We start from the raw sequence: 56015 nt of genomic DNA, 5'->3' as shown, positions 1-56015 counted from the left end.
CCGACGCCCGACATGCTGCTGGCGCTGCCGCGCCGGCGGCTCGACGAGGCCGCCACCGCCATCGGCCGATGCCTGACGCTCGCCGTCTTCGAGAAGCGCCGCGCCTACGGGGAAGTCGGCCTGCGGCTGGCGCCGTCGAGCCTCGACACGCTGCTGCGCGAGAAGCGCGGCGATCTGCGCCATGCCGACAGCCATGCCGTGCATGCTTTCGAGGGGCTCGTCGCCCGGCGCCGCCAGCGGTTCGACCGGCTGACCTCGGATCTGCGCCCGCACATCATCGCCGCCCGCAGCCTGCAGGCCCGCCACCGGCTCGATGGCCTGGCGGCGCGCTTCACCCAGGCCTTCGCGCAGAGGCTGGACCAGCGCCGGCGGGCGCTCGATGCGGCGAGCCGGGTCGCGGCGAGCCTCGACCCCCGCCGCGTGCTGCAGCGCGGCTACGCCATCATCCGCGGGCCGGACGACATGCCCATCACGCGTGCGGAAAACCTTGTTCCCGGCATGGCCTTCCAGGTCGAGTTCACCGGCCGCGAGCGGCGCGACGCGGTGGCCGTCGAGCCGCTCGATCTCGGCAAGGCGCCGGCCAGGGCGCCGAAGGCCAAGCGGACAAAACCGATGAAGGACGGGCCCGAAATGCAGGGCACGCTGTTCTAGAGCGCGATGCGTCCGAAGCGGCGTCTATAGGACGTCCTTTCTTGTTGGATCTAAAGCAGCTTTCCTTGATCGGGTGAGTCCACGCCGCAGGATGCTCTACGGTAGCGTTCGCGAAGAGCTGCTCGCCTTGGCTACGGCCTTCCCAGGGCAAGAGCCGGCTCTCCGGCCACCGAAGGCTCGCCATCCAGGTCGGATCCGGAACGCGGGTTCCGGTCGTGCACGTGGCATTCTCTCGAACCACGGGCATTGCGGGGCGCCGAGGCATTCTTCCCGCCAGATCATGCCTGCTGCAAGGAACAGGGCGCGGCGCCGGTAGCCTGCGGTTATGCCGACGCCTATTTATAAGGATACAGTAAAATCAGAATAGCAGAGGATCAATAGTAATACACTTAACTTACTTTTAACATTCTTTAATAGCCACGACTGTAATATGCACGGTGAGAGATGTTGCTGCATTCTCTAACCGTCAATTACCAAGGGCTCGAGACCGATGAAGAATGTTTCTATTATTGGCAAATTCTTTGTGCTGCTGGCATCTTTCGGCGTCTTCGGCATCGCCGTCGCTTATTATGCTGGAACGCAGCTTCAGTCGGTCGACGATACCTACAGCGAACTGATTCAAGCGAACGCCAAGTCGGCATTGCTGATGGCGAGGGCCAACCGCGCTTTGCAGACGGTTCGTGCCGCGACGGGGGATATCATGATGTCCCGTTCGGATACGTTGAACAAGTCGGCGCTTGCGGAGGTCATGGAAGCCCGCAAGGATTTCGTGGACTATATGGATCAGGCGATCGAGACGATACCCGCCGATCCTGATCTGAAGGCGCTCCGCGCGGCGGCTCTCGAGACGGTCGACAAGGACTGCCAGACCGTGGTCGACTTTGCGGCGAAGGCGGTTTCGGAGGCTGACGTCAAAGCGTCGCAGGAAGATTTCCTTCAGCAATGCCAGCCGAAGTTTCCGGTCCTATCCGATTCCTTCACCAAGAAAAGCAAGGTGCTTTCGAAGGCGGTCGACGATCGCTCGGTCGAGGTCAGCGCCGTGACGACCTCGATCGTGGTGAACACCTGGAGCATGATCTTGGCAGGCCTTGCTCTCGTCGGTGTCGGTGGATTTTTCGGCGTCCGGTCCTGGCTGGTCAAGCCGATCAAGGAACTCGAGGGCATGATGGTCAAGCTGTCGGCGGGAGACCTCGACGCCGCGGTGATCGGCATCGAGCGCCGGGACGAGATCGGCGCCATGGCGCGGTCCGTTCAGATCTTCAAGGAAGCCGGTCTTGAGAATCGCCGCCTGACCGCTTCGGCCATCGAGGCCGAGAATGCGCAGATGGCGCAGCGGGATCGCCAGTCGGCGCTGGACAACTCCAAGGCGGAGGATCTGAAGGCCTTCGTCATGGCGGTCGAGACGGGCTTTAACGCCCTTTCCACCGGTGATCTGACGGTGCGGATGAACCAGTCGGTAGCGCCGGAGTTCGAGCCGATCCGCGCCAAGTTCAACGACAGCGTGACCTCGCTCGAGGCCACGATCGGCTCCGTTGTCACCGCCATCGGCGCCATCCGCGTCGGCCTCAGCGAAATCTCCGTCGCCTCCGGGGATCTTGCCCAGCGCACCGAGCAGCAGGCGGCCTCGCTCGAGGAGACGGTCGCCGCGCTCAGCGAGGTGACCGGCAAGGTGAACGAGACCGCCACCGGCGCCAACCGGGCGCAGGCGTCCGCCGCCACGGCGCAGAAGAATGCCGAGAAGGGCGGCGAGATCGTCAGCCGCGCCATCGCGGCGATGGCGGAGATCGAGAAATCTTCCGACGAGATCGGCAAGATCATCGGCGTCATCGACGAAATCGCCTTCCAGACCAACTTGCTGGCGCTCAACGCCGGTGTCGAGGCCGCAAGGGCCGGCGAGGCGGGCCGCGGCTTTGCCGTCGTCGCGCAGGAAGTGCGGGGGCTTGCCCAGCGTTCGGCGGAAGCCGCCAAGGAGATCAAGAGCCTGATCTCCACCTCGACCACCCAGGTCACCCAGGGCGTCGAGCTCGTCACCGCCTCCGGCCGCTCGCTCGGGGAAATCGTGATGCAGGTCGGCGATATGTCGAACGTCGTCGCCGAGATCGCCCGCAGTGCCCGCGAGCAGGCGATCTCGCTGAAGGAAGTCTCGGTCGCCGCCGACCAGATGGACAAGGTCACCCAGCAGAACGCCGCGATGGTCGAGGAGACGACGGCCGCCGCGCAGAACCTCTCGACCGAGACCGAGGAACTCGCCGCCATGGTCGAGCGCTTCAAGACCTCCTCCGCTCAGCCCGCGCGCCCGGCGCCGATGGCCAAACGCCCGAACCCGGCATCCAGCGCCAGACCCGTCTTCCAGATGCGCACCACCGGCAGCGGGGGCGCCGCCGCGAAGCCGAGCGCAAGTACCGACAGCTGGGAAGAGTTCTGAGCCGGAACCGAGGCGGGCGGACGGCCCGACTGTCAGCCCATCCGCACGGCCGTCGGGGATCCTCTTCCCGGCGGCCGCATGCCGTTTCAGATCAGCAGGGAATGCTGCCGGCAGTCGCCCGCCTGTACCAGCGTGGAATTTCCCGCGCGACGTGACCGCCGATCGACCGGTTAGAGAGGTCGCCAAGCGGCCATGGTTGCTGCGGCAAGACAGCGCAAAGCGCCGTGCGCTCAGGCGGAGCGCCGGTTCTCTATCTTGCTGACATTACCGGAAAAAAGAATGGTACGGTTGGGTGGGTTCGAACCACCGACCTCTGGAGCCACAATCCAGAGAAGGCCATTGTTTTTATAAGCCTTTCTGCGCCCATGTTGCATCCATGTTGCATCAAGCCAAGAGGGAAGCCTCGGCCGCAGCCAGTTCGGCCGCGTCGTCGCCGCGCGGAAACAGGTGGCCGTAGGTGTCCATCGTCATCGTGATGGTCGAGTGGCCCATGCGCTCTTGTACGACCTTCGGGGGAAGGCCGAGTCCGCCGTCTTCCTTCCGATTGATGCACCATGACGCATAGAAGTGCCGCAGGGCATGCAAGCCCGGGTACTTGGCCGCCGGAATTGTCCGGCCTTCCTCGTCGACATCGTCAGTCTCGATCGTTACGCCTGCGGCAATGAGCGTCGGCTGGAGGCCGCGCCGAACGATGTTGTTCAGTCGCTCGACGCGTCCGAGGCCGTTCGGGAAGCACAGGTCGAGCACCATCACCTTATTGCCAGCGGCGTCCAGCTTGCCGGTCTCCCGCTTCGGACATGCGAGCTTCCATTCGCGCAGCGCATTGATGACGATCGGTGGCGCCGGCACCGTCCGTTGGCTCGACATCGACTTCGGCGAGCCGAGCGCGTTGAACTGGTCGGCGCGCTGATGGACATGAATTGCGCGTTTCTCGATATCGACATCCTTCCACCGGAGCCCGCGCAGCTCGCTCGCGCGCAGTCCGGTGAAGATTGCCGTGAGTAGCATCGGACGCCAGCGGCCCTCCAGCGCCCCCACAATCGCCTTCACCTCTTCGCGGGTCGGGAGATCAACACCGACCTTCACCTTGCCCTTGTGGCGCTGTTCCTGGCGCCGTTCGCCACGTCCGCGCCGGCCTCGGATATCGCGGACGACGTTCCGGCCGGTAAGCCCCCGCTCTTGCGCGTCGGCGAGCAGCGAGCCGAGACTGACAAGAACCTTCCGGACCATTGCCGGCGATCGTCCTGCCTCGCGTAGCTCGTCCTCGAATGCCCGCACGATCGGGATGCTAAGCGCCGAGACTTTGGTCGCGCCAAGGAACGGCACGATGTGCAGGCGGAGGTTTGATTTGTAAGCGGTAACGGTTGCGCGCTCTAGCCCGACCGCTTCGGCGCTGGCTATCCAGAAGTCGCCCGCCTTATTGACGGTGATGCTGGCACTATCGGCAACATGGACGCCCTGGCGAACTTCGACATTTGCCGTCGCGGCGAAGGCATCGGCCTCTTTCTTCTTCGCGAAAGTCTTCAGTCGACGCTTTCCGGTGCCGTCGACATAGTCGACAACCCACGCGGTTTTCGCTTCACCTTTTGGTGTTATCCAATTGCGCTTGCGAACACTCATTCCGGATCATCTTGGCCCCGGTTTACGTCGACGTCTGGTGCTTTAGTAATCTTCTCTAACTCTGCTAGGTCTGAACGGATGAATGAAATTAATTCCTTTACTTGATCTTCTTTGCTTTGCACCTCGGAATAAGCTTCAAAGCCTGGGGGAACACCCAGCCCGTCGCCAAAAGACCTTGTAATCTTGAGTTTGAGGCGGACGGAAGACTCGAGTCGGGCAACTATCTCAGCATTTATCGAACGGCCATTTTCATTAGCAAGCGTCTTAAGTTCCTCCTTCAAATCAGCAGGTAGGCGAAGTTGAAATTGCGCTGAGCTACGTCCCGTCTTGGCCATCAACATCCCCAAAATTCGTTCACCGTCATACGACTGTGATACATCCCGCTTGACGTCAATCAAACCACCGTCGTATGCATATTACCGTGGTGGTTAATGGAGCGTATCAGATGGAATCAAATCAGACACCAAAAACTCTTGAGCTGATCTGGGGGGTGAGTGCGATTGCTCGCATCATCGACCGAACTGAACGGCAGACGTTCCACATGTGCGCGAACGGTGAGTTGCCGGTCAGAAAGGTCGGCAATCGCTACGTCGTTGAGCGGACAAAGCTGGTGGAGCACTTCACCGGCGGGACAGCGTAATGGCCGTGACAGCAAAAGGCTCGGCAGAGGCGGCAACCTCTCCGAGCCGTGGTCCAGCAATTCCCCAGAAGGAAAAGGCAATGAACACCGGAATTCGTAGCACAGAGGCGCATCCGCCATCAATGACGAAGAGCCTAAATGTGGGCCTTGAAGAGGATGCCGCGAAGATTGTTTCGATGTCGACAGCCGAACTTCTGGCTCTCGTAAGCATCCTTTCGAATGCCGTCGAGGCACTCGTTGGCGGCCAGAACCAGCCTCGAATGGAAGACGGTGAATGCTGGAACTTGGTGGCGCGGGAAGTGGAGAGGCATTCACGCTTCCGAGCCATTGCGATTGAAGAACTGGAGCGACGGCCGAGCGATGGCAGCAAGTATGCCGAGGAGCGTATCCGGATCATCGCCTCTTACGACATGGGCCTCTGCGGCGCCGGTGTCGTCGAGACAATGGAGAAAATGGCCCGGCTGTATGCCCAGCATCAGTCTGCCCGGTTCGACCTCGACATGGGAGGCGCACGATGAAGGCGCATGATCCGCTGCTGGACCTGATCACCCGCTATCGCGAGCAATGCGACATCTACAGCGTGGCCGTTTGCACCGACGACGATCTGGACCTCCTGTATGAGGCTACGATCACGCCCTTATGGAAACAGTTCAGAGATCAAAGTCCCCCGGCAACCACACTTGCCGGCGCTGTCGAGGCCCTGCGGTTGTGCGTTGCGGACATGGAGATTGGCGACAGCGATATTCATCGCCCATTGGTAAAAGCTGCACTCGATTACTTTGATGGAGTGTCGAGATGAAGGCCCTTCATCCGGATCTCGACTTCGACATTTTCGAGAAACCCACCCCGCGGATGGTCGCCAACATCGAGGCGGCGATCGAGTATCTGATCGCTTACCGTGATGCGCTAGACGGCAACTCAGACTTGGAGTGCGGCGGCGACGATGAGCCATGGCTTGGTTGGTGCACGTTCGCCCAGGGTGACGATGGAAGCTCGACCGACGACAGAGAGATCGACGGGCTGCCGACGATCAACTCGCAGGCCAGGTGATAGCGCGTGGCCTCTCCGAAAAACGGCAATAATCCTAGCAATGGTTCACGCTCGAGATCTGGGCTGGCGATGGTTCAGGCTATGCTGGCGAGGGCAAATTCACAGAGGCGACCGCGTGATTTGGGCGTGCAGATCCTCATCGAGGCCGGCGACGAAGCTGAGGTATGGCTGGGCAAGCTCGAGCACATGTCGGCAGAACAAGAGGCGGCACTCGAGGAGGCGATTGCGAAGCGCGACCGATGGCTAAAGATCGAGAGTGCTTGTGATCTGCTGGTATCTCTCCCAGAAAGCGAGCTTTCGCACATTCTCAACGGACAGGGGGCAATTGCTGACGGCGACGTCGGTGCGCGGCCTTTCGCACCCGTCGGCGCGGATGGGCTAACTAGCGAAACAAAGCTGGCGGGGCTCGAAATCGTCTCGGCCTCCAGCTTTGTCGGCCGTGACAAGCCAACGAGGGAATTCATCGACTCGCTCGGCCTGATCCCTATGCACAACGTTACGCTTCTCGCTGGCGATGGCGGGACGGGCAAGAGCCTGCTTGCTATGCAGCTCGCCCTCGGCGTCTCGACCGCGACGCGATGGCTGAACCTGAACGTTCGTCCAGGGCCTTGCCTCTACTTCTCGGCCGAGGATGACGAGGCCGAGACGCATATCCGGCTGACAGAGATCGCCGAAGCTGGCGACGTCGATCTGTCGACAGCAGAGGATCTTCGCATCATCCTTCTGGCTGGCAAGGATGCCGTGCTTGCCAATGATGACCCGAAGACGGGACTTCTCAAGTGGACTGGCCTCTTCGCCCAGCTGCACGCCACCATGGCGGCAGAGAAGCCCCTGCTGGTTATCATCGACAACCTAGCCGACGCCTTCGCCGGCAATGAGAACGTCCGTCCGTCGGCACGGCAGTTCATCAGCAAGCTGCGGGGCCTCGCCATTGAGTTCGGGTGCGCGATCGTCGTGCTCTCGCATCCATCGCTATCGGGCATGGCAAGCGGTAGCGGAACCAGCGGTAATACCGCCTGGTCGAACAGTGCTCGATCAAGGCTCTACCTTCGCCGTGAAATCGGTGACGACAAGACTGAAGCGAACCCCAACCGGCGGACGCTCCAGACGATGAAGGCGAACTACGGGCCGACTGGTGGCTCGCTGACGCTGGAGTGGACCGAGGGTCGCTTTATCTCCATCGACGGCCCTGCTGGCGGCCTTGGGCCACTGGATGCGGCAGCGCGACGGAGCCGAGCCGAGCGGGTCTTTCTTGAGATGGTGGTTCGGTTCAACTCTCAGAACCGGCCGATTTCGCCGGCTAAAAGCTCAACCTATGCGCCCGCACTTTTCGCCGACCATCCAATGTCAGAAGGACTGAAGGCGAGAGAGTTCCAGGCGGCCATGAACAGCCTTCTGGAAAGCGGGCGGATCGAGATCGTTGAGCTTGGTTCTCCATCCAAACGGCGGCTTCACATTGCCATAAAGTCGGAGGCTGACGAATGAATTTGCGGCACCTTCCAACCGCCTTCCAACCGGAATTTCCAACCGGCCTTCCAACCGCCTTCCAACCGCCTTCCAACGGGTGCCAACCCAACGTTTGCAGGCTTCCAACCGGCACCTTCCAACCGCCTGCTCCAACCGGACTTCCAACCGCCTTCCAACGGGTGCCAACTCAATGTTTGCAGGCTTCCAACCGGGTGTCCTCCAACCCTATTACTAACGTAATAGGTGCGCGCCCCGTTGAGGCGCCGCGCCCCTTGATCGAGCGAGTCCCGGCGAGGGGCGACCGGCTTCGATCCTGCACTGCGAATGGCAGCGTCGGGCCAAGCCCATGCGCGGCGCCCCCCCATTCAGGGACCGTATCGGCCTCGTCTTGCCCCCTGCGGGGCGGAAACGCCCCAAACCTCTCCAGTCAGATACGCTCTGCGGAGTGTCAAAAGCCCGTCAAAGGCAATTTCTCGCCAGCCCTACGAAGTGGATTTGTGAACAATGACTGACGGCACCATGGGCAAGTCCGAGTTCGCCCGGCACATCGGCGTCGACCCCGCCGTCATCACCCGATACCTCCGCTCCGGCATCGTCGGACCGGATGCGCTCTTCGGATCTGGCCGAGATGCTCGCATCGTGGTCGCCCGAGCGATCAAGCAAATTCGCGAGCGTCGAAACCCGAGCCAGGCGCTCGGCAACGGGATGAACACCAGGCTGGAGTTCACCTCGCAGGAATCTGAGAACGCGCCGCCGGCGCCCCGGCCCGACAGCCTCGATGAACAGTTCAAGCGGGAAAAGCTTAAGGGCAGTCAGATGGCGAACCGGAAGGCCGCCGAAGAAGAGGCAGCCCGATCCGGTCGATTTACCGAAACCGCGGCGGTTCGGGCCGAGATGATGAGGCAAGCCGCCACCGCCTTGGTGGCCTTCGAGGGGTCGTTCTCGGCCATGGCAAGCGCGGTGGCGAGCAAATTTGGTATCCCGCAGCGCGACGTGCTGCATTTGCTGCGTAACGAGTTCCGAGCACAGCGCGTGGTTCTCGCCGAGAAGCATCAAGCATCCGCCGACGCGCTGCCTCGCCTGGTCGATAGCGTCCTCGATACGGGTTTTGAGGACGATCAATGACCGATGAAACCGTCAAAGTGACAAATTGGGACTGGCTGGTCGAAAGCGTCATTGCAGACGCGCTCGAACCTCCTGGCGTCGAAACTGACGACAAATTTTCCCCATCTGCCGCAGACCACCGAGTGCGTATTCGAGAGGCCAGTGAGGCCGATGAACACCTTCTGACCGCCCAGTTAAACCGCTCGGCGTCGAGTGAGGGTTCCCCAGCCGCGAACGTGTTCCAGGACATTGATGCAGCGGTATTGGCATTGGAATTTGCTAACGCCGAGGGCGCTCGCCGGATTGGTTGCGCCCTTCGACGCTGGCTCGATGAAGGCGCCGTCGTTTCCATCGACCGGGCGCTTGGGCTCCTTACGTGGGGCGGTGTCTCCCCTGCACACGGCGCGAAGTTGGCGAGGCGCGATCAAATGATTCGTGCCCTTTGGAAGGCGTCTCCGGAATGGAAACTTCTTCCGCCATCGGTTGCAGCTGGACTGATGACTCTCAATGCGGCCCGATATGAGCAGAACCGATGGCCGAGAGAGCGAAGCAGTTTCTCGGCACCGCCGGCTGAACCGGCAGCGACCTGGTGGCGCATCCTTATTTCCGGCGCTCGCATCCCTAAGGCGAAGCGGATTCAAGAGATCCTTAATATGGAAATTCAAGAGGGTGTTTGAAATTCCGCGGCTGGCGTCGATCCTAAAATCTCAAAAGGAGACGCCCCGTGGAAGCACCGCACCGAATAGACATCAGCCGCCTCGCCCTGATCGAGCAGACGCGAGATAGTGAGTTTGCCGCCACCCAGAAGGCCAGCGCCATCGTTGCCGAGCTGCGACGGGATATGAGGGACATCAATCTTCAGATCAACGACCTGAAGGCACGCGAACCTGGCACCCGCGAGGCAGCTGCCGATAAGAACCGCCTTCTGACGGATATGGAAGCCAAGCGCACCCCGCTCATGGCCCAGATCCGCGATGCGGAGTCTGTGTATGAGGCGCTGGGCGAACGGTCTCAGGCCGCCGGCGCATTGTTCGATGAATGCGCCAAATTCGTAAGGCCAGCTCGATGATGGACGCCCGGAAGACTGTCGGCGATCTGCTGAAGCGCACCCGTTCCGCCGGCTCGGAGTTGCGCGGCGGCGTTGAATCCATCCGCAAGCGAGTGCAGGAACTCAAGACTGCTCGTGAGGGAATTCGGAGCTTTCCGCCAACCATCGATGTAGCCAACGCTCGCGTTGACGATTGGGTGGAAAGTTTCTCCACCAATGCCCGGCAGCGAGTTCCGGGGCCCAGCAGCTTCTGCCAGTCCCCTCGACACTACGAACGTCCATACAACGCTCACCTCGACCGCGAGGATGTCCTGTTCGCTTACATGGCGCCGAGCTTGGCGAAGGCGATCAAGGATGAGGTAGCTGCTGTCTATTCCAATGCGCCCGGCCTCAGGGAAAACGATCGCGATGACCAGTTGGCGAAGATCGACCGAGAATTGCTCGATGCCGAACTGACCGAAGAGTCGATCATCCGTGCCGCCGAGACCGCCGGTTTCCCCATTCTGCGCCGACGCGATGCTGATCCGCGGGCGGTCCTTGCACATGCCGACGCGCTGCCGTGACCGCTTCAGACGAACACCAAGCCCCCAGCGGCATTGCCCTTTCTGCTGACATCGTACCGATGCCGCGCCGGCGCAGCTACCTCAATGCCGCCCGGGAGCAAGGTGTGCATCAGGAGATCGAAGAGCTGAAACACGATAACGCTCGGATGAAGGTCGACGCCGATCGTCGTGCTGTTCGTGACGGCAATCCTGTCTCGCATCGTGCCGAAGTCGCCGACCTTTCCGAGGGCAGCGGCATCACCCGCCGCTTCTTCGAGAAGGCGCTGGTCGACCAACGTTCAGAGATCGAGGGTCGAACCGCCGAGGTCTGCGCCATTATCGAGGCCTGGCCGGAATGCGGCGACTGGTTTCCGCTTTTCGCCCATCTGCTCACGACCAAGACCATGCGTCCGGACCAAATCGGATTGATGCTGATCGCCTGCGGTGAAGACCAGAAGCGCAACAGGGCACCTGACGGTGATCGGACCATCCTGTCTGACGAAAAATTCAAGCACTTGGCGATGAGTAAAGCCGCCGCCAACGATTCCAACCCTCCAGAGGAAAACCAATGAGCAAGCCACCTAACTCGACGTCCGGCGGCGTCGCATTCGCCGTCGCCAATATGCGTAAGCTGCTTGCCTCGGAGGGAAAGGTCAGCACCCCTGCAACGGCGTCTGCACCGGATAAGAGCGGTTCCCTTGTTGCCTCGATGAGGAAGCTCCTGGCGTCCAAGGAAAACGGTAGCTGACGCGGCTAAGAACCGCGCATTAAGTCAGTTTCCCGAGCGTGTTTCCTTATCCGTCCGCGCTCGGGATGTGGGATCGGCCGAACTTTTGACGGGGTTCACGGCCGCGACGGCGCTTCCCACCGGAGTCTCCCACTCCGCCAAGGCGCCACCCATCTCCGAAAGGATCAAGACATTGGCCAATCTGGACAGCACGATCAGGAAGCACATCGCGACAGGCGCAGCAGACGGCCAAGGCGCATGCCTTATCGCCGCCGCGATCCTTGAGCTCGCCAGGGTTTACGAGAGCCGTATGGCCGACGCACCTTTTGCGCCCGACTTGGCCGACCTCGCCGGGCAGATTTCCAAGGCGATTGAACGTGTCGAGGACCGGATCTCCGAGTTGTCCGACACCATCCTTTCGAAGTGATTTGCCTCAATTTCGAAGCGACCTTGAAAGTCTCTCGAAAATCGATGTAGGGTCTATGTCGACTAGCGAGGTAGGCAATGATGGAAAATGTGAGAATGTCGGGGCCCACATTGAAGGTCCTACGTTTTCTTCTCGGAAACGCGGCAGAAGGCTCGTCCGGCGCAGCTATCTCCAAAACCCTGGGTATTGGATCTGGAACGCTTTACCCTCTCTTGGCCAGGCTGGAGGCCGCGGGTTGGTGCGATAGCATTTGGGAAAACATTGACCCTACCCAAGAGGGGCGTCCGCGCCGCCGCTACTACACCCTGACGGGAGCAGGACGAGTCAGGGCGCGAGCAGAGTTGGCGGAGTATCACATGCCACCTGAGACCGGAGCGGTATCATGGAGCTGACCGTGCTGGGTGCCGCACTCTTTGTCGCTACGATCTTAGGTAGCATACTGCTGAACATTATGGCCGCCGACATCTATGATCGCGGTCCCAGAATTGCGCGTTGGCTTCTGAGGAAGGCGGTCGATCGCCTCCCAGAAGGGAAACGCGAGCGTTACCAGGAGGAGTGGGAAGCTCACCTTGCCGAATGCGACACGAAGCTCGAGCAAGTTTGGCACGCCCTGGGAGCTTTCCTGGGAGCCAACCGTATTGCAGACGGCAATGCAGCCAAATCTGTTCGCGACTGGCGTAAGCGAGCCTTGGATGTCGCGATCGCCGCGTGTTTCCTGATCTCAACCGGCCCACTATTTCTCTTCATCATGATCATGGTGCGGATCTCATCGCCAGGCCCTATACTATATGGCCATAAGCGCGTCGGCCTCGGCGGTCACCATTTCAAATGTCTAAAATTTCGCACAATGGTTGAGAACGACGAACAGATCCTCGCTGAGTATTTTGCCACCAATCCGGCTGACCTCGTCGAATGGAACACGACGCGAAAGCTGAAGAACGATCCTCGGGTAACGAAGATCGGTTCATTCTTGCGTAAAATAAGCTTAGACGAGCTGCCGCAGCTAATTAATATCCTCCGCGGTGATATGAGCATTATTGGTCCGCGGCCTATCGTCGAGGATGAGTTGCAATATTACGGGCCGCATGTCGCCGAATATAATGCAGTGCGTCCGGGAGTAACCGGCCTCTGGCAACTTTCAAACTCGCATCAGGGGTCCTACGAGGATCGCGTCAGGCTCGATATTGCCTACGTACAGAATTGGTCTCTGCGTAACGATCTAAAGCTCATTGCCAAAGCATTTTTTTTGACCCTGCGAGGGCGAGAATTTGACCGGGAAGCCGATTACCCAGTTAGAGCACCGATAGCGCGTCTAGTAAAAAATGCTTTTTTGAAACTCCGTCGCTGGTTGAAGAAAGTGCTTTGAAAAAATGGGGCACAACAGGGCAACGAAGTTTGTTTGGTTGCCCACGCGGCTCTTGAGCTAGCCTGCGCTTCGACGTCGCCGGCCCACGCGTGGTCGTTACCGGCCGCGAGCCCGAGCACCTGCCCAAGATCTTCGCTGAGCGGATGGCCAAGCAAAGCGTGACACCTGACGATTTGCGCGAAAACCGCGAGGACATCACCGGCGACATCTTCAATGAGCACCGCTTCTCGACGATCGCCGGCGCATCAATCATCAGGTCAATCGACTGGTCATAGACCCGGACGTTGTCGACATCGGTGAACCCGGCCAGAGGCACCAGCGCCAAGCACACAGCAAATGCACGTTTCAAACCGGCCTCCCGCGCCCAGCGATGCGCGGGCTGATGAGACACTGTCAAAGCGCCGAAACCACGCAACCTCTGTGGCTGTCACCATGGCCTTACTGAAAGGAAGCAAGCCCCTAAGGCCCAAATTCTAGAAAATATTTTGAAGGATTCATGAATTTAATCTGCCCTTTGTCGCGTGGTGGACTGCTAGAGACAGAATTGTCACGAATCGCTATCGCTCGTATTGCGAGCGTAAACTGAACGGCATCGATGTCATACCAAGCCACCCTCAGAAGATATGCCGAGAAGGGCGAGGAAGCCCGACGGCTTGCCTCAAAGAGCGCCAGCGCCTTCCTCGGGGTGAAGGTGAACTTGGCCGAGATTTCGAACCGCGCGATCGAGGGAATTGGTCGATGGCCTCAGGAACTCCGTAATTCTGAAGTTAACTTCAATTGGACAGAAATTCGCCGACGTCACCATCAGCCGAACCGTCTTGAAATTGCGGTATGGTCTGGAGATCGTCTGTGCGCTGTAGCTCTTTGCCTTCTTACGACATTGGCTGTAGAGGTTCGATTCATCGAGGCCGATCCTCGGCCGGACTGCCCCCTAAAGGGCAAACGAGCTTTGGTCGTTCTTGAATGCGCAGCGAACTTTGCGCAGGGCTGTGGTCGCAAGGAATTGCATGTCCAGCCGATCAATGAGCGTCTGGTGGAACTCTACGTCCAGGTGTACGGTTTCACTGAAGTTCGTCCCCCGAGAGGGACACCATATTTTAGGAAGGAGGTGTGACGATGCGAAATCCGCTCAATCTGGCGACTGATTTAATGACCCGCTATCTCACCACTACCACTCCCCAGCCTGCGACCCCTGAGCCGATCTGCGGTCCCGAGCGTCCCATGCGCGGCTTTTTCGTGACTCTAACTCCAGAGCAGAAAAAGCGTGCGCTCAGTTACACGGGACCGGAGAACCACGGCGACTCTGAGTTCGCCCGCTAAGGCCCATTTGAATGTTAGCTTCGAAGGCCCCGCTCTTGCGGGGCTTTTTGCGTTCTGCCGGCGCCATAGCAGATCAGGCGCCGGCAGGTTTGCGAACTCCTACAGCTCGACAAGCTCCGTTGTGATGCACGTTTTCTGCTTCACCTGATCGGTCTCCCAGAACAAATGCTCGACCTTTATCACCCGCAGCCTGTGGGTCATGTTCAGTCCCATCCATCCGAGCAAATCCCCGACCGCGATGCCTGTGAATGGCGTTTCGCTCTTGAAGGCTGAATGCGACCATGTTGGCATCGCCCGGCTCGTAGACCTCAATCTCGTATTTCGTGGCCATAGTTGCTCCATTCAAATTCGACCCAGTCGAACAGGTGCAAGGAGATGGCAGCAAGCGGAGTAATACAATGAGGCCTGTCGAATTTGCCTCCGGCCTCGCGTCAGATAGACGCAAGCAATCAGCCCGAAGGGTTTAGCCCCTATAAAAGATGGGTGGGGGAGGCGGCATGAGAGAGCGGCGCTGCTCGAAAAACCGCAGCACCGCTCAGGATGCCTGCTTCGACGCTCGCAACGGACTAGTGCTTGGGCGCCGGTGACGAAGCTTTGCGCACTGAGTATGCCTGAGGCTTGCGCCAAGGGTACGGGCTCATACGCATTCAAGTGCAAGATGCTACGACAAAGTTCGGATGGCCTAGGTTCGATCGCGCAGTTTTGTCAGATTGAAACGTCTCGCCTCATCTGCAAGGGCGACGTAGTGCGCCAAAGCCCTCGCCATATCAAATGGTGGGGGATTGTCCCGGCGCCAAAGAGGATGAGGATTGTCGTTAGCGCTGATCATTCATTGATCACATATCAGCCGCGACAAATCGTCAACCCGCAACCGTTGTACTGCTTAAAATGACTGCCACACCTAGAAACCGAATTGAGACCCGACTCATTCCGTCGTGCTCCGCAGGCTTTTCAGCATAACAGTAAGCCGCTCGATTTCACCACGATGCAGTTTCGCACTAGCGTCGTGCTCTGACGACGCCAGCAAGATTCGTCTGCGTGCGAGCTCACCCTCGATATAATCAATTAGCGCAGCCACAACTCGCCCTTCGCAAGAGAACCATGTCGCAGATCATGTCGCACGGATTTGCCGGGGTCCAGCGGAACCCCCCGGAAATCAAGGAAACTCAGCTGCAACACGACTGCAACAAGAGCCACAATGTTGCCGGTGGCCCTAGGGCCTTATGTCACTAATTTCACTAAGGAAAAAAATGGTACGGTTGGGTGGGTTCGAACCACCGACCTCTGGAGCCACAATCCAACGCTCTAACCAACTGAGCTACAACCGCATGACGACGTCCGTCCGGGCGAGCCAATAAAATCTTTCGGCCCTTTGTGCAAGGGGCCAGCGTGATTCAGGCGCACTGCGGATCGCCTGAGCGGGACTTTCCCGCCGGCAGACGCCCGTTGCCGTCAGGTCGGCCGCGCGAAGGCGGCCCGCGCCGCCTCGCAGGCGGGGCGGCAGTGGCAGCCCTCGATATGGTCGTTGACGAGGCCCATGGACTGCATGAAGGCATAGACCGTCGTCGGCCCGACGAAGCTGAAACCCCTTGCCTTCAAGGCCTTGGACAGGCGGGTCGAGGCCGGCGTCACCGGGTTGGCTCGGACCGTCGCGGCATCGACGAAGGCGGGGCGCTCGGCTGGGCCGGGTTCGAACGACCAGACGAAGGCCGAAAGCTCCACGCCCTCCGCCCGCATCGCCTGCACGCGGCGAGCGTTGTTGATCACCGAGAGAATTTTCGCGCGGTGGCGCACGATGCCGCCGTCCTCCAGCAGGCGCGCGACGTCGGTCTCGTCCATGCCGGCGACGGCGTCGACGTCGAAGCCGTGAAAGGCGGCGCGAAATGCCGCGCGCTTGCGCAGGATGGTGATCCAGGAGAGGCCCGCCTGGAAGCCTTCAAGGCAGATCTTCTCGAACAGTGCCCGCGCGTCGCCGACCGGCCGACCCCACTCCGTGTCGTGATAGCGGATGTAGTCCGCCGTCCCGCCGTGCCAGCGGCAGCGCCAGGTGCCGTCGGGGGCGTCGGTCAGCCCGTCCGGAAGGGCGCTGGCCCGTTGCTCTTCAGGGCCGGCCGGGTCGTCGGACATCTCGCTCATGCGTCTTCATGGCGTCCGGCGGGGCCGAGCGCAAGCCGCACGTCGACAGGGTCCGCCGGACGGTGCCGCGCCGGCGGCCTGAGGCGATAACCGCCGGGCCACCGCGTGCTTCTGCCAGCAGCCCGGCCAGCCCAAGGCTGATCCGGTCAGGCTGCCGGCAGAGGCGGGCGGCCGCAGGAATAGGTCTTCAGCCGGTATTTCGGGTGGGTCGTCAGCCATTCGGCGGCGACGGCCTGCCCGAAGAGGGTGCAGGACATCAGCGAGCCCTCGAAGGCGACGCGCTCGGGGCGGCAGGTGTCGGGGTCGGTGTGGAGGCAGACGAGGAGGGTGAGGGCGATCATGGCAGGCTCCAGGAGCGCTCGCGCGGAGCTGAGGGACAGGGCCGGATGACGAAGACCGTCGTCCGGAGGCGGCATGCCTCCCGATCCGTGGGACTGGCCCACACCTTGTCCGCGGATCTCTCGCGCCCGCGCGTCCTGCCTACGCCGGGGGCGGTCGTCCCGCCCCGTCTCCCTGTTGATCACGGGCCCGTTGGCCGGTCCCGGCCGTCCGCCGGTTTCCCGAAAAGGCGGCCTCATTCCCTCAAAAGGGCTTTCCAGGGCCCCGAAGGGTTTCCCGCGGGCTCCCGAAGGACTTCCCGCGAGCGATGCCGGCGGGCTTTGATAAGCCTCGCCGCTCCCGCTTGCCTGCAGCTGGTGGCCGCGCCGGTTGCACTGCGGGAGAACCTGAGGCTACTCCGCCGCCGCCAGATTTCAACGCCGGCCGGACACATCTCCCGCCGAGTGTGGCGCGAAAGCTGCAGCCCAGAGCGCGGCTGCCCTTGCGCCGGTGCGAGCCGCCTTGCATGAGGGGTGGCTGGCCTCGCCGGCGATCCCCGCGGAGTGCCCGATGCTGCGCTGCCTTGCCATTCTCGCCGTGCTCTCCGCCGTGACCGGGCTTGCCGGCGCGACGCTGCCGGCGCTTGCCGCCCCGCTTGCCTCGCCCTTCGCCACCCCCGCCCTTGTCGAGGGTTTTGAGAAGATCGCCTTCGGGGCCGAGATCCCCGGCCTGTTCGGCGGCGGGCGCTACATCAAGAAGTTCGTCGGCCCGGTCGCCTTCTTCATCGAGAACCATGCCGCCAGGGACCGCCGGCGCGAGGTGCGCAGCTTCGTCGCCGGGCTGCCGCGCCAGATAGCCGGGCTCGAGACGGAGATGGCGGCGTCGGCCGCCGAGGCGCGCTTCGTCGTCCACGTCGTCGACACCGCCGACTACCAGCGGATCGGCCGGAAAATCTTCCGCAACCCGTTTAGGCGGGTGCCCGGCAGCTGCCTCGTCCATGCCGATTACGGCCGTTCCGGCATCGTGCGCGCCGATGCGCTGATCGTCTCGGACGACGGCGAGCCGGCCTTCCGGCGTTGCCTGGTCGAGGAGGTGCTGCAAGGGCTCGGGCCGCTCGACGATTTCGACGGCGCGCCGGACAGCGTGTTCAACGACACCTCCACCGTCACCCGCTTCGGCCGCTACGACCGCATCATGCTGAACATGCTCTACGACGACCGGCTGACGCCCGGCATGAGCGCTGCGGCCGCCCGCCCGCTGCTGCCGGCGATCGCCGAGACCGTCCGCCGCCGGGTGCGCTGACCGCTATCACCTGTCGCTGGCGCTCCGCGCTAAGTCTTTCTTAAGCATAACGAAATCCTTAGCCGGCGTAAGCTTTGCCGGGGCCGGCGCGATTCATCTTTCGCTTGCCATTTCGGCGCAAGGTCGGGCCAAGGGGCAATCCGCCCCGGGCCCCTGACGGGCGTGCCCGCCGCAAGGCTTGGCCGCGCCTGTCCGCGACGAAGGATAGACCGTGCCGAACAGGCTTTTCGCACCCCTTGGCCTTGCCGCCCTCCTCGCTTTCTCTCTTGCCGCGCCGGCGGCCGCCCGCGACCGCGGCGTGCAGGTCTCCTCGGACCTCGCCGAGGAGTGGATCCTGCAGCTCACCCCCGGCAGCGGCGTGGTGCCCGGCTACATCAAGCCCGATCTCGCCAACCCCGGCGGCCTCTACGACACCCGCCGCGGCTACGCCGTGCGCGGCAGCTACGGCCTGCGCGACGGCGACGGCGTACGCGTCGAGGGCCGCGCCCGCATCCGCTCGCGCGACATCAAGGATGGCCCGCTCTCGCTGCGCGACGACCGGGGCGATGCCGATGGCGTCAGGATCCGCCGCACCGCCGCCATCACCGGCTCGGTCGTCGACGCGCCCGTAGCGCCCGGCCGCGCGATGATGCCGGCCGCGGCTGGCCGGACGATGATGCCGGCCGCGGCTGGCCGCGCGATGAAAAAAGTCAGTTCGATCGACCCGGCCTACCTGCCGCAGCAGGTCGACTATCCCTCGGACAAGCCGGCGGGCACGGTGGTGATCGATACCTCGTCGAAATTCCTCTACCTCGTCGAGGCCGGCGGCACGGCGCGGCGCTACGGCGTCGGCGTCGGCAAGCCGGGCTTCGAATGGGCCGGCAGCCACACCGTGACGCAGAAGAAGGAATGGCCGACCTGGACGCCGCCCGCCCAGATGCGCGCCCGCGAGAAGAAGAAGGGCAAGATCCTGCCCGCGCAGATGAAAGGCGGCCCGCAGAACCCGCTCGGCGCCCGCGCGATGTATCTCGGCTCGACGCTCTACCGCATCCACGGCACCAACCAGCCCTGGTCGATCGGCAAGGCGGTCTCCTCCGGCTGCATCCGCATGCGCAACGAGGACGTCACCGACCTTTATGCGCGCGTGCCCGTCGGGACCAAGGTGATCGTGCTTTAACCGGCCGCCAAAGCCGCCATAGCCGCCAAAGCTGCCGATCTCCCCCCTGGAGGGGGAGATGGCCGACAGGCCAGAGGGGGGCACGCTGCCGCGACCCTCTCCGCGCAAGAACCTGCAACCCGCTAAAACCAGCGCCGCGCACCCCTCTCTGCCCTGCCGGGCATCTCCCCCCGAGGGGGGAGAGAGTCTGGCCCGCGGGCGTGCTCAAACCGCCACACTCACCGGTGAACCCGCACCTTCCCGATCACGGCTTGCGGAGCCAACGCCCAGGCGGCCCATAGCCGCCTTGCCAGCCAATGCCGCGCGGCTCACCATCGCCGCCGCGCTGCCGCTACAAATTCCTGCCGGCTCCACCCCCGGCAAAGAGCCTGCACCACCCCATCGCAGCACCGCCACGAGGAAACCCAGATGTCCAAAGCCTTCCGCCTCGCCCTGGCGCTCTCCGCCGGCCTTATCGGCGGCATGAGCCTTTCCGCGCCCGCCAGCGCCGAGAGCCGCTACTACGACCACGCCACCAATTCCTGGAAGTCGGCCGACCAGGCGCCGTCGCGCCGCATGTCGCAGTCGATGCGCAAGCCCGCAAAGCAGTTCATGCGCACCAGCGTGCGGATCGATACGGCCGAGGCGCCCGGCACCATCATCGTCGATAGCGAGCGGAAATTCCTCTATTACGTCAACGCCCCCGGCCGGGCGACGCGCTACGGCGTCGGCGTCGGCCGCGAAGGTTTCGGCTGGTCCGGCGACATGAAGGTCGGCCGCAAGGCGGAGTGGCCGGGCTGGACCCCGCCGAAGGAGATGATCGTGCGCGAGGCCGCCAACGGCCACGTCATCCCGCCCTACATGGAAGGTGGCCCGAACAACCCGCTGGGCGCCGCCGCCCTCTACCTCTACCGCAACGGCCAGGACTCCATCTTCCGCATCCACGGCACCAACCAGCCCTGGACCATCGGCCAGAACATGTCGTCGGGCTGCATCCGCATGATGAACGAGGACGTCCAGGACCTCTACAGCCGCGCCGACAGGGGCACCAAGGTCGTGGTGATCGGCCCCGACGGCGCCGGCCGCCAGAACATCTACCGCGAGGCCGGCCTGCTCAGCGGCGGACGCGGCCTGCTGGATGCGATCTTCGGCGGGTGAGTTTGCCGAAGAAGATTCGACGAGTGAGGGGCCCGCCAGCGATGGCGGGTTTTTTCATGAGGATGGTGATGTCTTTTGTGCCGAGCGCAAAGCTGTAGCTTTCGGCGAGCACCAGAAAATCGAACCTTTGCTGCGAAGCTACCGAGAGCGTATCGCCTTCCGCAGCGCCATCTGAAGATGGTAAATCTTGCGCAATGCAACTACGGGCTTACTAATCTCTTTCAACGATCTGGAAAATCGGGCATTCATCCGTCGACGCAAACAGTCGGGGGATGATGCGTGGCGATCAGGTATAGCGCGGTAGCGCTCACGGCCGTCGTGGCTGTCATCGGCCTTTCGGGCTGCAAGCCGAGCTCGTCCGAAACCACTGCGGCGCCGGTCGTGGTGACAGCTTCGTCCGAGGCAGATCAGCTCGCTGAAAAGCGCCGTGTCTATGTCGAAACCTACAACAACCTGATCGACCCCGACGTTGGCGTTGGCTTCGTCACCGCGGCGTATCGGGAACTCGACGTGCCCCATGCCGACGCGAGCGCCACGATCTACTTCCCGACCTTCCTGAACCTCGTGATGGCGATCGACCGTTTGAAGGAGGGCCGTGCGCTACCCGGAACTGCGATGGCCGCCGCGGATACCGCTGTCGATAATCTGATCATAAAATTGCAGACGCTGGTGACCCAGCTGCAGGCTTTGGAGCCCTACTACAAGACGCGCGCCTACCGCGACGACCGGCTCGCCAAGGGCAAGGCCGCGGATGCGCCGCTGTTGAAGGCACTGGATGAGACGCAGGCGTCGCTCCAGGATTTCGATGTCGTGCTGCGCGAGCAGGAGCGGTCGCTCAATGCTGCGCGCATCGACGCGCTTCGCAAGGGCGGTTTCGAAGGGGAGGCAAACTTCGTCGCCACGATGGCGGCGGGCGAAGCCTTCGTCCAAGCCGTCATTGCTGGCGATAAAGTCGAGGCCGATCGCTTGATGCCCTCCCTCGAAGCCGCGGCAACCGCTCTGGCCGCCTCAAAACCATCAGGCCAGGATGCAGGACTCAATAAGAATAAATTCGCAATGGTCGCTGGAAACGGGACGTCGATGATCGGCGCGTGGCGTGACTACAAGGCCAGCGGAAACGACACCGACCGGGAACGCGTCGTTGCAGAATACAACAGTGCGGTCTCGACGACCGAGTTCATCCAGCTGCCAACGCCTTAGCGGTGACAGCAGCAAATGGCTTGAAAGGCCGGATCCTGTCCGCTCAAGCCGGATGCCGTCAGCCTACCCCTTATCCCGTATCATCTGAGCCGGGTGAAACCCAAAGCGTCATATCGTTCACAAGTGGAGGCCTTAATGCGTAGAACCATCATTTCCCTCGCTGCACTCTCGATGATCGCCTCGACAAGCCTTGCCGAGGCTCAGTCCAAGCCGGGCCTTGCGGAACGCCGCGCCATCGCAGCCTACACGGAGGCGCAATATCCATCGCTCCAGAAGAAGATCCAGCAAGCAGCAGGGTTCGACGTGCCGATCAACGTCGACTGGAACAGCCTCGCGCTCCCCGGCGACGCCGAATATTACCCGCAGGACAATTATTTCGTGAAGACGATCTTCGGGCCGATCGAAGCTGCGCTTTCTCAGATCGCCAAGGACGACATGGGCAAATCCGCCCTGAAGGAGAGCCTGAAGGAAATCAAAGTCCAATATGAGGACGGTGGCATTCCGGCGACTGCGTACGGCGACCGCGTCAAGTTCGACGGCGGCGTCCTGACGGTGAACTTTCGTCCCTACACCAACACGGCGGATGTCGAGGATCGCACCAACGCCATTCTGAAGGTCCTCGAAGCGTCGCTATGATGCGCCCCCGACCGCTGTCGTCTCGCTGAGGATCAAGGGCGCCGGACGCGCACGGTCGTTTGCGATCAGCCGCTCCTGCGGCAACCGGGAGGGCCAATAGCCCGTGAAGGGCGAAGGGTGCGGCAGACGGGAGACCCGTCGCCTCTTCTGTTGCCGGAAGCAGGCGCAGGTGCTGACACCGGACTGGTGCTGGCGGTGTAAAGCACCGGCCAGTCCTCCGGCAAAGCACCGCGGCATTCCGTCATGGCCCTGAGGAACACGAGATGGAACGCCGACCCGTCGAACGCCCATGACGAGGCTGACCCACAATCACCGACGCCGCGGCCCCGATCGACCGCGGAAAGCGTCATTCCATCTTCGTCCAGCCCCGCATTCACAAGGATGGTCTTGTCGTCGTCCGGTCCTGCATTGACCTCAAAGTCGAGCAGCTTGGCGGGCGATCCCTCGAGCCAAAAGTGCCGCCCGACATTGTACGCTCCCTCAAAGACGCAGGAGCCGAAGATCCTGACGCCGCTCACCGCCTGGAAGGCTATGGGGGCGCGGTTGCTGTCACATTCGGGGCTCGCGCCTTCGATCCCTTCGGGCGGGTTTGGCGCTGGATCGAGTTCCGTCAACTTCACCGCCTGCACAGGCGCCAAGGGCTCCGGCAGCGCTGGCATATCGGCAGCACCGAGCGCGCCGCGCGCCACCAAGGCCGAGACATTGTCGGCCCGGCCTTGGCGATCGTCCATCGCGCGCAGGGCCGCGCTGAGGCCACGAAGGGAAATGTGTGCGGGCTCGGCCATGGCATCTGAGGCCACGACCAGTTCTTCGGCCGGTAACAGCGCCGTCAAGAATGGCAGCGCATCGGGGATCGAGGCCGAGGCGTAGCCGTCCTCGGCGCTGGCAGCGACCGCATCGATCCCGGGCGCACCCTTAGTGCCCGTGACGGACAGGTTGAGGTCGTGCTTCTCTGCGCCGTTTCCGACCGTGTCCGTTATGGCGACCAGTTTCACCTGGGGCACCGCATCCGGCTCGCCGCGCCGTGTTACCCTCAAATAGGCCGATCCGCCCGTGGCCTCCGCCGGCGGAAAGCCGACGGCGGTGCAGGTGGAAAGGTTGTCGCAACCGACCACCCAATCTCCAAAGGTTCGGATGGTGCCAATGCCGGAATCTTTCGGTCCCGCAGCCACCGCCGCCGTCGCGGGAACCATGAGAAGGGCGGCGATCGAAAAGAGCCGAGTGATCATGTGATTGGGTCCGCCCCGCTTCAACTGTCCTCGTCAACAGCAGCCCAGCACGGACATCGAAAACCGAGGGCCGTCAAGGTTGGGGCAGAGGGCGGGTTGCCAGAAGCCCATTCCAAGCTCCGCGTCTTGTCGACGAGGACTGGAATTCAGGTGCTGACTCACGCCGGATGGGAGATCGCGATGAGGTAGAGCTTCTATTTCGAGAGGCGCATGGGCCAAACTGAGCTGTTGCAAGGGTCCGTGACTTTTCCAGCCCTAAACGACCATTCCCTCACACCCCCGCCGGCCGCTCCCCGCCATACGCCCAGTCCAGCAATTCCACCGTGTGCACCACCGGCACGTCCGTCCCCGAGCCGATCTGCGTCATGCAGCCGATATTGCCCGTCGCGATCACCTGCGGGTCCACCTTGGCGATGTTGGCGAGCTTGCGGTCGCGGAGCGTCCGGGCGATTTCTGGCTGGAGGATGTTGTAGGTGCCGGCCGAGCCGCAGCAGAGGTGGCCTTCCGGCACGTCGCTGACGGCAAAGCCCGCGGCGCGCAGCAGCGCCTGCGGGATTTTCGTGATCTTCTGCCCGTGCTGCATCGAGCAGGCGGAGTGGTAGGCGAGTTTTAGCCCGGTGGCGTTGACCGGGGCGGGGAGGGGGAGGGCAGCGAGGAACTCGGTGACGTCCTTCGCCAGCGCCGAGACCCCTGCCGCCTTTTCGGCATAGGCCGGGTCGAGGCGCAGCATGTGGCCGTAGTCCTTGATCGTCGTGCCGCAGCCCGACGTCGTGACGATGATGGCGTCGAGCCCGCCGTCCTCGATCGCCCGCGTCCAGGCGTCGACATTCTGGCGGGCGAAGTCGAGCGCCTGCGCCTCGCGGCCGAGATGATGCACCAGCGCCCCGCAGCAGCCCTCGCCTTTCGGCACCACCACCGTCACGCCGAGCCGGGCGAAGAGCCGCACCGTCGCCGCGTTGATGCCGGGGTCGAGCACCTGCTGCGCGCAGCCCGACAGCAGCGCCACGCGGCGGCCGGCCTGGGGTGCGGGCGCGGGTATCGCGCCGGGGAAGGCGGCGGCGGGCGCGACGGCCGCGGGCGATGCGGCTCTCGCCTCTCCGGGGGAGGCCTGACGTTCGGCTGCCTGTCCGGGCATGGCCGGGCCCGCAACCGCCGATCCCGCACCGGCCGGTCCCACAACGGCCGATCCCGTAATGGACGGGGCGGCGCGGTGCCCAGTGGGTGCGGCCCGGGCCGGCAGGCGAGCGGGCGCAAGGCGCAGCATGGCGGCAAGCGGCTTCAGCGGGCCGGCCCGGTCGAACAGCGGCGCGAGCGGTTTCGCGAGCCCGGCAAGCTTCAGGCTCCAACGGAACCTTGCGGGATAGGGCAGCGTCATCGCCAGCACGGCGCGGATGGCCCGGTCGACCGGCGGGCGCTGGTAGGTTTTCTCGATATGGGCGCGGGCGTGGTCGACGAGGTGCATGTAGTTCACGCCCGAGGGGCACGTGGTCATGCAGGCGAGGCAGGAGAGGCAGCGGTCGATGTGCTTGACCACCGTCGCGTCCGCCGGCCGGTCGTTCTCCAGCATGTCCTTGATGAGGTAGATCCGCCCACGCGGCGAATCCAGCTCGTTGCCGAGGGTGACATAGGTCGGGCAAGTCGCCGTGCAGAAGCCGCAATGCACGCACTTGCGGATGATCCCCTCGGCATGGGCGGTCTCGGGATCGGCGCGCTGGGCGGGGGTGAAGTGCGTCTGCATGGGAGCCTGCCGGAAGTCGGGAAGGAAATGGCGAAGGGTGGGGCTGGACCGGCTGGGCCGGCGCTAACCCATGCGCCCGGGATTGAGCACGCCGGCGGGGTCGAACTGCTGGCGCAGGCGCTGTGCGAGCGCGGCCAGCGGTGCAGGCTGCGGCTGGAACACCTCGGTCGCCGCGCGTACGCTTTCGGAGGCGCGTACCAGGAAGGCGTGGCCGCCGCCGTGGCGGGCGAGCGCCGCGCGCACCAGCGCTGCCTCCGGCGCGTCCTCCATCTTCAGCCAGACCAGCCCGCCTTGCCAGTCGTAGAAGGCGTCGACGGCAGCGTGCATGCGCAGGCTCATCACCACGGCATGGCCCTCGCTCGGCGTGCAGGAAATCCGCCAGACCGGCTTCGCCGTGCCGTCGCAGAACGGCCTGACGTCTCTGACGTCCCGCCAGAGCGCTGCCGAAGCTTCGCCGTCCAGCGTCTCGACGGGCCCGACCTTGCCGAGCGCCGCACCGAGATGGGCGGCGCGCGCGGCGACCGAGGGGCCGAAGCCGTCGAGCCGGATCAGCGTCGCCGCTGCGTCGCCGAGCGCCCCGGCCGCCACCCGCCCCGCCACGTAGGCCGGCAGGTGCGCGGCGCCCGAGACCTCGGCGGGCGAGCCCATCGCCGCCGCCATCGCCTGCGCGGCGTCCGCGTCGCTGAGCCCACGCAGCACCAGGGTGCTCTCGGCCTCGCTCTTCGGCAGCACCTTCACCGTGATGTCGGTCATCACCGCCAGCGTGCCGAAGGAGCCGGTGAGGCCCTTCGAGAGGTCGTAGCCGGTGACGTTCTTCACCACGCGCCCGCCCGACTTGAAGATCTCCGCCCGGCCCGAGACGGCGGCAACGCCCAGCACGTGGTCGCGCGCCGCGCCTTGCTTCAGCCGCCGCGGGCCGGAGAGGTTGCAGGCGACGACGCCGCCGAGCGTGCCCTGTCCCGCGGGCAGCCCGAGCAACGGCCCGTAGTCCGGCGGCTCGAACTCCAGCCGCTGGCGGTTGGCGTCGAGCAGCGCCTCGATCTCTGCGATCCCGGTGCCGGCGCGGGCCGAGAGCACCAGCTCGTCGGGCTCGTAGAGCGTCACGCCTTGGAGTTCGGCCAGCGACAGCGTCCGCGCCGCCTGCACCGGCCGGCCGAGGCCGCGCTTGGAGCCGGTGCCCTCGACCGCCAGCGGCGCGCCGTCCGCTACCGCATCGGCGACGGCGTCGCGCACGTCTTCGGCGGAGCGGGGGTGGAGGATGTCGGGGCGGAGGGTTTCGGCCATGCTCATGCGCGCGGGGTGCCCCGATAGAGGTCGCCGAGCCGCAGCGAGACGCCGAACTCGGGCAAGGAAATCACGTCGTCGGCCGACCGGAAGACTTCGCCGTGCCAGCCGCTTTTGCGCGACCACAGCTCAAGGCCGATGTCGCTTTGGGAGATGATCAGCACGTGCACGCAGGTCGGCGCCTCGGCGTAGCGCCTGCGCTTCAGGCTGATGAACTCTGCCGTGTTCGATTCCGAGAGAACTTCGGCGGCGAGGTAGAAGGCCGTGGCATAGCGGATGTCATCGATCTCGGCGTCGAGAATGGCGACGTCCGGGATCGGGCGAAATGTCTCCCGCTCCTCCAGCCGGATGCCGACCTCCTGCAGGGCGAAGAGATCCGGCCGGTGGACGTCGAGGGCATCGTTCAGCCGGCGGGCGAGATTGGCCGCGATGCGCTGGTGGACCAGCGTCGGGGGCGCCATCATGAACGGTTCTCCGTCGATCAGCTGCCAGCGCTCCCCCTCCGGCCGCCCTTCCAGGAAGCGGTGGAACCCGGCCTCGTCGAAATCGTGCTTCAGGGCTTTCTGGATGGTCATCGCGCCCTCCGTCAGAACCGCGGCAGCTCGGGAAACGCCGTCTTGCCGGCATGCACGTGCATCCGCCCGAGCTCGGCGCAGCGGTGCAGCATCGGAAACACCTTGCCGGGGTTTAAAAGGTGCTTCGCGTCGAAGGCGCACTTCACCCGCTGCTGGTGCTTCAAATCGTCCTCGGTGAACATTTCCGGCATCAGGTCGCGCTTCTCGACGCCGACGCCATGCTCGCCGGTCAGGACGCCGCCGACCTTGACGCAGAGGCGCAGAATGTCGTTGCCGAACTCCTCGGCGGCCTCCAGCTCGCCCGGCATGTTGGCATCGTAGAGGATCAGCGGGTGGAGGTTGCCGTCGCCGGCGTGGAAGACGTTGGCGACGCGCAGGCCATGCGTCTCGGACAACTGCTTCATGCCCGCCAGCACCTCGGGCAGCGCCTTGCGCGGGATGGTGCCGTCCATGCAGTAATAGTCCGGCGAGATCCGCCCGACCGCCGGAAAGGCCGCCTTGCGCCCTGCCCAGAACACGGCCCGCTCCTCGTCGGAGGTCGAGACCTTGGCGGACGAGCAGCCATTGGCGCGGGCGATGCCCTCGACCTCGGCGAGGAGATGGTCGACCTCCGCCTTCGGCCCGTCCAGCTCGACGATCAGCAGCGCCTCGACATCGCGGGGATAGCCGGCATGGACGAAGTCTTCCGCGGCGTTGATCGCCGGCCGGTCCATCATCTCCATGCCGCCGGGGATAATGCCCTTGGCGATGATCGCGGCGACGCAGGCGCCTGCCTCCTCGCTCGAGGGAAAGCCGATCAAGACGGCTCTCGCGGTTTCCGGCGCCTGCAGGATGCGCACGGTCACCTCGGTGACGACGCCGAGCAGGCCCTCCGAGCCCGTCATCAGGCCGAGCAGGTCGTAGCCCTCGGAGTCCAGGTGCTTGCCGCCGAGCCGTATGACCTCGCCCTCGATGGTCACGAATTCGATGCCGAGGACGTTCGTCGCCGTCAGCCCGTATTTCAGGCTGTGTACGCCGCCGGAATTCTCCGCGACATTGCCGCCGATCGAGCAGGCGATCTGCGAGGACGGGTCCGGGGCGTAATAGAAGCCGCGGTGCTCGACCGCGCGGGTGATGCCGAGATTGGTGACCCCCGGCTGCACCACGGCGCAGCGGTTGTCGAAGTCTACGTCGAGCACCTTGTTGAAGCGCGACAGCACCAGCAGCACGCCGTCCTCGATCGGCAGCGCGCCGCCCGACAGCGAGGTGCCCGAGCCCCGCGGCACCACCGGAATGCTCTCTGCCTGGCAGTAGGCGAGCACGGCGGCGACTTGCCGCACCGTCTCCGGTAGCACCACGACCAGCGGCAGCTGGCGATAGGCGGTCAGGCCGTCGCTCTCGAACGGCCGCATCTCGTGGAGGCTGTCGACGACGCCCTCGCCAGGCACGATCGCCTTGAGCGCTGCGACGATCGCGGCCCGCCGCCCGAGGATATCGGCACTCGGCTTCGGCATCAGAACGGCCATGCAATCCTCCCAGATCAATGCCAGTGGGCCCGCGGCCCGGTGCGACCTTACCGCGCCGCCCGATCAACTGGTATCCCAGTCGCTGTACTTCACCCTAGCATGTGCTATCCCTCGCCGTCAGCGTCTTGGAAAAGTTCTAATTCCCATCGCATGTGCAAGGGGATGGGCGGGATCGCAGGGAAAAGCAGACATGAGCACGCACCAGGGTGAAAAAGCGTCGGTCGGCCTGTTCGTCACTTGCCTCGTCGACCTGTTTCGCCCGAGCGTCGGCTTTGCCGCGCTGAAGCTCCTGGAAGATGCCGGCTGCACCGTCACCGTGCCACAGAGCCAGACCTGCTGCGGCCAGCCGACCTATAACTCCGGCGACCGCGCCGATACCCGTGCCATCGCCGAACAGGTGATCGCCGCCTTCGAGGGCTTCGACTACGTCGTCGCGCCCTCCGGCTCGTGCGCAGCCATGCTGAAGAAGCACTATCCCGAGCTCTTCGCCGGCGATGCCGCCTGGCAGCGCCGCGCCGACGCCTTTGCCGGAAAAGTGTTCGAGCTCGTCAGCTTCCTCACCGATGTCCGCGGCGTCACCGCGGTCGATGTCGCCATCACCGGCACGGTCACCTATCACGATTCCTGCTCGGGCCTGCGCGAGCTCGGCGTCCACGACCAGCCGCGGGCGCTGCTCGCCAGCGTCGAGGGCCTGGAACTGGCCGAACTGCGCGACGCCAATGTCTGCTGCGGCTTCGGCGGCACCTTCTGCGTCAAGTTTCCCGACATCTCCAACGCCATCGTCACCAAGAAGGCGAAGGCGATCGAGGAGAGCGGCGCCGACATGCTGCTCGCCGGCGATCTCGGCTGTCTCATGAACATGGACGGCAAGCTGAAGCGCCGCGGCGTCGCCATGGAGGTCCGCCACGTCGCCGAGGTGCTGGCAGGCATGATCGACGCCCCGCCGATCGGCGGCCGGCTGTGACGGGCTGCAATCTGCGCCTTGCGGCGCTAGAATTCCTCCGCAACCCCGATGCGATGCTGGACTGAGCCATGCAGATCACCTCACATGCCTTCAAGTCGAACTCCGTCACCGCGCTGGCCAATCCGGACCTGCAGCGGGCGATGGGCAATGTCGAGCAGGGCTTCATCGGCAAGCGGCAGAAGGCGGTCGATGCCCTGCCGGAGTTCGATGCCCTCAGAGACAGCGCGGTGGCGATCAAGCAGCACACGCTGAAGCATCTCGATCTCTACATCGAGGCCTATGCGGCGAAGGTCGAGGCGGCCGGTGGCACCGTGCATTTCGCTGAGGATGCCGACCACGCGAAGGCGATCTTCCTTGCCATCGCCCGCCGGCGCGGGGCGAAGACGGTCACCAAGGGCAAGACCATGGTGTCGGAGGAGATCGGCCTCAACGCCTTCCTCGAGGCCAACGGCATCGTGCCGGTCGAGACCGATCTCGGCGAATACATCATCCAGCTCAGAGGCGAGCATCCGAGCCACATCATCGCGCCCGCCGTGCACCTGACGCGCGAGCAGGTCGAGGCCGACTTCCGCCGCGTCCACACCCATCTCGACCCCTTGCGCAACCTCACCGAGCCGGTGACGCTGCTGTCGGAGGCGCGCACCATCCTGCGCCAGAAATACGCCGAGGCCGACATCGGCGTCACCGGCGCCAACTTCCTGATCGCCGAGACCGGCTCCTCGGTGATCGTCACCAACGAGGGCAATGGCGACCTGACGCAGCTGCTCGGCAAGTGCCACGTCGTCTTCGCGTCGATCGAGAAGATGGTGCCGACGCTGGAGGACACCGCGCAGATCCTGCGCGTCCTCGCGCGCTCTGCCACGGGCCAGGAATCCACCGTCTACGCCACGTTCTCGACCGGTCCGAAGCGGCCGGAGGATGTCGACGGGCCGGAGGAATACCACGTCATCCTCCTCGACAACGGCCGCTCGGCGATGCTCGGCACCGAGTTCGAGGACATGCTGCGCTGCATCCGCTGCGGCGCCTGCATGAACCATTGCCCGGTCTACCATGCGGTCGGCGGCCATACCTACGGCTCGGTCTATCCCGGCCCGATGGGCGCGGTGCTGACGCCGGGCCTCTCGGGCATCGACAAGGCCGGCAATCTGCCGAACGCCTCGACCTTCTGCGGCCGCTGCGAAGCCGTCTGCCCGATGCACATCCCGCTGCCGAAGATGATGCGGCACTGGCGCGAGAAGGAGTTCGAGCAGCACCTGCAGCCGAAGGTCGCCCGCTCGGGTCTCGGCGTCTGGGCTTTCACGGCAAGGCGGCCGGCGCTCTACCGCACGCTGGTCTCGTTTGGGATGCCGATCCTGTCGGCGATGGCCGGGGCCAAGCGGCGCTTCGCGGCGCTGCCGCTCGCCGGCGGCTGGACGAAATGGCGCGATCTGCCGGCGCCGGAGGGGCGCACCTTCCTGCAGCAGGTCCGGCAAGGCGAGCGTCCCGCGGTCTCGGCGCGCGGTACGGTGCTGCCCAAGGCGCGCCTGCCGATCGCCGCGGCCAAGGCCGCCGCCGCGCGCGCCGCCGCCGCCGAAGCGCTGGACGCGGCGACCACGGCGGCGAAAGCTGCCGCGACGGCGGCGGCTGCTGCCACCAGCGGCACGGGAGCCTCGGCATGAGCGGCTCGGCGCGCGAGGCCATGCTGTCGCGCATCCGCCACGCCAATGGCGGGCGGCCGCGCGATCCCGAGCGGCAGGCCGCCGTCGACGCCCGGCTCGCGGGCGCGCCGATCGGCGTCATCCCCGCCCGCGGTCAGCTCGATGCCGCCGGCCGCAAGGCGATGTTCCGGTTGATGGCAGAGGCGGCGAGCGCGACCATCGCCGAGGTCGCAGGTTATGCCGACGTGCCGAAGGCCGTCGCCGACTACCTCCGCCTCAACAATTTCTCCGCGACGATCCGCATGGGCAGCGATCCAAGGCTCGCCGAGGGCGACTACGCCGACACCGCTGTGACCGTCGCCTATGGCCCGAGCGCCGGCGACGACCTCAACGGCCTGTCGCATGCCGAGGGCGGCATCGCCGAGACCGGCACGCTGATGCTCCTCTCCGGTCCCGACAATCCGACGACGCTGAACTTCCTGCCGGAGAACCACATCGTGGTGCTCAAGGCCGACGCCATCGTCGGTGGCATGGAGGCGCTCTGGCCGCTGGTCCGGGCACGGCAAGGCAAGGGCGAGATGCCGCGCTCGGTCAACTTCATCACCGGCCCCTCGCGGTCGGCGGATATCGAGCAGAAGCTGCTGCTCGGCGCGCATGGGCCGCGCGCGCTGCACATCATCCTCGTCGGGTAGAACGGATCCGCGTCCTTCACAGGACGCCTGGGACGGCCGGGCTGGCAGGCGCGCGGGATAGTGGCCCGATCCTCACCTCGGGCAAGCCAGCGCCCGACCGCCGAGGTGGCGACGGCATCGCACGGCTTGTCGCTGGCGGGCGCCGTCAGTTGCTGGTGAAACGCCTGCGCATCTCCGCCACGACCGCCGCCTCGGCCGGATCGCGCGGGCCCTTTGCCATGACGAGGCAGGCCTCCGAGGCGAGGATCAGTCCATCACTGAGGATCTTCAGCGCGTTGGCCCGCAGCGTCGAGCCGGTGGAGGTGATGTCGACGATGATGTCGGCCGATCCCGCTGCCGGCGCGCCCTCGGTGGCGCCGAGGCTCTCGACGATGCGGTAGCTCTGGATCCCGTGCCGGCGGGTGAAGAACTCCTGCGTCAGCCGCTGGTACTTCGTCGCGATCCTGAGGCGCCGGTGGTGCTTCTGGCGAAAGCTGGCCGCGACGTCGCCGAGATCCTCCATCCGGTCGACGTCGACCCAGGCCTCCGGCACCGCGACGATGACGTCGGCCTGGCCGAAGCCGAGCCGCGCGATGATCTCGACCTTGTGGTCGGCGTCCACGATCGTCTCGCGCACCAGGTCCTCGCCGGTGACGCCGAAGGCGACGCCGCCGCTGGCCAGTTCGCGGGCGATCTCCGAGGCCGACAGCAGGATCACGTCGAGCCCCTCGATGCCGTAGACGCTCGTGCGGTAGCTGCGGGCATCCTCGACGCCGGCGATCTCGATGCCGGCGGCGGAAAGCGCAGCCACCGCGTCCTCCTTCATCCGGCCCTTGGACGGGATGGCGAGCGTCAGCGTCATGCGGCCTCTCCGGTAGCGGGGGCGAGCGCGGCGATGCGGTCGAGCCAGAGCGAGAAGCCGACCGCGGGGATCGGCACGGTGGCGCCGAGATAGGTCAGCAGCCGGTCATATCGCCCGCCGCCGACCAGCGGCTGGGCCGCCCCCGGCGCCCGGATCTCGAACACCATGCCGGTATAGTAGTCGATCGCCCGGCCGAAAGCCGCCCGGTAGCGCACGGCGAAGAGATCGACGCCCGCTTCTGCCAGCGCGAGGTTGCGCTGCTCGAACACGGTGAGCGCAGCGCCGAGTTCGATGCCGCTCTCGGCCGAAAGCCCCCGCAACAGCCGCGAGGCGTCGGACAGCGGGCAGTCGATCGCCAAGAAGCGGCGCAGCAGTTGCAGCGAGCTCTCCGAGAGGCTCGCCTCGGCCACCGCCACCTTCTCGATCAGCCGCGCGGCGATCTCGGCCGGCGTCCGGCTGGCGGAGGGCGACAGCCCGCCCGCCTCCATCCGCGCCCGCACCGCCTGGATCAGGCCGACCATGTCGCGGTTCTTCGCGAGCGCGTGGAGATCGGGGGCGAGGCCCTGCAGCGCCTGCCCGTCGTGCCGGGCGAGATCGTCGAGCGCCGCGCCGAGCAGCATGTCGTCGCCGAAGGTGCGCACCAGCCGGCGCTGCCAGCCGTCGGGCAGGCCGAGCGCGGCAAGGAATGCCTCGAACAGGCCCTGGTCGCCCAGAACGATGTCGAGTGGCACGGGTCCCGCCGCGGTCTCGAGCCCGGCCAGTGCGTCGGCCAGCGCCCGCGCATCGGCGCGCGCCCGATCGGGGTCGCCGAGATCCTCGATGCCGGCCTGGCGAAACTCCGAGCCTTCTGCCCGCATCTGCCGGAAGACGAGGCCGATATAGGCATAGCGCCGCGGCAGCGCCGCGCCCTCTGCAATGTGCGAAAGGCAGACCGGGATGGTGAAGTCGGGGCGCAGGCACAGCGTCTCGCCGCTCTCGCCGCGGGTGAGGAAGATGCGCCGGCGCAGCGCTTCGCCCGCGGTGTCGAGATAGGGGTCCGCCGGCTGGACGATCGGCACCGTCACGGCGAAGGTCGAACGCGTGGCGAACAAAGTCTCGAGGGCGACATCCATCGCCGGGGGCACGGACGGAGCCATCGCGTCAGTCCCCGGTGGCGACGCGCCCGTCGGCGTCGTCGGGCGCGCGCTCGCCAAGACGGTCCGCCGCTTGCGCTGCGAGGATCGCCTTCACGGTCGCCAGCAGCTCGGCCTCGGGCACCGTCACCTGTGCCGGACGCGTCGCCCGCCAGGTGGCGTTGTCGGCGATGGTCTCGGAGATCCGCTTGCCCTCGACGAGGTCCTTGACCTGCACCATGCCGGCGGCCTTCTCGTCGCCGCCCTGAATCACCACCAGCGGCGCGTTGCGGCTATCGGCATAGGCCAGCTGCTTGCCGAACTGCTTCGGGTTGCCCTGGAACATCTCGACGGGCACGACAGGCCCGACGAACTGGCCGTCCGCATCCGTGGGGTTCAGGCCATCGCGCAGGAGCGTCGTCAGCCGCTGGTAGTCGGCCAGCCGGTCACGGTCCATAACGGTAACGACGACCGGGCCCACGCGATCCTCGGTGCCGAGCCGGCCGAGGTTCTTCAGCGCCGTCATCAGCCGGGAAACGCCGATCGAGAAGCCGGTCGCCGGGACCGCCTCGCCGCGGAAGCGCGCGATCAGCCCGTCATAGCGTCCGCCACCGCCGACCGAACCGAACTGCACCTTCTGGCCCTTCTCGTTGGTGACGTCGAACAGCAGCTCGGCCTCGTAGACCGGGCCGGTATAGTATTCGAGGCCGCGCACGACCGAGGTGTCAATCAGCACGCGCGCATCGTCATAGCCGCCGGCCCGGCACATCGCCCGGATCTGCTCGAGCTCACCGAGCCCTTCAACCACCCGCGCATTGTCGCCAAAAGCCTCGCGGGCCTTGGCGATGCGGACCGAGCCCGGACCTTCGGCATCCACCGCCTCGGCGGCGAGGCCGGTGATGTCGAACAGCCTGAGCACCCGGTCGATGCTGTCCGCGTCCAGCTCGGCGCCCTTGGTGAAATCGCCCTTGCCGCCGCTGTCGTCGAGCCGTCCCTTGCCGAGCAGCTCACGCACGCCGGCGACCCCGAACTTGTCGAGCTTGTCGAGCGCCCGCAGCACGGTCAGCCGCCGTCCGGCGTTCTCGTCGCCGCCGAGGCCGATCGCCTCCAGCACGCCGTCGAGGACTTTCCGGTTGTTGACGCGGATGACGTAGTCGCCGCGGGCGATGCCGAGCGCTTCCATCACGTCGGCCATCATCATGCACATCTCGGCATCGGCGGCGACCGAGGGCGCGCCGACGCTATCGGCGTCGAACTGCATGAACTGGCGGAAGCGGCCTGGACCTGGCTTCTCGTTGCGGAAGACGTAGCCGGCGCGGTAGCTGCGATAGGGTTTCGGCAGCGCGTCGAAATTCTCGGCGACATAGCGTGCGAGCGGCGCGGTGAGGTCGTAGCGCAGGCTCAGCCACTGCTCGTCGTCGTCCTGCAGCGAGAACACGCCCTCGTTCGGACGGTCGCTGTCGGGCAGGAATTTTCCGAGCGCGTCGGTGTATTCGAAGAACGGCGTCTCGACCGGCTCGAAGCCGTAGCGCTCGTAGACGCCCTTGATGACGCCGAGCATCTTGTCCTGCGCCCGCAGATCGTCCGGTCCACGGTCGCCGAACCCGCGCGGCTGCCGCGCCTTCACCTTGATGGGCTTGGAAGCCATGTTCTGCCGCCTGAAACGCGCGCCGATCCGCCGCCCTCTCGGAGAGGACACGCGATCGCCTGGTTGCCGAATGTGCTGGGGGCTTAGCCGATAGGCGGCGGAGGGACAAGCGGAACGGGGAAGCGGGGAGGAGGAGGCGCCGCCGCCAGAGGCAGGCAGCACCTCGTCTACGGGGCGTCGAACCTAGTTGTTCGGGCCGTCGATCCGGCTTGGCTGCACCGGATCGGACGCCGGGAAGGTGTCGTCGACGGCGTCGTCGCGGCTTTCCTCCTTGGTCATCTTCCGCTCCTGGTCGCCGGGCGTCGGCTTGTCGTCGCGCATCGGCTGGGCGGGCGGGGTCTTCTTGATATCGTCGGTCATGTCGATCTCCTCGGGTGTCGGCAGAGCAACGAGGATCCATCGTGCCTGTTCCCGGTCAGGCGGCGCCCGGGCGAACAGCGCGGCGACGCCCGCGCCGATCGACAGCCCGGCACCAACGCGTTTCCTGCCGTCACACCTCGCGCTGCAGCGCCTCTATCGCCTCGTCGAGTTCGAACACCGGCGGGCGGTCGAGCAGGCGCCCGAGCTGCTGCTTGACCTCCTCGCGCACACCGCGCGTCTCGTCGAGGATCGTCTTGGTGCGCAGGAAGTCGAGCACGCCGTAGCGGGAGACCGGCGGGCGGAACAGGAGGTCGGGCGGGTCGATCAGGAGCTTCGTCTCGATGATCGACTGCTGCATCAGCTGCGACGCGCCGATCATCGCCTCGACGGGGGTCGGCAGCCTTTCGGCATCGCCCTCGGGCCCGCCATTGACGTCGACGGCGACGATCACCTCCGCCGCGTCGCGCAACTGGTCGAAAGGCAGGGGATTGTAGATGCCGCCGTCGACCAGCACGAGGCCATCGCGCCGTACCGGGCGGAACACGGCCGGCAGAGCCGCCGAGGCCGCGAGCGCGCTCATCAGGTCGCCGGTGCGGATCGCCAGCGCCCGGCGGGCGTAGAAGTCCGTGGCCATCACCGTCAGCGGTATTTCGAGGGCGTCGAACCCGACGTGCATCGCGGGCGGCAGGAAGGCGCCGAGCACCCGCCGGGCATTCAGCTGCCCGAGGCGAAAGCCGCCATCGGCCCAGAAGTCGGCGAGCGTCGGCGGGCGCGTCGCCCAGAGCCGGCCGGCCAGCAGACGGGGGCTGGCAAAGCTTGCCAGCGCGAAATCCTCGATCTCCGCCCCCGACATGCCGGAAGCATAGGCCGCCCCGAAGATCGCGCCGATCGACGAGCCGGCGATGTGCGCCGGCTTGATGCCGAGTTCATCGAAGGTCGAGAGCACATGAATGTGCGCCAGGCCCCGTGCCCCGCCGCCGCCCAGCGCCAGGCCGATACGGCGGGGTTTCGCCATGGTCAGGCGCCGGCGGGGCCGACGGTGACGACGGTCGGGTCGGCCGACAGCAGCTTCTGGCCCATGCGCTTGACGTCGTCGAGGGTGACGGCGTCGATCAGGCCTTGGCGCTTGTCGATGTAGTCGATGCCGAGATTGTCGAGCTGGATGCCGACGAGGGTGGACGCAATCGACAGCGAGGAGTCGAGGTTCTGGATGGCGTAGGAGCCCTTCACGAACGACTTCGCCTTGTCGAGCTCGGCCTGCGTCGGGCCTTCCTCGGCCATGCGCTTCATCTCCTTGCGGATGATGTCGATCGATTCCTGCGCCTTGTCGGCCCGGGTCGCGGTCGAGGCACCTAGCACGGCGGCATGGTCGTAGGAGGCAAGGAAGGAGTTGGCGCCGTAGGCGAGGCCCCGCTTCTCGCGGACCTCCTGGTAGAGCCGCGAGGAGAAAGAGCCGCCGCCGAGGATGTGGTTCATCAGATAGGCCGCGAAAAAGTCCTTGTCGTCGCGCTTGATGCCGGGCAGCGCGAACTGGATCGTCGTCTGCGGCACGTCGAGCGTCACCGCCGCGGTCTTGCCGGTCACCGGCACCGCGTCAGCGATGACGGGCAGCGTCGCCTTGGCCGGCAGCGCGCCAAAAACCGCGTCGAGTTGCTTGCCGAGTTCCGCCGCATCGATCGCCCCGACGACGCCGACGACGAGGTTCTCCTTGGCGAAGCCGTTCTTGCGGAAGCTTTCGAGGTCGGCCTTCTCGACCTTGTTCAGCGTCTCGACGGTGCCGTCGCTCGGCCGGCTGTAGGGGTGGCCGGGGAAGACCGCGCCGCGCCAGGCCTTGGAGGCGAGCTGACCCGGATCGTTCTCGTTGGCGATGATGCCGGTCTCGATCTGGCCGCGGATCCGCGCCACCGGCTCGTCGTCGAAGCGTGGTTCATTGACCGAGAGGCGCAGCAGGTTGAAGGCCTCGGCCTCGTTCTCCACCAGCGTCCGGAACGAGCCGGAAAAGTTGTCGTAGCTCGCGGTGTAGGACAGGCTGACGCCGAGATTGTCGAGCTTCTCCTGGAAGCTGCGGCTGTCGATGTCGCCGGCGCCTTCGTCGAGCAGGCCCGACATCAGGTTTCCGGTGCCGTCCTTGCCCTCGGCATCGGCGGTCGAACCGGCGCCCTTGAACGAGAAGTTCACCGCGATCAGCGGGTTGGTGTAGTCCTCGACGAGCAGCGCCTTGATGCCGCCGGGGCTGGTCACCTCTTTGATCTCGACGGCCTCGGCCGGCGCGAGCGCGAAGAAGGAGAGGCCGGCGGTGAGGGCGAGCGCGGCGATCGGGCGTAGCGTGATCTGCGTCATGTAAACCTCGATCTCAGGAGCGGACGGCGGGGGCGGCGGGCAGCAAATAACCGGTGACCGACCGCTTCGGCTGCAGGTACTTGCGGGCGACGGCGTTGACGCTGTCGACGGTGACCGCCTCGATCCGCTGCGGATAGCTGTCGACGTCGGAGATGGTGCGGCCGGTGGAGATCGCCGCGCCGTAGCGGCGGGCGAGCGCGGTCTGGCTGTCGCGCTCGTAGATCACCGCCTTGCGCACCCGGTTCTTGGCGCGCTCCAGCTCTTCGGGCGTGATGCCGTCCTTCAGGATCTTCGCGATCTCGGCGTCGATCGAGCCTTCGACCTTGGCGATATCGGCGGTGCCGCGCGGCGTGCCGTAGACGCCGAACTCGCCTTCCTTCAGCGCCGAGCTGGAATTATAGGCGCCGACGCCGGCGGCGATCGCCTGGTCGACGACGAGGGCCCGGTAGAGCCGGCTGGTCGTGCCGCTGCCGAGGACGTCGGCGAGCACGTCGAGTGCCTCGGCCTCGCCGGGTGCCGCCGTGGTGTCGGACGGCACGAGGTAGGAGCGCTGCATGGTCGGCTGGGTGACGCGGGCATCGCTCAGCGTCACCGTGCGGGCCGCCAGCGGCTCGGGCTCGGTCGGGCGCAAGGTAGCGCGGTCGCCGGGCTCGGCGCGGCGCTTGACCTTGCCGAAGGTCTTTTCTGCGAGCGAGCGCACCTCTTCCGTCGTCACGTCGCCGGCGATGATCAGCGTCGCGTTGTTCGGCGTATAATAGCGGTTGTACCAGGCGATCGCGTCCTCGCGCGACAGCTTCTCCATCTCGTGCCGCCAGCCGATGACCGGGATGCCGTAATGGCTGTTCTGGTAGAGCGTCGCCTGCAGCGCTTCCTGCAGCTGGGCGGAGGGATCGTTGTCGGTGCGCTGACGGCGCTCCTCCAAAATAACGTTGCGCTCGGGCAGCACCGCCTCGTCGGAAAGGATGAGGTTCTCCATCCGGTCCGCCTCGAAGCCCATCATCTCTTCCAGCGCCGAGGAAGGCACCTGCTGGTAGTAGGCGGTGAAGTCATAGCTGGTGAAGGCGTTCTCCTCGCCGCCGATGTCGGACACGGCGTTGGAGAAGGTGCCCATCGGATGGGTCTTGGTGCCCTTGAACATCAGGTGCTCGAGGAAGTGGGCGATGCCCGAGGTGCCGGCGACCTCGTCGGCCGAGCCCGCCTTGTACCAGACCATCTGGGTGACCACCGGAGCCCGGCGGTCGGGCAGGACGACGACCTGCATGCCGTTTTCCAGCATGAAGCTCTCGTTCTTCGGGCGCTTGGCTTCCGCCTCGGCCATCCGCTCGGCCGGGGTCTGGGCCGGCGCGGTGGCGGCGGCCGTCGTGGCGGCGACCGGCTTGGCGGCGTCCTCGGCGAAGGCTGTGAGCGGCAGGAGACTGATCGAGAGGGCGAGAGCGGAAACCCCCGCATGCCTGGCAAAACGATGCATCGTCGGTTCGATCCCTGTGCTTTTTCGTTCTCGTGCGGCAGCTATGGCCGCTCCGCGCTGTGGGTGCCAATTAAGTTTTAGTTAGGTCGCCCGTGTAGTGGCCGCGGGGGCGACCCGGCGGTTGACGGATCGGGCGGTCTTCGGCGGACAGCGAACCGCCCGGCCGGCGTTCACGCCACGCCGAAGCGTAGGAACCGCAGGACCGTGTCGCCGGTCGGACGGCTGTCGTCGAGGACGAAGCCCGCCGGCAGATGGAAGCGTGCGCTCGCGGCTTCCTCCAGCACGCAGATCGCGCCCGGCTGCAGCCAGCCTTCGTCGCGCGCGGAGGCCAGCGCCTTTTCGCCCAGACCCTTGCCATAGGGCGGATCGGCGAAGAGGAGGTCGAAGGGCTCCAGTGCCCCGGCCGGGCCGAGGCTCGTCGCGTCGCGGCGGAACACCCGGGTGATGCCGGTCAGGCCGAAAGCCTCGATATTGCTGCGCAGGAGGCCGCGGCCCTCGACGCCCTCCTCGACGAACAGGCAGTAGCGCGCGCCGCGCGACAGCGCCTCGATGCCGAGCGCCCCGGTGCCGGAGAACAGGTCGAGGACGCGCGCGCCCTCCAGCGGTCGGCTCTTCTGATGCTGCAGGATGTTGAACAGCGTCTCGCGCACCCGGTCCGTGGTCGGGCGGATGGCGTCGGTCTTCGGCGCGGCCAGCGGCCGGCCGCGAAAGGAGCCGCCGACGATGCGCATGGCTTAGCTCCGGGGTCCGCGCTTCGGGCCGCCGGGGCCCTTGCCGCCGCCGCGGGGAGCACCGCGCGGGGCGTCGCCACCCCTCGGGCCGTCGCCGCGCGCGCCGTCATTGCGCGTGGGGCCATCGCTGCGGGGGGCACGCGGCGTCCGCGGCGCCTCGCTGCGGTCGCCCCGCGGTGCGGCGCTGCGCGACAGGCCCGGCGCCTTGCTGCGGGCGGGACGCTCGCCAGGCTCCTCGCGCGGCTTGGCATAGGCGGGACGGTCGCCGGTCGGGCGGGCCGAGGGGCGCTCGCCGAGACCCGGTCGGCTGCCGGCAGGCCGGGCAGGGCGGTCGCCGGCCGGCCGGGGCGGGCGGTCGCCGGTCGGCTTGTCGGCGCCGAAGCTCGGCCGGGGCCGATCGCGGCCCTTGGCGCGCTCCTCGCGGGCGGCAAGCTTCTTCTCGCCGACCGGCCGGGCGCCGGGCGCGGTCCACACATTGGCATGGCGGCGCGGGCCCATCGGCGTCTTCATCGCCGTGTCGCCGCCCGTGCGCTCCTCACGGTCGCTGCCACCTCTTGGCCGGTCGTCGCGCGAACGGTCCGAGCGCTCCGGCCGGTCGCCCGTGCGCGGGCGATCGTTGCGGTCCTCGCGGGGCCGGTCTTCCCTCGGCCGGTCCGGCCGGTCCGGTCGGTCGCTCTTGCTGCGGTCGTCGCGCGCGCCCGGCCGCGGTGGCTTGGTGTCGAGCCGGCCGAGCGCATCGGTGCGCTTGGCGTCGCCGAATTTGCGCCGGTTCGGGCGCTCGGTCGTCGCCGAGACCCACTCGCTCTTGACCTTGGGCGCCTCGACCTTCTCGGCCTGCACCACGGAATTGGTGAAGGTGGTGATGATCGGCGCGTCGAAATCTGCGCCGGCCTCTTCGATCAGCCGGTCGCCGAGCTGGTCGCGCAGCATGCGGCCGTTGATCTCGCGCACCGAGCCCTCCGGCATGTCGGCGAGCTGGAACGGGCCGAAGGAGATACGGATCAGGCGGTTCACGTCGAGGCCGAGATGGCCGAGGATGCGCTTGACCTCGCGGTTCTTGCCTTCGCGCAGGCCGAGCGTCAGCCAGACATTGGCGCCCTTCTCGGAATCCAGCGTCGCCTCGACGGCGCCGTAGAACACGCCGTCGATGGCGACGCCCTGGCGCAGCTCGTCGAGCTGGGCCTGCGTCACCGTTCCGTGCGCGCGGACGCGGTAGCGGCGCAGCCAGCCGGTCGCCGGCAGCTCCAGGATGCGGGCAAGGCCGCCGTCATTGGTGAGAAGCAGCAGGCCCTCGGTGGTGATGTCGAGCCGTCCGACCGACAGCACGCGCGGCAGGTCTTCCGGCAGGCGGTCGAACACGGTCGGCCGGCCTTCCGGGTCGCGGTTGGTGGTCACGAGGCCGGAGGGCTTGTGGTAGAGCCAGAGCCGGGTGCGCTCGATCGGCGCCAGCGGCTGGTTGTCGATCTCGATCTTGTCGCGGCCGGTGACGGTGACGGCGGGGGTGTCGAGGATCTTGCCGTTCAGCTTGACGCGGCCGTCGGCGATCATGCCCTCGGCGTCACGGCGCGAGGCGACGCCGGCGCGGGCAAGCCGCTTGGCGATGCGCATCGAACCGGCCGGCTCGTCCGAGGTCGACGCTGTCCGGGACGGGGCGCGGGCATCGTCGCGCGGCTTGCGGTCGGGTCTGTCGCCGCGAGTCTCGCGCTTGTCACCGCGGGCACCGGCGGGCGCTGCTCCCGGCATCTCGGTGTCGAAGCTCTTGGGGTAGACCTTGCGGGCCGGCGCGTCGCCGAGCGGGCGCGGCTTGAACACGCGCTTCTCGCCGGCGGGCTTGTCCCCGCGCGTTCCATTCTTTTTAGCGTCGTCGCCGTCGTGTCTGTCGGTCATGATCTTTGCCTTTTGCTCGCCGGTGCTTATCAGGTCGGGCCGGGCGCGGCGAGAGGCTGCGCGAGGGGAAGGCCATGGGCCGCGAGAATTACATGGATATGGCGCTGGAGGAGGCCCGCGCCGCCGCCGCGCGGGGCGAGGTGCCGGTCGGCGCCGTCGTGGTGTCGGGGGAGGCCGTCATCGCCCGTGACGGCAACCGCACGCGCGAGCGGAACGACCCGACGGCGCATGCCGAAATGCTGGTGATCCGCGCGGCCGCCGAAGCGCTCGGGCAGGAGCGGCTCTCCGGTTGCGATCTCTACGTGACACTGGAGCCTTGCGCGATGTGCGCCGGGGCGATCTCGTTCGCGCGGATCCGCCGGCTCTACTTCGCGGCGGGCGATCCGAAAGGTGGCGGCGTCGAGCACGGCGGCCGCTTCTATGCGCAGCCGACGTGCCACCATGCGCCGGAGGTCTATGCCGGCATCGCTGAAAGCGACGCGGCTGTCATCCTGCGCGATTTCTTCCAGGCTCGCCGGGACTGATCCGCCCGAAGAACACGGTCGATCCCGGGCGGGTGGGACGGCCTAGAACGGCAGGATGCCGCGCAAGGTCTCGCCGAAACCCTTCTTCTTGTTCAGCTTGGCTTCCTTGACCTTCTCGTCGACGCCGGGATCGCCGACGGGGGCGCTGGCGGCGGGCTGGCGATAGGCGACCGGCGGCTCGCTGAGGTACTTGCGCTGGGTCGGGCTGCCTTGCTTGCTTTCCTGCAGGCGCTTCTTGAACGCTTCGCGACCGGAGTTCAGCTCGTCGGGGCTCAGCGTCGTGCGGCCGCGATCGCTGCTCAGGCGGTCGGTGCCATAGGTGTTGGCCGCGATCTGCTCCTGCGTGATGCCTTCCTTCTGGGAAACCATCACGTCGGCGCTGACCGCACCGCCGGTGTCGCGGGCATCGGCCGCGGCCTTGATCCGGGCGCTGCGCACCTCCGGCGATTCGGGCCAGTTCGGATCGTTCGCGGCGCTCACGCCATCGCGCGGCGGCGGCAGGATCGACGTATCCTTCGGCTTCACCAGCTCGGCACGCGGATTGTAGGAGATCGGCTCCTTGTTCGAGGAGCCGAGCGTCAGCATGCCATCGAGATCGGAGACCATCTGCGCGCCGGCCGACTTGCCCGTTCCGTAGGTCGGTCCCATGCAGCCTGCGAGGCCGAGAGCCGCAAGGCTGACGGCGATCGTGCTGGCGGCGCGAATCTCTCGAAGCTTCATCGTCGTGTCGGCCCCCTTGCCGAATTCCCCGCGACCGAGATCCCCGGATCGCGCCCAGCCATGCTCATTGAATTCTGTCGATTGTCGGGCGAGTTCTACGGCAAGCGCAAGGCTGAGGCAAGAAAGCGGCCGGTGGCGCGGCGGGAACCCCGGATTTGTTCCGGATGTCCCCGCCAATCTTTGGCATGCCCCGGCTCTGCCGCGTCAGATCGCCAGCCGGCCGAGCGTCTTCAGTTCGCGCAGCGCCGCGGCATCGCGGGCCGATACCTCCGGAAACTCGGCATCGTCGCCGACATCCCGGGTGATCTTCCACGAGCGGGCGCATTTCTGCCCCTCGGCAAGGCCCGGCACCACCGCGACCCCTGGCGTGTCGGCGATCGAGAAGGCTTCCGCCGGCGCCGGGAAAGCGGCAATGGTGATGCCGCTGGTGATCGCGATCTCGGCGAAGTCGAGTTCCTCGGCGAGGGCCCGGAGGCCCGCATCCTCGATGTGGACGGTCGGCGCTGCCTCCAGCGAGGAGCCGATGCGCTTGGCGCGGCGCTCTTCCTCCAGCGCGCCGGTGACGACCCGGCGCAGGCGCTTGACCTTCTGCCAGCGTGTCGCCAGAGCCTCGTCGAGCCAGGCGGGATCGACGGTGCGGAACTGCTCCAGATGCACCGAGCGGCTCTCCGGATGGCGCGACAGCCAGGCCTCCTCCATGGTGAAGGGCAGCATCGGCGCGAGCCAGGTGACGAGGTGGTCGAAGAGTTCGCGCACCACCTGGATCGCCGCGTGCCGGCGCGGCGAGGACGGCGCGTCGCAGTAGAGCGCATCCTTGCGGATGTCGAAGTAGAAGGCGGAGAGTTCCACCGTCATGAAGTCGATCAGCGCGCGGCTGACGCGCTTGAAGTCGAAGTCGTCGTAGCCCTTGCGCACCACGCGGTCGAGCTCGGCCAGCCGGTGCAGCATCAGCCGCTCCAACTCCGGCATGTCGGCCAGCGCCACGGTCTCGCCGGTGTCGTGGGCGAGCGTGCCGAGCATCCAGCGCATGGTGTTGCGGAGCTTGCGGTAGGCATCGATGTTGGTCTGCAGGATCGTCTTGCCGAGCCGCAGGTCCTCGGAATAGTCGGAGGAGACCACCCAGAGCCGGAGGATGTCGGCGCCGGACTGCTTGATCACCTCCTGCGGGGTGACGACGTTGCCAAGCGACTTCGACATCTTGCGCCCCTCCTCGTCCATGACGAAGCCGTGCGTCAGCACCGCGTCGTAGGGCGCGCGCCCGCGGGTGCCGCAGGATTCGAGCAGCGACGAGTGGAACCAGCCGCGGTGCTGGTCGGAGCCTTCGAGGTAGAGGTCGGCGGGCCATTTGAGGTCCGGCCGCTTCTCCAGGCAGAAGGCGTGGGTGGAACCCGAGTCGAACCAGACGTCGAGGATGTCGGTGACCATCTTCCACTGGGTGCCGTCGTGCTCGTTGCCGAGGAAGCGCTCCTTGGCGCCCTCCGCGAACCAGGCATCGGCGCCCTCGGCTTCGAAGGCCGCGAGGATGCGCTCGTTGACCGCGGCGTCCTTGAGTATCTGCCCGTCCTCGTCGACGAAGACGGCGATCGGCACGCCCCACGCCCGCTGGCGGGACAGCACCCAGTCCGGCCGGCCTTCGATCATGCCGCGCAGCCGGTTCTGGCCGGAGGCCGGCACGAAGCGCGTCTCCTCGATCGCCTTCAACGCGCGGCCGCGCAGCGTGTCGGTCTCGGCGAGTTGGCCTTCGCGCAGGCCGTAGCCTTGCAGCTCCTTGTCCATCGACACGAACCACTGCGGCGTGTTGCGGAAGATCACCGGCTTCTTCGACCGCCAGGAATGCGGATAGGAATGCTTCAGCCGCCCGCGGGCGAGGAGGCGGCCTTCGGCGATCAGCGCGGCGATGATGCGTGCATTGGCGTCGCCTTTCTTGCCCTTGTCGTCGATGACGCGGGCCGGGCCCTCCGGCGCGTCCGGCCCAAAGCCCGGCACGTCCTTGGTGTAAAAGCCGTCATCGTCGACGGTGAACGGGATCGCAGTGTCGATGCCGCGCTGCTCCAGAAGCTTCCGGCTCGACGTCCACACGTCGAAATCCTCGCGGCCATGGCTTGGCGCGGTGTGCACGAAGCCGGTGCCCGCCTCGTCGGTGACGTGGTCGCCTTCGAGCAGGGGGACGGGGAAGGTGTAGCCGAGGCGCTCGAGCGGATGGATGAGCATCAGGCCAGCGAGGTCGGCGGCCGGAACGTCGGCGAGGCGGGTGAAGCCACCCTCCGGCACACGCGCCTTGGCGAAGACGTCGGCCGCGAGGGCGTCGGCCAGGACCAGCTTCTCGCCAAAGGCCGCCCAGCGAGGCGCCTCGGCGTCATCGGGCGCGGTCACCTCGTAGAGGCCGTAGGCGACGCGGTCGGAATAGGCGACGGCGCGGTTGCCGGGCATGGTCCAGGGCGTGGTCGTCCAGATCACGACAGACGCCGGTAGAAGGTCGGACATCTTCGCGCCGTCGCGTCCAACGGACCGCACCGGAAACTTCACCCAGACCGTGTCGCTCTCATAATCCTCGTACTCGATCTCCGCCTCGGCGAGCGCGGTCTTCTCGACCACCGACCACATGATCGGTTTCGACCCGCGGTAGAGCTGACCGGAGGTCGCGAACTTCAGCAGTTCGCCGGCGATCACGGATTCAGCGCCGAAATTCATAGTGAGATACGGATCGGCAAAGTCGCCCTCGACGCCGAGGCGGCGGAACTCGGCCGACTGCACGCCGACCCAGTGGGCGGCGAACTCGCGGCATTCCTGCCTAAATTCGTTGACCGGGACCTCGTCCTTGTTCTTGCCCTTGGCCCGGTAGGCTTCCTCGATCTTCCACTCGATCGGCAGGCCGTGGCAGTCCCAGCCGGGCACGTAGTTGGCGTCGAAGCCGCGCATCTGGAACGAGCGGGTGATGACGTCCTTCAGGATCTTGTTCAGCGCGTGGCCGATGTGGAGGTTGCCGTTGGCATAGGGCGGGCCGTCGTGCAGCACGTATTTCGGACGGCCGGCGGCATCCTCGCGCAGCGCTTTGTAAAGGTTCTCCTGGTCCCAGCGGGCGATCCATTCCGGCTCGCGCTGCGGCAGGCCCGCGCGCATCGGAAACTCGGTCTCGGGCAGGAACAGCGTCTTGGAATAGTCGGTGGCGGCGGTGTCGCTCATGTCGGTCTTTTCGGTTCGCGGGCCGGAAGGCGGCGCATCGCGTCAAGGGGAGAGCGTCGCGGCGCAAGGGCCTGCGGCGGGCAATCGCGTCCCGGTCCCCAGAGCGCTTAGAGCGCGCGCGGGGCCGGGCGGATAATTCGCAGGAGCGGGAGCCGGATCATGGCGCCTCTCTAGCAATACGCGCCGCGCGTATAAAGCGGAATCACGCGGGCGCTGTCGGCACGCAGGGTGATGCCCGATGCATGCCAACCTCACCGGTCGTCATCCTCGGGGCTTTGGCCCCGGGGACCCATGCCGAGGCGGGGACACTGCCACTCCGGTACCGAACAGGCGCCCCATCGCGGCGGCATGGGTCCCCGCGCTTTGCGCGAGGGTGACGATCGGTGAGGTTGGCGGACATCCAGCATTTGGCCGGCCGCCCCGCCTCTGTTCCGTTCAGAACGCGATGGCGGCGTCGAATGGTGAGAGCGGCGTGGCGGCGGCGAGGATGCGGCGGGCCTCGGCGGAGTCGCGGTCCATCTGCGCTACCAGCGCCTCGACGCTGTCGAACTTCTCCTCGCCGCGCAGGAAGGCGAAGAGCGAGACCTCGGCGGTCTCGCCGTAGAGATCGCCTGAGAAGTCGAACAGGAAGGTCTCGAACAGCGCCGCGCCGTTGTCGAAGGTCGGCCGGCGGCCATAGCTCGCGACGCCGTCGTAGAGCGTGCCGTCGGCCCGGCGGAAGCGCACGGCGTAGATGCCGTGGGCGAGGATGTCGTCCCTTTCGAACGCCATGTTGGCGGTGGGATAGCCGAGCGTCCGGCCGATCTTCGCGCCGCCGGTAATCTCCGCCTCGATCGTCCAGCGGTAGCCGAGGAGCGCTGCCGCGGCGTCGACGTGGCCGCCCGACAGCGCCGTGCGGATGCGGCTGGAGGAAACGACGTCGCCCGCCGCATCGTTCAGCGCTTCGACCACGGTGACGCCGAAGCCGTGCATCGCGCCGGCACCGGCGAGGAAGGCGGGGGTGCCCAGCCGCTTGGCGCCGAACTGGAAATCGAAGCCGACGACGACGTGCCTGGCCGCGAGCGCCCCGACGAGGACCTCCTGCACGAAGGCTTCCGCCGAGAGCGCGGCGACGGCCCAGTCGAACGGGTGCTCCACCACGGCATCGAAGCCGAGCGCGCCGAGAAGGCGTGCCTTCATCGGCGCCGGCGTCAGCCGCGGCACCGGGTGATCGGGCTGGAAAAGGCTGCGCGGGTGCGGCTCGAAGGTTAGGCAGACCAGCGGCACATGCCGCCGCGCGGCCTCGTCGCGGGCGGCCGCCAGCACCGACTGGTGGCCGCGGTGGACGCCGTCGAAATTGCCGATCGCCACGACGCCGTGGCGCAGCGTCTCCGGCAGGTCGGCGGGATCGTGCAGCCGCTGGATCATCCGAGCGCGTACATGAAATAGCGGGCCGAAAGGTCCTGCTCGGCCAAAGCCGTTGCCAGCGCCTCGGCCGCGACGCCGGCGCCGCCGAGCTCCTCGCCGTGGATCCCGCCGACCACCAGCAGCGCGTCGGCGCCATAGCCGACGGCGCCGCGGATGTCGGTGTTCAGTCCGTCGCCGATGCACAGCACGCGGGCGGGATCGGTGACGCCAGCCGCCTCGGCGGCCACCGCATAGATCGCGGCATAGGGCTTGCCGGCCATCCGGACCTCGCCGCCGAGCGCTGCGTAATCGCGGGCGAGTGCGCCGGCGCACCAGATCAGCCGGTCGCCGCGGTGCACGACCACGTCGGGATTGGCGCAGATCATCGGCAGCTTGCGCCCGTTCAGCCGGGCAAGGAGCGCGGCATAGTCGGCCGGCGTTTCCTGCTCGTCGTTGAACAGGCCGGTGGCGATCACCGCCTCTGCTTCCTCTTCCGCCACCAGTTCGATCGGCAGGCCGACGAACAGGTCGCGGTCGCGGGCAGGGCCGAGGTGGAAGAGCCTGGTGCCGGCGGCGGCGATCAGAACGCGGGTCACGTCGCCGGAGGTGACGATCCGGTCATAGGCCTCGCGCGTCACGCCGAGTTTGTCGAGCTGAGTAGCGACGCCCTCGTTCGGCCGCGGCGAGTTGGTGAGGAGGATCACTTTCCGGCCGGTGCGTCTTGCCGCCAAGAGCGCCGCCTCGGCGCTCGGCGACTTCTTCTCGCCGTCGTGCACCACGCCCCACACGTCGCAGAAGATGGCGTCATAGCCGGATGCGACCGCATCGAGCCCGGTAATGGCCTGGAGTTCCATGTCGATCCTGCTTGCGTGCCGCGCTGCTGCCGTGGCGATAAGCAGGACGGCGTCTCCGGTCAAGCTGGCCACGCCGTCGCAACGCGAAGGCTGCCGCGGTCGCGCGCGGCGAGGCCTCTTGGGAACAGGGCGCTGACGGTGCCGTTAATCTTCATATTGGACGTCGTCCACATCCCCTGGACAGAGCCGTCGGCCGTCGCCACCTACAGGGCTTGGGGCATTCGCCCTTGGGCATCTACCGTTGCCCAACTCAGCGTTTTCGAGCCCTGAACCAGAGCCCTCTTCCATCACGTGGACTTGACAAACGGCTCCCATCGGCTCTATCTCCGCCCCGCTAGCACTCGCCCTTGGTGAGTGCCAACATTCTCGAAGCGGATGCCTTTCGGGGTCCGTTTCCCCAGCTGAAGGTCCAACGATCATGGCAACTGTCAACTTCCGTCCCCTCCACGACCGCGTCGTTGTTCGTCGCGTCGAGTCCGAGACCAAGACGGCCGGCGGGATCATCATCCCGGACACGGCCAAGGAGAAGCCGCAGGAAGGCGAGATCATCGCCGTCGGCGCCGGCGCGCGCGACGAGCAGGGCAAGATCCAGCCGCTGGACGTCAAGGCCGGCGATCGCATCCTGTTCGGCAAGTGGTCGGGCACCGAGGTCAAGCTCAACGGCGAAGACCTGCTGATCATGAAAGAGTCCGACATCATGGGCGTCGTCGGCTGATCGCCGCTCGACCCTGATCTGCCTCTAGTTCCTTTCAACACGGTGCCGCCCGCTCTCGGGTCCACCGCTGGAGACCATCACAATGGCTGCCAAAGAAGTTAAATTCGGCCGTGACGCCCGCGAACGCATGCTGCGCGGCGTCGACATCCTCGCGGATGCCGTCAAGGTAACGCTCGGCCCCAAGGGCCGGAACGTCGTCATCGACAAGTCCTTCGGCGCCCCGCGCATCACCAAGGACGGCGTCTCCGTCGCCAAGGAGATCGAGCTCGAGGACAAGTTCGAGAACATGGGCGCGCAGATGCTGCGCGAAGTGGCCTCGAAGACCAACGACAAGGCCGGTGACGGCACCACCACCGCGACCGTTCTCGCCCAGGCCATCGTCCGCGAAGGCGGCAAGGCCGTTGCCGCCGGCATGAACCCGATGGACGTCAAGCGCGGCATCGACATGGCTGTCGCCAAGGTCGTCGAGGCCCTGCAGGCTTCCGCCCGCAAGATCGAGACCTCGGACGAAGTCGCCCAGGTCGGCACCATCTCCGCCAATGGCGAGAAGGAAATCGGCCAGATGATCGCCTCGGCGATGCAGAAGGTCGGCAACGAGGGTGTCATCACCGTCGAGGAAGCCAAGACCGCCGAGACCGAGCTCGAAGTCGTCGAAGGCATGCAGTTCGACCGCGGCTACCTCAGCCCGTACTTCGTGACCAACCCTGAGAAGATGGTCGCCGAGCTCGAGGACCCCTACATCCTCCTGCACGAGAAGAAGCTCTCGAACCTCCAGGCCATGCTGCCGGTGCTCGAGCAGGTCGTCCAGTCGGGCAAGCCGCTGCTGATCATCTCGGAAGACGTCGAAGGCGAGGCTCTTGCCACGCTCGTCGTCAACAAGCTCCGTGGTGGCCTGAAGATCGCCGCCGTCAAGGCGCCGGGCTTCGGTGATCGCCGCAAGGCCATGCTGGAAGACATTGCGACCCTCACCGGTGGCCAGGTCATCTCCGAGGACATCGGCATCAAGCTCGAGACCGTCACCCTCGACATGCTTGGCCGCGCCAAGAAGGTCTCCATCACCAAGGAGAACACCACGATCGTCGACGGCGCTGGCGCTGGCGAAGAGATCAAGGCGCGTGTTGCCCAGATCAAGCAGCAGATCGAGGAGACCACCTCGGACTACGACCGCGAGAAGCTGCAGGAGCGTCTGGCCAAGCTCGCCGGTGGCGTCGCGGTCATCCGCGTCGGCGGCGCGACGGAAGTCGAAGTCAAGGAAAAGAAGGACCGCGTCGACGACGCCCTCAACGCGACCCGTGCGGCCGTCGAAGAAGGCATCGTTGCCGGTGGCGGCGTCGCCCTCCTGCGCGCTTCCAACGCTCTGACCATCCAGGGCAACAACCAGGACCAGGAAGCCGGCATCACCATCGTGCGCCGCGCCCTCCAGGCCCCGCTTCGCCAGATCGTCACCAATGCCGGTGAAGAAGGTTCGATCGTCGTCGGCAAGATCCTCGACAACTCCTCGGTCACCTTCGGCTACAACGCCGCGACCGGCGAATACGGCGACATGATCCAGATGGGCATCGTCGATCCCGTCAAGGTCGTCCGTTCGGCTCTGCAGGACGCGGCGTCGGTCGCCGGTCTGCTCGTCACCACCGAGGCCATGATTTCGGAAGCCCCGAAGCGTGACGGCGGCAATGGCGGCGGCATGCCAGGTGGCATGGGCGGCATGGGCGGCGGCATGGGCGGCATGGACTTCTAAGAAGCCTCGGCTTCTCAGAGGACCTGACGGTCATCTACCCCACAGGAGGGCTCGCCAGCGATGGCGGGCCCTTTCTGCGTCCGGGAGCCGCTTCCGGGGACAAGGTTGACTTGTCGCCCCGTTGGATGGTTCACCGGGGAAACGAATTGACGAAGGCCCGACCGATGATGAACCGCATGGAAAGCGCCGGCGAGGCCAAAATCCGCTACCTCGACGGCGACTTCGAAATCCTGAAGCCCGGCGCCTATGTGCGCTGCGCCGTCACATCCGAGGCGATCCCGCTCGACATGCTGCGCTATTGGAGCGTCGCCCGGCAGGAAGCCTACGCTTCGCCGGCTGCCTCGCTGAAGCGCGAGATCGAGGCGAACCCGGTGCTCGCTCAGAGAGCTGCCGCAGCCCGTTAGGCGGGGAACGCCGGTCGCAGGGTGCGCCGGACCCGGCGGTCAGCCAGCCTGGCGCCGCGCGAACGCATCCAGCGCCGCGCCGACGAGCTGTCCTGCCGCAGCGGCATCGTCGAACGCCAGCCGGATGTCGAGCACCGCGATCCGGTCGAGCATGGCACGGGCTTCGACCCCGCCACCGGCGAGGCGCACCGCGTCCTTGCGCGTGGTGACGAGCGTCAGGCCACCTCGTACGGCCGCCGCGGCGAGCGCTGCCAGCTCGCCGGCGGTGAAATCATGGTGGTCGGGGAAGTCGCGGGTCTCGGCGACGATCGCCCCGAGGTTTTCGAGGCTTTGGTAGAACTTGCCGGGATCGGCGATGCCGGCAAAGGCGAGGAACCGGCGTCCCGCAAGTCGCTCCGGCGCCTCCGGCACCAGCGTGGCGCGGAACACCGGCTTGCCGGACGGGGCGAGCCGCAGCAGCGCTGCCGCGCCGGCCAGCCCGTCGCCGATGACGAGGAGGGCGTCGGCGTGGCGCAGCTGGACGCCGAGCGGCGCGCGCAGCGGTCCCGCGGGGATCACCCGCCCATTGCCAAGGCCGCGGCCGGCATCGATCACCAGCAGCGCCAGATCGGTGCGCAGCCGGGCCGACTGGAAACCGTCGTCCATCAGGATGAGATCACAGCCCGCCTCCCGCAGAAGACCGGCCCCTTGCTTGCGGTCGACGGCGATGGCGGTGGGGGCAAGGCCCGCGAGCAGCATCGGCTCGTCGCCGACATCGGCCGCCGTATGCCGGGACGCATCGACCAGCAGCGGTCCGCCAAGCCGCCCGCCGTGACCACGCGACAGGAAGCCCGGCCGCTGTCCCGCCGCGATCGCCGCATGCCCGAGCGCCAAGGCCGTCGGCGTCTTGCCGCCGCCGCCGGCGGTAAAATTGCCGATGCAGAGGACGGGAAGCCCGGTCTCGGCGCGTTCGCCCCGATCGAGTTTCCGGCCGGCGACTGCGCCGTAGACGGCGGCGACGGGGGAGAGCAGCCGGGCGGCCAGCGAGGACGGGCGCCACCAGAAGCCCGGCGCCGAACCGCCTCTCACCGTGTCACCGCGGCTGACCCGGCCGGTCGAGGCTGATCGCGACCTTCAGCGGGTGGAGGAAGGGCTCCAGCGCCTGCATCGTGCGGCCGAGCGCGCCGCGCATCTCGCCGACGGTACCAGCCGCGGCTTCCGCCATGCGCTGCCGGAGGTCCGGCTCGGCCAGAAGCTGCGCCACCATCGCGCCGAGCGCCGCCTCGTCCTGCACCAGCCGCGCGCCGCCGTTCTTCAGGAGGCGCTGGTAGGTCTCGCGGAAATTCTGGACGTAGCGCCCGGACAGGATGGCGGTGCCGAGCATCGCCGCCTCCAGCGGGTTCTGCCCGCCCTGTCCGGCAAGCGAACGTCCGACGAAGGCGATGTCGGTCAGCCGGAGATAGAGGCCCATCTCGCCCATGGTGTCACCGAGGAGGATGTCGGTGTCGTACTCCGGCAGCTGTCCGGTCGAGCGTCGAACCACCCGCAGGCCCTTTGCCGTGAACGCCTTCTCCAGCGCGTCGGCGCGCTCGACATGGCGCGGCACGATGATGGTGAGGAGTTCCGGGTATTGCGGCTTGAGGCCGAGATGCACTTCGGCCGCCATCGCCTCCTCGCCCTCGTGCGTCGAGACGGCCGCCCAGACCGGACGCTGGCCGAGGGCCCGCTGCAGCGGCGCCAGCGCCTCCGGGTCGACCGGCGGCGGGCTGGTGTCGGCTTTCAGGTTGCCGGCGACGCTGACCGCCCGGGCGCCAAGCAGATGATAGCGCTCGCCGTCGATGTCGGACTGGGCGATGACATGCGACAGGTTTTCGAGCAGAGCCTCGGCGATCGACGGCGCGGATTTCCAGCGCTTGAACGAGCGGTCGGACAGGCGGGCGTTGACGAGGATCTGCGGGATCCGGCGGCGGCCGAGTTCCAGCATGGTCATCGGCCAGATCTCGCTCTCTGCGACGATCGCAAGGTCCGGGCGCCAATGGTCAAGAAACCGGGATACCGAGGGCCGCAGGTCCAGCGGCACGTATTGGTGCACGACGGAATCGCCGAGCCGCTCGCGCACCATGGCGGCCGAGGTCACCGTTCCGGTGGTCATGACGATCTTGATGTTCTCGGCCGCGATCTCGCGCACCAGCGGCATCACAGCGTTGCTCTCGCCGACGCTTGCCGCATGCACCCAGATCAGCGGCCCGTCGCCCGGGCGCTCGGCACCGGGATAGCCGTAGCGCTCGCGCGCCCGGCCCGGCTCTTCCTTGCCGCGCGTGGTGCGCCAGCCGACATAGGAGCCGAGCAGCGGATAGGCCACGGCGCCGGCGACGCGGTAGGCGGTCAGCGCGGTGCGCGCCCAGCCCTGGCTCATCGCGCTGCTCCCGCCACCATCGCCATCGCCTTCGTATTCGCCGCCTCGATCGCTGCTGTGACCGCCACGCGCTTTTCCTCCATCAGCGCCGCATCGGCGTCGGCGGGCACGAAGATCGGCTCGCCCAGCACCACCGCCAGCTGGCCGAAGGGGAGGGGGATGGCCGTCTTGTCCCACGACCGCGCGATGATCCGGCGGCGGCTGGTGACGGCGGCCGAGGGGATGATCGGCCGGCCCGAAAGCCGTGCGAGGGTGACGATGCCGAGGCCCGCCTGGCGCGGCGTCCCCTTCGGCACGTCGGCGATCATGCAGACACCGTTGCCTTCCGACAGGAGGCGCCGCAACACGATCAGCGCCCGCGCGCCGCCCTTGCGCGAGACCGCATTGCGCACCCGCCCGCCGGAGCCGCGCACCGTCGCGATGCCGAAGCGCTCGACCACGGCGGCATTGATCTCGGCATCGGCATTGCGCGACAGCAGCGCGACATAGGGCAGCGTCACCGGCCGGAAGAACGGCGCCAGCAGATGCTGCCCGTGCCAGAGTGCGACGATCGCGGGATGCTCGCGGGTCAGCACCGTGGTGAAGTCGCTGGAGCCGGCGACCGGCTTCTGCGACCAATGGACGAAGCGCAGCGCGTCGTGCAGCAGCTTTCCTGCCGCAGAGGTGATCTGCGGCTGGCGCAGCAGGCGACGGCCGATCCGCTTGATGCGCTGCTGCAGGCCCTGACGCTTGCGTTTGGGCGTCCGGTCGGCCTCGCCGACGCGGCCCATCTCATCGCTCATGGCCATCACTGCGGTCTTATGGGGGACGCTCAAACGCCTTCCGGGTCCAGGAGGCGGTGCATGTGCACGATGAAGTAGCGCATGGCGGCGTTGTCGACGGTTGCCTGCGCCTTGGCGCGCCAGGCGCTCAAGGCCGAGCCATAGTCTGGAAAGATGCCGACGATATCAAGGCCGGCGGGATTCTTGAAGTCGACGCCTTCCAGCGTCTTCAGCTCTCCGCCGAAGACCAGATGAAGGCGCTGCTTGGATTCCTGCTCGGCAACCATGGCAATATTCCTCGTCCCAGTTCTGTCAGTTCGGATTAGGCCGCCGAAGCGGTCGCGGCAAGGCCGATCAGCATCGGCAGGGCATGCTCCGCGGCGGCGATCAGCACGTCATGCCGTCGGCCCTCCACCGTGTAATGCGCCAGCGCCCCGCCGAGATCGACCAGGGAGCCGCCGGCCCGCTCGAGGATCAGGTCGCCGGCGGCGACGTCCCAGTCGTTGGCATGCGGGCGGATCAGCGTGCCGTCGAGCCGGCCGCAGGCGACCAGCGCCAGACGGTAGGCGAGCGAAGGAGCATTGCGCGCATAGGCGATGCGGTTCTCGCCGTCTGCCCCGAGCGCGCGGCGCATCGGATCGGGCATCGAGACCTTCAGCCGGACGTTCGGCTCCGGCTGGGAGACGCTGAGCGGCGCGCCGTTCAGCAAGGCGGTGCCCCCGGCCGCGGCGGAAAACACTTCACCCGTCGCCGGCACGTCGATGACGCCGGCGATCGGCCGGCCGGCCTCGATCACCGCCACCGAGACACACCAGGTATCCTCGCCGCGGATGAACGAGCGCGTGCCGTCGATCGGATCGATGACGAAGAAGCGCCGCGGCGCCTCGACGATCGCCTCGACGGCCACGAGCGGGTCCGTCTCCTCCGACAGCCAGCCATAATCCGGACGCGCCCCGAGAAGCGTCTCCTTGAGGTAGCGATCGACGGCGAAATCCGCCTCGCTGACCGGCGAGTTTCCTTCCTTCCACCAGACCTGCGGGTCCTGCCGGAAG

55 protein-coding genes and 1 tRNA gene (2 of these 56 cut by a window edge) are annotated in these 56015 nt (G+C 66.2%); 28 read left to right on the top strand and 28 right to left on the bottom strand.

Annotated elements, in window-relative coordinates; translation table 11 throughout:
• Positions 1-651, top strand: the 3' portion of a protein-coding gene (gene xseA, locus ACZL02_RS17735; RefSeq protein ID WP_472940217.1) for an exodeoxyribonuclease VII large subunit. Its footprint begins 939 nt before the window's first position; the window shows 651 of its 1590 coding nt (coding positions 940-1590); the start codon falls outside the window, past its left edge; it ends in the stop codon at positions 649-651.
• Positions 652-1174: 523 nt separating this feature from the next.
• Complete coding sequence (locus ACZL02_RS17730) at positions 1175-3076, top strand: methyl-accepting chemotaxis protein (protein WP_472940216.1); 1902 nt, start codon at positions 1175-1177, stop codon at positions 3074-3076.
• A gap of 384 nt (positions 3077-3460) precedes the next feature.
• Here the strand turns inward: ACZL02_RS17730 and ACZL02_RS17725 are convergent, their stop codons facing one another.
• The gene (locus ACZL02_RS17725; RefSeq protein WP_472940215.1) at positions 3461-4696 is read right to left on the bottom strand and encodes a tyrosine-type recombinase/integrase; all 1236 of its coding nucleotides are present in this window, start codon (positions 4694-4696) and stop codon (positions 3461-3463) included.
• The gene (locus ACZL02_RS17720; protein ID WP_472940214.1) at positions 4693-5094 is read right to left on the bottom strand and encodes an Arc family DNA-binding protein; all 402 of its coding nucleotides are present in this window, start codon (positions 5092-5094) and stop codon (positions 4693-4695) included. Before ACZL02_RS17720 ends, ACZL02_RS17725 begins: the two co-directional genes overlap by 4 nt.
• A gap of 47 nt (positions 5095-5141) precedes the next feature.
• On the opposite strand from ACZL02_RS17720, the gene ACZL02_RS17715 reads away from it, so the two are divergent.
• The 14 genes from ACZL02_RS17715 (at position 5142) to ACZL02_RS17650 (ending at position 13342) form a co-directional block, all read left to right on the top strand.
• Entirely contained in the window at positions 5142-5336 is a 195-nt protein-coding gene (locus ACZL02_RS17715; RefSeq protein ID WP_472940213.1) for a DNA-binding protein, read from the top strand.
• The gene (locus ACZL02_RS17710) at positions 5336-5854 is read left to right on the top strand and encodes a hypothetical protein (RefSeq protein ID WP_472940212.1); all 519 of its coding nucleotides are present in this window, start codon (positions 5336-5338) and stop codon (positions 5852-5854) included. Before ACZL02_RS17715 ends, ACZL02_RS17710 begins: the two co-directional genes overlap by 1 nt.
• Positions 5851-6135 (top strand): hypothetical protein, encoded by a 285-nt coding sequence (locus tag ACZL02_RS17705; protein WP_472940211.1) that lies wholly within the window; start codon positions 5851-5853, stop codon positions 6133-6135. The genes ACZL02_RS17710 and ACZL02_RS17705 overlap by 4 nt, the downstream gene beginning before the upstream one ends.
• On the top strand, positions 6132-6386 hold the full coding sequence (locus tag ACZL02_RS17700; protein ID WP_472940210.1) for a hypothetical protein: 255 nt from the start codon (positions 6132-6134) through the stop codon (positions 6384-6386). The genes ACZL02_RS17705 and ACZL02_RS17700 overlap by 4 nt, the downstream gene beginning before the upstream one ends.
• Before the next feature lie 126 nt (positions 6387-6512).
• Positions 6513-7871 (top strand): AAA family ATPase, encoded by a 1359-nt coding sequence (locus tag ACZL02_RS17695; RefSeq protein ID WP_472940209.1) that lies wholly within the window; start codon positions 6513-6515, stop codon positions 7869-7871.
• A gap of 486 nt (positions 7872-8357) precedes the next feature.
• Positions 8358-8978, top strand: a complete 621-nt coding sequence (locus ACZL02_RS17690) for a hypothetical protein (protein ID WP_472936055.1) — start codon at positions 8358-8360, stop codon at positions 8976-8978.
• Positions 8975-9634, top strand: coding sequence for a hypothetical protein (locus tag ACZL02_RS17685; protein ID WP_472940208.1), 660 nt, complete (start codon positions 8975-8977; stop codon positions 9632-9634). The genes ACZL02_RS17690 and ACZL02_RS17685 overlap by 4 nt, the downstream gene beginning before the upstream one ends.
• Before the next feature lie 47 nt (positions 9635-9681).
• Positions 9682-10026 carry a hypothetical protein gene (locus ACZL02_RS17680; protein WP_472940207.1) on the top strand — a complete coding sequence of 115 codons (345 nt, stop codon included), beginning with the start codon at positions 9682-9684 and terminating at the stop codon, positions 10024-10026.
• Complete coding sequence (locus ACZL02_RS17675) at positions 10023-10568, top strand: hypothetical protein (RefSeq protein WP_472940206.1); 546 nt, start codon at positions 10023-10025, stop codon at positions 10566-10568. The genes ACZL02_RS17680 and ACZL02_RS17675 overlap by 4 nt, the downstream gene beginning before the upstream one ends.
• Complete coding sequence (locus ACZL02_RS17670) at positions 10565-11119, top strand: hypothetical protein (protein WP_472940205.1); 555 nt, start codon at positions 10565-10567, stop codon at positions 11117-11119. The genes ACZL02_RS17675 and ACZL02_RS17670 overlap by 4 nt, the downstream gene beginning before the upstream one ends.
• 348 nt (positions 11120-11467) lie before the next feature.
• Complete coding sequence (locus ACZL02_RS17665; protein WP_472940204.1) at positions 11468-11701, top strand: hypothetical protein; 234 nt, start codon at positions 11468-11470, stop codon at positions 11699-11701.
• Between the two features lie 77 nt (positions 11702-11778).
• Positions 11779-12093 (top strand): PadR family transcriptional regulator, encoded by a 315-nt coding sequence (locus ACZL02_RS17660; RefSeq protein WP_472940203.1) that lies wholly within the window; start codon positions 11779-11781, stop codon positions 12091-12093.
• Positions 12084-13067: a sugar transferase gene (locus ACZL02_RS17655; protein ID WP_472940202.1), complete on the top strand. Its 984-nt coding sequence runs from the start codon at positions 12084-12086 to the stop codon at positions 13065-13067. The genes ACZL02_RS17660 and ACZL02_RS17655 overlap by 10 nt, the downstream gene beginning before the upstream one ends.
• An 89-nt stretch (positions 13068-13156) precedes the next feature.
• Positions 13157-13342, top strand: coding sequence for a hypothetical protein (locus ACZL02_RS17650; protein WP_472940201.1), 186 nt, complete (start codon positions 13157-13159; stop codon positions 13340-13342).
• 2296 nt (positions 13343-15638) lie between these two features.
• On the opposite strand, the gene ACZL02_RS17645 is transcribed toward ACZL02_RS17650, so the two are convergent.
• The 3 genes from ACZL02_RS17645 to ACZL02_RS17635 form a co-directional block, all read right to left on the bottom strand.
• Positions 15639-15715: transfer RNA gene (locus tag ACZL02_RS17645), tRNA-His, on the bottom strand.
• Between the two features lie 124 nt (positions 15716-15839).
• The gene (locus ACZL02_RS17640) at positions 15840-16514 is read right to left on the bottom strand and encodes a DNA-3-methyladenine glycosylase I (protein WP_472940375.1); all 675 of its coding nucleotides are present in this window, start codon (positions 16512-16514) and stop codon (positions 15840-15842) included.
• Positions 16515-16669: 155 nt separating this feature from the next.
• On the bottom strand, positions 16670-16864 hold the full coding sequence (locus tag ACZL02_RS17635; RefSeq protein ID WP_472940200.1) for a hypothetical protein: 195 nt from the start codon (positions 16862-16864) through the stop codon (positions 16670-16672).
• 547 nt (positions 16865-17411) lie between these two features.
• Here ACZL02_RS17635 and ACZL02_RS17630 point away from each other — a divergent pair.
• The 5 genes from ACZL02_RS17630 to ACZL02_RS17610 all read left to right on the top strand — a co-directional run bounded on the left by ACZL02_RS17630 (position 17412) and on the right by ACZL02_RS17610 (position 22272).
• A complete protein-coding gene (locus tag ACZL02_RS17630) occupies positions 17412-18143 on the top strand; it encodes a DUF2927 domain-containing protein (protein WP_472940199.1) in 732 nt (243 codons plus the stop codon).
• 211 nt (positions 18144-18354) lie between these two features.
• The gene (locus tag ACZL02_RS17625) at positions 18355-19299 is read left to right on the top strand and encodes a L,D-transpeptidase (protein ID WP_472940198.1); all 945 of its coding nucleotides are present in this window, start codon (positions 18355-18357) and stop codon (positions 19297-19299) included.
• A 555-nt stretch (positions 19300-19854) separates the two neighbouring features.
• Entirely contained in the window at positions 19855-20436 is a 582-nt protein-coding gene (locus tag ACZL02_RS17620) for a L,D-transpeptidase (RefSeq protein ID WP_472940374.1), read from the top strand.
• Positions 20437-20715: 279 nt separating this feature from the next.
• A complete protein-coding gene (locus ACZL02_RS17615; RefSeq protein WP_472940197.1) occupies positions 20716-21636 on the top strand; it encodes a DUF3829 domain-containing protein in 921 nt (306 codons plus the stop codon).
• Positions 21637-21771: 135 nt separating this feature from the next.
• Complete coding sequence (locus tag ACZL02_RS17610; protein ID WP_472940196.1) at positions 21772-22272, top strand: hypothetical protein; 501 nt, start codon at positions 21772-21774, stop codon at positions 22270-22272.
• Positions 22273-22337: 65 nt separating this feature from the next.
• Here ACZL02_RS17610 and ACZL02_RS17605 read toward each other — a convergent pair whose 3' ends face one another.
• The 5 genes from ACZL02_RS17605 to ACZL02_RS17585 form a co-directional block, all read right to left on the bottom strand.
• Entirely contained in the window at positions 22338-23501 is a 1164-nt protein-coding gene (locus ACZL02_RS17605) for a DUF1176 domain-containing protein (RefSeq protein WP_472940195.1), read from the bottom strand.
• A 271-nt stretch (positions 23502-23772) separates the two neighbouring features.
• Positions 23773-25239 (bottom strand): heterodisulfide reductase-related iron-sulfur binding cluster, encoded by a 1467-nt coding sequence (locus ACZL02_RS17600; RefSeq protein ID WP_472940194.1) that lies wholly within the window; start codon positions 25237-25239, stop codon positions 23773-23775.
• 63 nt (positions 25240-25302) lie between these two features.
• Entirely contained in the window at positions 25303-26523 is a 1221-nt protein-coding gene (gene glcE, locus ACZL02_RS17595; protein WP_472940193.1) for a glycolate oxidase subunit GlcE, read from the bottom strand.
• Positions 26524-26525: 2 nt separating this feature from the next.
• Entirely contained in the window at positions 26526-27098 is a 573-nt protein-coding gene (locus ACZL02_RS17590) for a Uma2 family endonuclease (protein WP_472940192.1), read from the bottom strand.
• Between the two features lie 11 nt (positions 27099-27109).
• A complete protein-coding gene (locus ACZL02_RS17585) occupies positions 27110-28603 on the bottom strand; it encodes an FAD-linked oxidase C-terminal domain-containing protein (protein WP_472940191.1) in 1494 nt (497 codons plus the stop codon).
• A 190-nt stretch (positions 28604-28793) separates the two neighbouring features.
• Between ACZL02_RS17585 and ACZL02_RS17580 the strand changes: the two genes are divergently transcribed.
• The 3 genes from ACZL02_RS17580 to ACZL02_RS17570 all read left to right on the top strand — a co-directional run bounded on the left by ACZL02_RS17580 (position 28794) and on the right by ACZL02_RS17570 (position 31896).
• Positions 28794-29567, top strand: coding sequence for a (Fe-S)-binding protein (locus ACZL02_RS17580; protein ID WP_472940190.1), 774 nt, complete (start codon positions 28794-28796; stop codon positions 29565-29567).
• A gap of 68 nt (positions 29568-29635) precedes the next feature.
• Positions 29636-31225, top strand: a complete 1590-nt coding sequence (locus ACZL02_RS17575; RefSeq protein ID WP_472940189.1) for a LutB/LldF family L-lactate oxidation iron-sulfur protein — start codon at positions 29636-29638, stop codon at positions 31223-31225.
• Positions 31222-31896 carry a LutC/YkgG family protein gene (locus ACZL02_RS17570; RefSeq protein WP_472940188.1) on the top strand — a complete coding sequence of 225 codons (675 nt, stop codon included), beginning with the start codon at positions 31222-31224 and terminating at the stop codon, positions 31894-31896. The genes ACZL02_RS17575 and ACZL02_RS17570 overlap by 4 nt, the downstream gene beginning before the upstream one ends.
• 145 nt (positions 31897-32041) lie before the next feature.
• Here ACZL02_RS17570 and hisG read toward each other — a convergent pair whose 3' ends face one another.
• The 9 genes from hisG to ACZL02_RS17525 form a co-directional block, all read right to left on the bottom strand.
• Positions 32042-32737, bottom strand: a complete 696-nt coding sequence (gene hisG / locus ACZL02_RS17565) for an ATP phosphoribosyltransferase (protein ID WP_472940187.1) — start codon at positions 32735-32737, stop codon at positions 32042-32044.
• Positions 32734-33873, bottom strand: a complete 1140-nt coding sequence (locus ACZL02_RS17560; RefSeq protein WP_472940186.1) for an ATP phosphoribosyltransferase regulatory subunit — start codon at positions 33871-33873, stop codon at positions 32734-32736. The genes hisG and ACZL02_RS17560 overlap by 4 nt, the downstream gene beginning before the upstream one ends.
• A 4-nt stretch (positions 33874-33877) precedes the next feature.
• The gene (hisS, locus tag ACZL02_RS17555; protein ID WP_472940185.1) at positions 33878-35497 is read right to left on the bottom strand and encodes a histidine--tRNA ligase; all 1620 of its coding nucleotides are present in this window, start codon (positions 35495-35497) and stop codon (positions 33878-33880) included.
• A gap of 183 nt (positions 35498-35680) precedes the next feature.
• Positions 35681-35857, bottom strand: coding sequence for a hypothetical protein (locus ACZL02_RS17550; RefSeq protein ID WP_472932244.1), 177 nt, complete (start codon positions 35855-35857; stop codon positions 35681-35683).
• Positions 35858-35987: 130 nt separating this feature from the next.
• Positions 35988-36872, bottom strand: coding sequence for a patatin-like phospholipase family protein (locus ACZL02_RS17545; protein WP_472940184.1), 885 nt, complete (start codon positions 36870-36872; stop codon positions 35988-35990).
• Between the two features lie 2 nt (positions 36873-36874).
• Positions 36875-38197 (bottom strand): M16 family metallopeptidase, encoded by a 1323-nt coding sequence (locus tag ACZL02_RS17540; RefSeq protein WP_472940183.1) that lies wholly within the window; start codon positions 38195-38197, stop codon positions 36875-36877.
• Positions 38198-38210: 13 nt separating this feature from the next.
• Positions 38211-39665, bottom strand: coding sequence for a M16 family metallopeptidase (locus tag ACZL02_RS17535; protein ID WP_472940182.1), 1455 nt, complete (start codon positions 39663-39665; stop codon positions 38211-38213).
• A 170-nt stretch (positions 39666-39835) separates the two neighbouring features.
• A complete protein-coding gene (rsmD, locus tag ACZL02_RS17530; protein WP_472940181.1) occupies positions 39836-40396 on the bottom strand; it encodes a 16S rRNA (guanine(966)-N(2))-methyltransferase RsmD in 561 nt (186 codons plus the stop codon).
• Positions 40397-40399: 3 nt separating this feature from the next.
• Positions 40400-42139: a pseudouridine synthase gene (locus ACZL02_RS17525; protein WP_472940373.1), complete on the bottom strand. Its 1740-nt coding sequence runs from the start codon at positions 42137-42139 to the stop codon at positions 40400-40402.
• A gap of 218 nt (positions 42140-42357) precedes the next feature.
• On the opposite strand from ACZL02_RS17525, the gene ACZL02_RS17520 reads away from it, so the two are divergent.
• The gene (locus ACZL02_RS17520; RefSeq protein WP_472940180.1) at positions 42358-42807 is read left to right on the top strand and encodes a nucleoside deaminase; all 450 of its coding nucleotides are present in this window, start codon (positions 42358-42360) and stop codon (positions 42805-42807) included.
• A 42-nt stretch (positions 42808-42849) separates the two neighbouring features.
• Here ACZL02_RS17520 and ACZL02_RS17515 read toward each other — a convergent pair whose 3' ends face one another.
• The 4 genes from ACZL02_RS17515 to ACZL02_RS17500 form a co-directional block, all read right to left on the bottom strand.
• On the bottom strand, positions 42850-43527 hold the full coding sequence (locus tag ACZL02_RS17515) for a hypothetical protein (RefSeq protein WP_472940179.1): 678 nt from the start codon (positions 43525-43527) through the stop codon (positions 42850-42852).
• Between the two features lie 204 nt (positions 43528-43731).
• Positions 43732-46710 carry an isoleucine--tRNA ligase gene (ileS, locus tag ACZL02_RS17510; RefSeq protein ID WP_472940178.1) on the bottom strand — a complete coding sequence of 993 codons (2979 nt, stop codon included), beginning with the start codon at positions 46708-46710 and terminating at the stop codon, positions 43732-43734.
• A 435-nt stretch (positions 46711-47145) separates the two neighbouring features.
• Positions 47146-48117, bottom strand: a complete 972-nt coding sequence (locus ACZL02_RS17505; protein WP_472940177.1) for a bifunctional riboflavin kinase/FAD synthetase — start codon at positions 48115-48117, stop codon at positions 47146-47148.
• Positions 48114-48950 carry a TIGR01459 family HAD-type hydrolase gene (locus ACZL02_RS17500; protein WP_472940176.1) on the bottom strand — a complete coding sequence of 279 codons (837 nt, stop codon included), beginning with the start codon at positions 48948-48950 and terminating at the stop codon, positions 48114-48116. Before ACZL02_RS17500 ends, ACZL02_RS17505 begins: the two co-directional genes overlap by 4 nt.
• A 418-nt stretch (positions 48951-49368) precedes the next feature.
• On the opposite strand from ACZL02_RS17500, the gene groES reads away from it, so the two are divergent.
• The 3 genes from groES to ACZL02_RS17485 all read left to right on the top strand — a co-directional run bounded on the left by groES (position 49369) and on the right by ACZL02_RS17485 (position 51807).
• Positions 49369-49665 (top strand): co-chaperone GroES, encoded by a 297-nt coding sequence (gene groES, locus ACZL02_RS17495; protein WP_188849147.1) that lies wholly within the window; start codon positions 49369-49371, stop codon positions 49663-49665.
• 82 nt (positions 49666-49747) lie between these two features.
• Positions 49748-51403, top strand: a complete 1656-nt coding sequence (gene groL / locus ACZL02_RS17490) for a chaperonin GroEL (RefSeq protein WP_472940175.1) — start codon at positions 49748-49750, stop codon at positions 51401-51403.
• A gap of 164 nt (positions 51404-51567) precedes the next feature.
• Entirely contained in the window at positions 51568-51807 is a 240-nt protein-coding gene (locus ACZL02_RS17485; protein WP_472940372.1) for a DUF2093 domain-containing protein, read from the top strand.
• 39 nt (positions 51808-51846) lie between these two features.
• On the opposite strand, the gene lpxK is transcribed toward ACZL02_RS17485, so the two are convergent.
• The 5 genes in view from lpxK to ACZL02_RS17460 are tightly spaced (at most 35 nt apart) and all read right to left on the bottom strand, a layout consistent with a single transcriptional unit that may run on beyond the window.
• Positions 51847-52875, bottom strand: a complete 1029-nt coding sequence (gene lpxK, locus ACZL02_RS17480) for a tetraacyldisaccharide 4'-kinase (protein WP_472940174.1) — start codon at positions 52873-52875, stop codon at positions 51847-51849.
• 4 nt (positions 52876-52879) lie between these two features.
• Entirely contained in the window at positions 52880-54202 is a 1323-nt protein-coding gene (gene waaA / locus ACZL02_RS17475) for a lipid IV(A) 3-deoxy-D-manno-octulosonic acid transferase (RefSeq protein WP_472940173.1), read from the bottom strand.
• Positions 54199-54990: a lysophospholipid acyltransferase family protein gene (locus tag ACZL02_RS17470; RefSeq protein ID WP_472940172.1), complete on the bottom strand. Its 792-nt coding sequence runs from the start codon at positions 54988-54990 to the stop codon at positions 54199-54201. The genes waaA and ACZL02_RS17470 overlap by 4 nt, the downstream gene beginning before the upstream one ends.
• A 23-nt stretch (positions 54991-55013) precedes the next feature.
• Positions 55014-55250, bottom strand: a complete 237-nt coding sequence (locus ACZL02_RS17465; protein ID WP_472932259.1) for a DUF4170 domain-containing protein — start codon at positions 55248-55250, stop codon at positions 55014-55016.
• A gap of 35 nt (positions 55251-55285) precedes the next feature.
• Positions 55286-56015 carry the 3' portion of a 3'(2'),5'-bisphosphate nucleotidase CysQ gene (locus ACZL02_RS17460; RefSeq protein ID WP_472940171.1) on the bottom strand. The gene runs 80 nt beyond the window's last position, so 730 of the gene's 810 nt are visible here — the last part of the coding sequence; its start codon lies beyond the right edge, outside the window — the gene reads right to left on this strand; its stop codon occupies positions 55286-55288.

The organism is Mesocryomonas fontinalis, from assembly GCF_055730125.2.
This window is presented reverse-complemented; position numbering and strand designations above follow the sequence as displayed.

Coding starts and splice junctions, on each gene's coding strand:
- groL (WP_472940175.1), top strand. CDS start 49,748: ATGGCTGCCAAAGAAGTTAAATTCGGCCGTGACGCCCGCGAACGCATG.
- ACZL02_RS17515 (WP_472940179.1), bottom strand. CDS start 43,527: ATGAAGCTTCGAGAGATTCGCGCCGCCAGCACGATCGCCGTCAGCCTT.
- ACZL02_RS17505 (WP_472940177.1), bottom strand. CDS start 48,117: ATGATCCAGCGGCTGCACGATCCCGCCGACCTGCCGGAGACGCTGCGC.
- glcE (WP_472940193.1), bottom strand. CDS start 26,523: ATGGCCGAAACCCTCCGCCCCGACATCCTCCACCCCCGCTCCGCCGAA.
- ACZL02_RS17585 (WP_472940191.1), bottom strand. CDS start 28,603: ATGGCCGTTCTGATGCCGAAGCCGAGTGCCGATATCCTCGGGCGGCGG.
- ACZL02_RS17605 (WP_472940195.1), bottom strand. CDS start 23,501: ATGATCACTCGGCTCTTTTCGATCGCCGCCCTTCTCATGGTTCCCGCG.
- ACZL02_RS17535 (WP_472940182.1), bottom strand. CDS start 39,665: ATGCATCGTTTTGCCAGGCATGCGGGGGTTTCCGCTCTCGCCCTCTCG.
- ACZL02_RS17540 (WP_472940183.1), bottom strand. CDS start 38,197: ATGACGCAGATCACGCTACGCCCGATCGCCGCGCTCGCCCTCACCGCC.
- ACZL02_RS17630 (WP_472940199.1), top strand. CDS start 17,412: ATGCTGCGCTGCCTTGCCATTCTCGCCGTGCTCTCCGCCGTGACCGGG.
- ACZL02_RS17635 (WP_472940200.1), bottom strand. CDS start 16,864: ATGATCGCCCTCACCCTCCTCGTCTGCCTCCACACCGACCCCGACACC.
- ACZL02_RS17715 (WP_472940213.1), top strand. CDS start 5,142: ATGGAATCAAATCAGACACCAAAAACTCTTGAGCTGATCTGGGGGGTG.
- ACZL02_RS17525 (WP_472940373.1), bottom strand. CDS start 42,139: ATGCCGGGAGCAGCGCCCGCCGGTGCCCGCGGTGACAAGCGCGAGACT.
- hisG (WP_472940187.1), bottom strand. CDS start 32,737: ATGACGCTGACGCTCGCCATCCCGTCCAAGGGCCGGATGAAGGAGGAC.
- ACZL02_RS17485 (WP_472940372.1), top strand. CDS start 51,568: ATGATGAACCGCATGGAAAGCGCCGGCGAGGCCAAAATCCGCTACCTC.
- ACZL02_RS17705 (WP_472940211.1), top strand. CDS start 5,851: ATGAAGGCGCATGATCCGCTGCTGGACCTGATCACCCGCTATCGCGAG.
- ACZL02_RS17545 (WP_472940184.1), bottom strand. CDS start 36,872: ATGGCGAAACCCCGCCGTATCGGCCTGGCGCTGGGCGGCGGCGGGGCA.
- rsmD (WP_472940181.1), bottom strand. CDS start 40,396: ATGCGCATCGTCGGCGGCTCCTTTCGCGGCCGGCCGCTGGCCGCGCCG.
- ACZL02_RS17560 (WP_472940186.1), bottom strand. CDS start 33,873: ATGGCTCCGTCCGTGCCCCCGGCGATGGATGTCGCCCTCGAGACTTTG.
- ACZL02_RS17660 (WP_472940203.1), top strand. CDS start 11,779: ATGATGGAAAATGTGAGAATGTCGGGGCCCACATTGAAGGTCCTACGT.
- ACZL02_RS17690 (WP_472936055.1), top strand. CDS start 8,358: ATGACTGACGGCACCATGGGCAAGTCCGAGTTCGCCCGGCACATCGGC.
- hisS (WP_472940185.1), bottom strand. CDS start 35,497: ATGGCTTCCAAGCCCATCAAGGTGAAGGCGCGGCAGCCGCGCGGGTTC.
- ACZL02_RS17610 (WP_472940196.1), top strand. CDS start 21,772: ATGCGTAGAACCATCATTTCCCTCGCTGCACTCTCGATGATCGCCTCG.
- ileS (WP_472940178.1), bottom strand. CDS start 46,710: ATGAGCGACACCGCCGCCACCGACTATTCCAAGACGCTGTTCCTGCCC.
- ACZL02_RS17655 (WP_472940202.1), top strand. CDS start 12,084: ATGGAGCTGACCGTGCTGGGTGCCGCACTCTTTGTCGCTACGATCTTA.
- ACZL02_RS17500 (WP_472940176.1), bottom strand. CDS start 48,950: ATGGAACTCCAGGCCATTACCGGGCTCGATGCGGTCGCATCCGGCTAT.
- ACZL02_RS17520 (WP_472940180.1), top strand. CDS start 42,358: ATGGGCCGCGAGAATTACATGGATATGGCGCTGGAGGAGGCCCGCGCC.
- ACZL02_RS17700 (WP_472940210.1), top strand. CDS start 6,132: ATGAAGGCCCTTCATCCGGATCTCGACTTCGACATTTTCGAGAAACCC.
- ACZL02_RS17575 (WP_472940189.1), top strand. CDS start 29,636: ATGCAGATCACCTCACATGCCTTCAAGTCGAACTCCGTCACCGCGCTG.
- ACZL02_RS17675 (WP_472940206.1), top strand. CDS start 10,023: ATGATGGACGCCCGGAAGACTGTCGGCGATCTGCTGAAGCGCACCCGT.
- ACZL02_RS17550 (WP_472932244.1), bottom strand. CDS start 35,857: ATGACCGACGATATCAAGAAGACCCCGCCCGCCCAGCCGATGCGCGAC.
- ACZL02_RS17640 (WP_472940375.1), bottom strand. CDS start 16,514: ATGTCCGACGACCCGGCCGGCCCTGAAGAGCAACGGGCCAGCGCCCTT.
- ACZL02_RS17570 (WP_472940188.1), top strand. CDS start 31,222: ATGAGCGGCTCGGCGCGCGAGGCCATGCTGTCGCGCATCCGCCACGCC.
- ACZL02_RS17685 (WP_472940208.1), top strand. CDS start 8,975: ATGACCGATGAAACCGTCAAAGTGACAAATTGGGACTGGCTGGTCGAA.
- ACZL02_RS17590 (WP_472940192.1), bottom strand. CDS start 27,098: ATGACCATCCAGAAAGCCCTGAAGCACGATTTCGACGAGGCCGGGTTC.
- ACZL02_RS17710 (WP_472940212.1), top strand. CDS start 5,336: ATGGCCGTGACAGCAAAAGGCTCGGCAGAGGCGGCAACCTCTCCGAGC.
- ACZL02_RS17600 (WP_472940194.1), bottom strand. CDS start 25,239: ATGCAGACGCACTTCACCCCCGCCCAGCGCGCCGATCCCGAGACCGCC.
- ACZL02_RS17465 (WP_472932259.1), bottom strand. CDS start 55,250: ATGGTTGCCGAGCAGGAATCCAAGCAGCGCCTTCATCTGGTCTTCGGC.
- ACZL02_RS17725 (WP_472940215.1), bottom strand. CDS start 4,696: ATGAGTGTTCGCAAGCGCAATTGGATAACACCAAAAGGTGAAGCGAAA.
- ACZL02_RS17620 (WP_472940374.1), top strand. CDS start 19,855: ATGTCGCAGTCGATGCGCAAGCCCGCAAAGCAGTTCATGCGCACCAGC.
- ACZL02_RS17580 (WP_472940190.1), top strand. CDS start 28,794: ATGAGCACGCACCAGGGTGAAAAAGCGTCGGTCGGCCTGTTCGTCACT.
- ACZL02_RS17470 (WP_472940172.1), bottom strand. CDS start 54,990: ATGGCCATGAGCGATGAGATGGGCCGCGTCGGCGAGGCCGACCGGACG.
- groES (WP_188849147.1), top strand. CDS start 49,369: ATGGCAACTGTCAACTTCCGTCCCCTCCACGACCGCGTCGTTGTTCGT.
- waaA (WP_472940173.1), bottom strand. CDS start 54,202: ATGAGCCAGGGCTGGGCGCGCACCGCGCTGACCGCCTACCGCGTCGCC.